Annotated in this window: 51 protein-coding genes (1 of these 51 only partly in view); 20 read left to right on the top strand and 31 right to left on the bottom strand. The window is 72.3% G+C overall.

Annotated elements, in window-relative coordinates; translation table 11 throughout:
* The 3 genes from ACFYNO_RS08110 to ACFYNO_RS08100 all read right to left on the bottom strand — a co-directional run.
* Positions 1–453 carry the 5' portion of a histidine phosphatase family protein gene (locus ACFYNO_RS08110; RefSeq protein ID WP_388007151.1) on the bottom strand. It extends 291 nt beyond the left edge of the window, so only the first 453 of its 744 coding nucleotides appear in the window; it begins with the start codon at positions 451–453; the stop codon falls past the left edge of the window.
* A gap of 188 nt (positions 454–641) precedes the next feature.
* Positions 642–2,267, bottom strand: a complete 1,626-nt coding sequence (gene mctP / locus ACFYNO_RS08105) for a monocarboxylate uptake permease MctP (RefSeq protein ID WP_388007148.1) — start codon at positions 2,265–2,267, stop codon at positions 642–644.
* Positions 2,264–2,545, bottom strand: coding sequence for a DUF3311 domain-containing protein (locus tag ACFYNO_RS08100; protein WP_388007145.1), 282 nt, complete (start codon positions 2,543–2,545; stop codon positions 2,264–2,266). Before ACFYNO_RS08100 ends, mctP begins: the two co-directional genes overlap by 4 nt.
* A gap of 229 nt (positions 2,546–2,774) precedes the next feature.
* Here ACFYNO_RS08100 and ACFYNO_RS08095 point away from each other — a divergent pair, with 229 nt between their 5' ends.
* Together ACFYNO_RS08095 and ACFYNO_RS08090 are read left to right on the top strand one after the other, a co-directional pair.
* On the top strand, positions 2,775–3,302 hold the full coding sequence (locus tag ACFYNO_RS08095) for an ArsR/SmtB family transcription factor (protein WP_388007143.1): 528 nt from the start codon (positions 2,775–2,777) through the stop codon (positions 3,300–3,302).
* Complete coding sequence (locus ACFYNO_RS08090) at positions 3,299–4,579, top strand: MFS transporter (RefSeq protein WP_388007140.1); 1,281 nt, start codon at positions 3,299–3,301, stop codon at positions 4,577–4,579. Before ACFYNO_RS08095 ends, ACFYNO_RS08090 begins: the two co-directional genes overlap by 4 nt.
* A 15-nt stretch (positions 4,580–4,594) precedes the next feature.
* Here the strand turns inward: ACFYNO_RS08090 and ACFYNO_RS08085 are convergent, their stop codons facing one another.
* From ACFYNO_RS08085 to ACFYNO_RS08055, 7 genes are all read right to left on the bottom strand, one after another.
* A complete protein-coding gene (locus tag ACFYNO_RS08085; RefSeq protein WP_388007137.1) occupies positions 4,595–5,227 on the bottom strand; it encodes an NAD(P)H-dependent oxidoreductase in 633 nt (210 codons plus the stop codon).
* A 27-nt stretch (positions 5,228–5,254) separates the two neighbouring features.
* Positions 5,255–6,460, bottom strand: coding sequence for an MFS transporter (locus ACFYNO_RS08080; protein WP_388007134.1), 1,206 nt, complete (start codon positions 6,458–6,460; stop codon positions 5,255–5,257).
* A gap of 6 nt (positions 6,461–6,466) precedes the next feature.
* On the bottom strand, positions 6,467–6,997 hold the full coding sequence (locus ACFYNO_RS08075; protein WP_388007130.1) for a GNAT family N-acetyltransferase: 531 nt from the start codon (positions 6,995–6,997) through the stop codon (positions 6,467–6,469).
* Positions 6,994–8,196, bottom strand: coding sequence for a type III PLP-dependent enzyme (locus ACFYNO_RS08070; protein WP_388007127.1), 1,203 nt, complete (start codon positions 8,194–8,196; stop codon positions 6,994–6,996). The genes ACFYNO_RS08075 and ACFYNO_RS08070 overlap by 4 nt, the downstream gene beginning before the upstream one ends.
* The gene (locus ACFYNO_RS08065; RefSeq protein ID WP_388007559.1) at positions 8,186–9,520 is read right to left on the bottom strand and encodes a DUF6271 family protein; all 1,335 of its coding nucleotides are present in this window, start codon (positions 9,518–9,520) and stop codon (positions 8,186–8,188) included. Before ACFYNO_RS08065 ends, ACFYNO_RS08070 begins: the two co-directional genes overlap by 11 nt.
* A gap of 17 nt (positions 9,521–9,537) precedes the next feature.
* Complete coding sequence (locus tag ACFYNO_RS08060; RefSeq protein WP_388007124.1) at positions 9,538–10,560, bottom strand: phytanoyl-CoA dioxygenase family protein; 1,023 nt, start codon at positions 10,558–10,560, stop codon at positions 9,538–9,540.
* Between the two features lie 398 nt (positions 10,561–10,958).
* Complete coding sequence (locus ACFYNO_RS08055; RefSeq protein WP_388007121.1) at positions 10,959–11,756, bottom strand: GntR family transcriptional regulator; 798 nt, start codon at positions 11,754–11,756, stop codon at positions 10,959–10,961.
* A gap of 333 nt (positions 11,757–12,089) precedes the next feature.
* On the opposite strand from ACFYNO_RS08055, the gene ACFYNO_RS08050 reads away from it, so the two are divergent.
* The 8 genes from ACFYNO_RS08050 to ACFYNO_RS08015 all read left to right on the top strand — a co-directional run bounded on the left by ACFYNO_RS08050 (position 12,090) and on the right by ACFYNO_RS08015 (position 21,865).
* Positions 12,090–13,364: an extracellular solute-binding protein gene (locus ACFYNO_RS08050; protein WP_388007118.1), complete on the top strand. Its 1,275-nt coding sequence runs from the start codon at positions 12,090–12,092 to the stop codon at positions 13,362–13,364.
* Between the two features lie 110 nt (positions 13,365–13,474).
* Entirely contained in the window at positions 13,475–14,458 is a 984-nt protein-coding gene (locus ACFYNO_RS08045) for a carbohydrate ABC transporter permease (RefSeq protein WP_388007115.1), read from the top strand.
* On the top strand, positions 14,455–15,294 hold the full coding sequence (locus tag ACFYNO_RS08040) for a carbohydrate ABC transporter permease (protein ID WP_388007112.1): 840 nt from the start codon (positions 14,455–14,457) through the stop codon (positions 15,292–15,294). The genes ACFYNO_RS08045 and ACFYNO_RS08040 overlap by 4 nt, the downstream gene beginning before the upstream one ends.
* A 5-nt stretch (positions 15,295–15,299) precedes the next feature.
* Positions 15,300–16,868: a glycoside hydrolase family 3 protein gene (locus ACFYNO_RS08035; RefSeq protein ID WP_388007109.1), complete on the top strand. Its 1,569-nt coding sequence runs from the start codon at positions 15,300–15,302 to the stop codon at positions 16,866–16,868.
* A gap of 363 nt (positions 16,869–17,231) precedes the next feature.
* Positions 17,232–18,536, top strand: a complete 1,305-nt coding sequence (locus tag ACFYNO_RS08030) for an extracellular solute-binding protein (protein WP_388007106.1) — start codon at positions 17,232–17,234, stop codon at positions 18,534–18,536.
* Between the two features lie 94 nt (positions 18,537–18,630).
* Positions 18,631–19,692: an SIS domain-containing protein gene (locus ACFYNO_RS08025; protein WP_388007103.1), complete on the top strand. Its 1,062-nt coding sequence runs from the start codon at positions 18,631–18,633 to the stop codon at positions 19,690–19,692.
* Positions 19,693–20,009: 317 nt separating this feature from the next.
* Entirely contained in the window at positions 20,010–21,527 is a 1,518-nt protein-coding gene (locus ACFYNO_RS08020) for a sensor histidine kinase (protein WP_388007100.1), read from the top strand.
* 191 nt (positions 21,528–21,718) lie between these two features.
* Positions 21,719–21,865 (top strand): hypothetical protein, encoded by a 147-nt coding sequence (locus tag ACFYNO_RS08015; RefSeq protein WP_388007097.1) that lies wholly within the window; start codon positions 21,719–21,721, stop codon positions 21,863–21,865.
* Between the two features lie 33 nt (positions 21,866–21,898).
* Here ACFYNO_RS08015 and ACFYNO_RS08010 read toward each other — a convergent pair whose 3' ends face one another.
* Together ACFYNO_RS08010 and ACFYNO_RS08005 are read right to left on the bottom strand one after the other, a co-directional pair.
* Positions 21,899–22,150, bottom strand: coding sequence for a WhiB family transcriptional regulator (locus ACFYNO_RS08010; protein ID WP_014138019.1), 252 nt, complete (start codon positions 22,148–22,150; stop codon positions 21,899–21,901).
* Between the two features lie 377 nt (positions 22,151–22,527).
* Positions 22,528–23,499: a diacylglycerol/lipid kinase family protein gene (locus tag ACFYNO_RS08005; RefSeq protein WP_388007094.1), complete on the bottom strand. Its 972-nt coding sequence runs from the start codon at positions 23,497–23,499 to the stop codon at positions 22,528–22,530.
* 51 nt (positions 23,500–23,550) lie between these two features.
* On the opposite strand from ACFYNO_RS08005, the gene ACFYNO_RS08000 reads away from it, so the two are divergent.
* Positions 23,551–23,991 (top strand): hypothetical protein, encoded by a 441-nt coding sequence (locus ACFYNO_RS08000; RefSeq protein WP_388007091.1) that lies wholly within the window; start codon positions 23,551–23,553, stop codon positions 23,989–23,991.
* A gap of 64 nt (positions 23,992–24,055) precedes the next feature.
* Here ACFYNO_RS08000 and ACFYNO_RS07995 read toward each other — a convergent pair whose 3' ends face one another.
* From ACFYNO_RS07995 to sodN, 4 genes are all read right to left on the bottom strand, one after another.
* Positions 24,056–24,979 carry an RNA polymerase sigma factor SigF gene (locus ACFYNO_RS07995; protein WP_388007556.1) on the bottom strand — a complete coding sequence of 308 codons (924 nt, stop codon included), beginning with the start codon at positions 24,977–24,979 and terminating at the stop codon, positions 24,056–24,058.
* A gap of 343 nt (positions 24,980–25,322) precedes the next feature.
* A complete protein-coding gene (locus tag ACFYNO_RS07990; RefSeq protein ID WP_388007088.1) occupies positions 25,323–25,745 on the bottom strand; it encodes an anti-sigma regulatory factor in 423 nt (140 codons plus the stop codon).
* Positions 25,746–25,992: 247 nt separating this feature from the next.
* Positions 25,993–26,469 (bottom strand): GNAT family N-acetyltransferase, encoded by a 477-nt coding sequence (locus tag ACFYNO_RS07985; protein WP_388007085.1) that lies wholly within the window; start codon positions 26,467–26,469, stop codon positions 25,993–25,995.
* A gap of 110 nt (positions 26,470–26,579) precedes the next feature.
* Complete coding sequence (gene sodN / locus ACFYNO_RS07980) at positions 26,580–26,975, bottom strand: superoxide dismutase, Ni (protein WP_388007082.1); 396 nt, start codon at positions 26,973–26,975, stop codon at positions 26,580–26,582.
* 200 nt (positions 26,976–27,175) lie between these two features.
* Here sodN and sodX point away from each other — a divergent pair, with 200 nt between their 5' ends.
* Positions 27,176–27,652 carry a nickel-type superoxide dismutase maturation protease gene (sodX, locus tag ACFYNO_RS07975; protein WP_388007079.1) on the top strand — a complete coding sequence of 159 codons (477 nt, stop codon included), beginning with the start codon at positions 27,176–27,178 and terminating at the stop codon, positions 27,650–27,652.
* Positions 27,653–27,667: 15 nt separating this feature from the next.
* Here the strand turns inward: sodX and ACFYNO_RS07970 are convergent, their stop codons facing one another.
* From ACFYNO_RS07970 to ACFYNO_RS07950, 5 genes are all read right to left on the bottom strand, one after another.
* Positions 27,668–28,270 (bottom strand): CGNR zinc finger domain-containing protein, encoded by a 603-nt coding sequence (locus ACFYNO_RS07970; protein ID WP_388007076.1) that lies wholly within the window; start codon positions 28,268–28,270, stop codon positions 27,668–27,670.
* Positions 28,271–28,413: 143 nt separating this feature from the next.
* Positions 28,414–29,166: an amino acid ABC transporter ATP-binding protein gene (locus ACFYNO_RS07965; protein ID WP_388007553.1), complete on the bottom strand. Its 753-nt coding sequence runs from the start codon at positions 29,164–29,166 to the stop codon at positions 28,414–28,416.
* 38 nt (positions 29,167–29,204) lie between these two features.
* Positions 29,205–30,182 (bottom strand): amino acid ABC transporter permease, encoded by a 978-nt coding sequence (locus ACFYNO_RS07960; RefSeq protein WP_388007073.1) that lies wholly within the window; start codon positions 30,180–30,182, stop codon positions 29,205–29,207.
* 15 nt (positions 30,183–30,197) lie between these two features.
* Complete coding sequence (locus ACFYNO_RS07955; protein ID WP_388007070.1) at positions 30,198–31,112, bottom strand: ABC transporter substrate-binding protein; 915 nt, start codon at positions 31,110–31,112, stop codon at positions 30,198–30,200.
* Positions 31,113–31,332: 220 nt separating this feature from the next.
* Positions 31,333–32,265: an ABC transporter substrate-binding protein gene (locus ACFYNO_RS07950; protein ID WP_388007067.1), complete on the bottom strand. Its 933-nt coding sequence runs from the start codon at positions 32,263–32,265 to the stop codon at positions 31,333–31,335.
* Between the two features lie 631 nt (positions 32,266–32,896).
* Between ACFYNO_RS07950 and ACFYNO_RS07945 the strand changes: the two genes are divergently transcribed.
* The 3 genes from ACFYNO_RS07945 to ACFYNO_RS07935 all read left to right on the top strand — a co-directional run bounded on the left by ACFYNO_RS07945 (position 32,897) and on the right by ACFYNO_RS07935 (position 36,065).
* Positions 32,897–34,093: an NADP-dependent malic enzyme gene (locus ACFYNO_RS07945; RefSeq protein ID WP_388007064.1), complete on the top strand. Its 1,197-nt coding sequence runs from the start codon at positions 32,897–32,899 to the stop codon at positions 34,091–34,093.
* Between the two features lie 94 nt (positions 34,094–34,187).
* The gene (locus ACFYNO_RS07940; protein ID WP_388007061.1) at positions 34,188–35,150 is read left to right on the top strand and encodes a zinc-binding dehydrogenase; all 963 of its coding nucleotides are present in this window, start codon (positions 34,188–34,190) and stop codon (positions 35,148–35,150) included.
* A 162-nt stretch (positions 35,151–35,312) separates the two neighbouring features.
* Positions 35,313–36,065 carry a dienelactone hydrolase family protein gene (locus ACFYNO_RS07935; protein ID WP_388007058.1) on the top strand — a complete coding sequence of 251 codons (753 nt, stop codon included), beginning with the start codon at positions 35,313–35,315 and terminating at the stop codon, positions 36,063–36,065.
* 104 nt (positions 36,066–36,169) lie between these two features.
* On the opposite strand, the gene ACFYNO_RS07930 is transcribed toward ACFYNO_RS07935, so the two are convergent.
* From ACFYNO_RS07930 to ACFYNO_RS07900, 7 genes are all read right to left on the bottom strand, one after another.
* Complete coding sequence (locus ACFYNO_RS07930; protein WP_388007055.1) at positions 36,170–37,105, bottom strand: helix-turn-helix transcriptional regulator; 936 nt, start codon at positions 37,103–37,105, stop codon at positions 36,170–36,172.
* Positions 37,102–38,016 carry a DUF4097 domain-containing protein gene (locus tag ACFYNO_RS07925; RefSeq protein ID WP_388007052.1) on the bottom strand — a complete coding sequence of 305 codons (915 nt, stop codon included), beginning with the start codon at positions 38,014–38,016 and terminating at the stop codon, positions 37,102–37,104. Before ACFYNO_RS07925 ends, ACFYNO_RS07930 begins: the two co-directional genes overlap by 4 nt.
* Positions 38,017–38,216: 200 nt before the next feature.
* A complete protein-coding gene (locus ACFYNO_RS07920; protein WP_388007049.1) occupies positions 38,217–38,411 on the bottom strand; it encodes a DUF6104 family protein in 195 nt (64 codons plus the stop codon).
* A gap of 55 nt (positions 38,412–38,466) precedes the next feature.
* Positions 38,467–40,434 (bottom strand): protein kinase, encoded by a 1,968-nt coding sequence (locus ACFYNO_RS07915; RefSeq protein ID WP_388007046.1) that lies wholly within the window; start codon positions 40,432–40,434, stop codon positions 38,467–38,469.
* 122 nt (positions 40,435–40,556) lie between these two features.
* Complete coding sequence (locus ACFYNO_RS07910; protein WP_388007043.1) at positions 40,557–44,330, bottom strand: multifunctional oxoglutarate decarboxylase/oxoglutarate dehydrogenase thiamine pyrophosphate-binding subunit/dihydrolipoyllysine-residue succinyltransferase subunit; 3,774 nt, start codon at positions 44,328–44,330, stop codon at positions 40,557–40,559.
* A 396-nt stretch (positions 44,331–44,726) separates the two neighbouring features.
* Positions 44,727–45,869, bottom strand: coding sequence for an ATP-binding protein (locus ACFYNO_RS07905; RefSeq protein WP_388007040.1), 1,143 nt, complete (start codon positions 45,867–45,869; stop codon positions 44,727–44,729).
* A gap of 55 nt (positions 45,870–45,924) precedes the next feature.
* A complete protein-coding gene (locus tag ACFYNO_RS07900) occupies positions 45,925–46,656 on the bottom strand; it encodes a response regulator transcription factor (protein ID WP_180356578.1) in 732 nt (243 codons plus the stop codon).
* 531 nt (positions 46,657–47,187) lie between these two features.
* Here ACFYNO_RS07900 and ACFYNO_RS07895 point away from each other — a divergent pair.
* The 3 genes from ACFYNO_RS07895 (at position 47,188) to ACFYNO_RS07885 (ending at position 51,206) form a co-directional block, all read left to right on the top strand.
* Entirely contained in the window at positions 47,188–47,949 is a 762-nt protein-coding gene (locus ACFYNO_RS07895) for a rhomboid-like protein (RefSeq protein WP_388007036.1), read from the top strand.
* A 141-nt stretch (positions 47,950–48,090) separates the two neighbouring features.
* Positions 48,091–50,511 carry an endopeptidase La gene (gene lon, locus ACFYNO_RS07890; RefSeq protein ID WP_388007033.1) on the top strand — a complete coding sequence of 807 codons (2,421 nt, stop codon included), beginning with the start codon at positions 48,091–48,093 and terminating at the stop codon, positions 50,509–50,511.
* Between the two features lie 167 nt (positions 50,512–50,678).
* Positions 50,679–51,206, top strand: a complete 528-nt coding sequence (locus tag ACFYNO_RS07885) for a GtrA family protein (protein ID WP_388007030.1) — start codon at positions 50,679–50,681, stop codon at positions 51,204–51,206.
* A gap of 11 nt (positions 51,207–51,217) precedes the next feature.
* Here ACFYNO_RS07885 and ACFYNO_RS07880 read toward each other — a convergent pair whose 3' ends face one another.
* Complete coding sequence (locus ACFYNO_RS07880) at positions 51,218–52,255, bottom strand: DUF3533 domain-containing protein (RefSeq protein ID WP_388007027.1); 1,038 nt, start codon at positions 52,253–52,255, stop codon at positions 51,218–51,220.
* Positions 52,256–52,424: 169 nt separating this feature from the next.
* Between ACFYNO_RS07880 and ACFYNO_RS07875 the strand changes: the two genes are divergently transcribed.
* Positions 52,425–52,913 carry a MarR family winged helix-turn-helix transcriptional regulator gene (locus ACFYNO_RS07875; protein ID WP_388007024.1) on the top strand — a complete coding sequence of 163 codons (489 nt, stop codon included), beginning with the start codon at positions 52,425–52,427 and terminating at the stop codon, positions 52,911–52,913.
* A gap of 95 nt (positions 52,914–53,008) precedes the next feature.
* Positions 53,009–54,619, top strand: a complete 1,611-nt coding sequence (locus ACFYNO_RS07870; RefSeq protein ID WP_388007021.1) for an MDR family MFS transporter — start codon at positions 53,009–53,011, stop codon at positions 54,617–54,619.
* A gap of 73 nt (positions 54,620–54,692) precedes the next feature.
* Here the strand turns inward: ACFYNO_RS07870 and ACFYNO_RS07865 are convergent, their stop codons facing one another.
* Positions 54,693–54,926, bottom strand: a complete 234-nt coding sequence (locus tag ACFYNO_RS07865; RefSeq protein ID WP_388007018.1) for a hypothetical protein — start codon at positions 54,924–54,926, stop codon at positions 54,693–54,695.
* An 11-nt stretch (positions 54,927–54,937) separates the two neighbouring features.
* Positions 54,938–56,131, bottom strand: a complete 1,194-nt coding sequence (locus tag ACFYNO_RS07860) for an anion permease (RefSeq protein WP_388007015.1) — start codon at positions 56,129–56,131, stop codon at positions 54,938–54,940.
* Positions 56,132–56,144 lie beyond the last annotated feature (13 nt).

Below are 56,144 nucleotides of genomic sequence, written 5' to 3'. Positions count from 1 at the left end.
GCGGGCGTGCTCCTCGGGGTGGTGCTTCTCGATCGCGGCGTGCGGCAGCATCTCCAGGACGCCCAGCTCGCGGTCGCGCAGCCGCTCGTCGTAGCGCACCGGCAGCCCGACCGGGACGGCGCCGAGGCCGGCCGCCTGGGCCACGGCGATCCGGGCGGTCTCGGCGGCGCGGACGTAGGGCGAGCACCAGACGGTGCGCGGGCGGTCGGCGGAGGGCAGGTCGGCCCACCAGCGGCCGAAGGCCTGGGCCTGGGACTGGCCGAGCATCGAGAGCGGGATGTCCGCGTCCCGGCAGGTGATCGGCACGCTGAGCGCGCCGGTGGCCTCGGCCAGCTCGAACTCCACGTTGGCGATCGACTGGCCGTGCCGGGTGGCGATCAGCACGGACGGCAGCGGGACGGCGGCCCGGTCCTGCCGCGGGCTTCCGTTGAGGATGGTGCTCAGCTCTGGCATGCGCGGTTCTCCCCGTCGGTGCGGAAGGCCGGGCGCTCCGCCGGTTCGGGCAGTGCGGCCGACCCGGAGGTCAGGGTGGCGGCATGCCGTCTTGTTCGGACAACCTGCCGACGTACATATGATCGCGCCGCCACCCCCTCAGTGTTGAGGGCGGTGGCGGCGCGGTCACAGGGCGCGTGTCGGGGCGCTTAGTGCGCCACGACCGGTTGGGGCGCGTTTTCGAGCTCTGGGTCGCCTTCCTCCGCGCTGTAGTCGGAGGGCGAGGTCTCGTCCTTCCCCTCGGGTGCCCCGGCCGCCCGGAGCACCACGGTGAGCACGGCCGCGACCAGCAGGTTGAGCACGAAGGCGGTCAGGCCCACGTAGCCGATCTCGCCGATCACCGGGATGGTCGCCGAGCTGCCGCCGAAGTGCTTGGTGGCGGGGGAGGAGAGGCCGTAGGCCTTCCAGGTGCCGTAGACCATGCCGACCGCCCAGCCGGCCAGCAGCGCCCAGCGGTGGAACCACCGGGTGAACAGGCCCGCCACGATCGACACGAAGGTCTGCAGGATCCAGATCCCGCCGAGCAGCTGCATGTTGATCGCCAGCTGCTTGTCCATGCCCAGCACGAAGACCAGCGCGCCCACCTTGACCAGCAGCGAGACCAGCTTGGCGACCTTGGTCTCCTGCGCCGGGGTGGCGTCGGGGCGGACGAACTCCTTGTAGATGTTGCGGGTGAACAGGTTCGCCGCGGCGATCGACATGATCGCGGCCGGCACCAGCGCGCCGATCCCGATCGCGGCGAAGGCCACGCCGGTGAACCAGTCCGGGAAGAGCTTGGCGAACAGCTGCGGCACCGCCAGCTGCGGGTTGAAGCCGGCCACGCCCTTGCCCACCCCGGCCGCGATGGCCAGGAAGCCGAGCAGTGCCAGCAGGCCCAGCATCAGCGAGTAGGCGGGCAGGATCGCCATGTTGCGGCGCACCGTGCCGCGCGACTTGGCGGCCAGGACGCCGGTGACGGTGTGCGGGTACATGAAGAGCGCCAGCGCCGAGCCGAGCGCCAGGGTGGCGTAGCCCCACTGCGCGCTGGGCGCGGTGACCATCGAGCCGACCGGCTTGTGGGTCTTGGGGTTGAGGGTGGCGAACTTCTGCCCGGCCAGGTCGAAGATGTGCCCGTAGCCGCCCAGGCGCATCGGCAGGTAGATCACCGCGACGATGATCACCAGGTAGACCAGCACGTCCTTGACGAAGGCGATCAGGGCCGGCGCCCGCAGGCCGGAGGAGTAGGTGTAGGCGGCCAGCACGGCGAAGGCCAGGAAGAGCGGCAGGTCCTTGACGAACCAGTTGGAGTGCGCCCCGCCGCCCACCCCGAGGGTGTCCAGCACCGCCTGGATGCCGACCAGCTGGAGGGCGATGTAGGGCATGGTGGCGAGGATGCCGGTGACCGCGACGGCCAGCGAGAGCCCGCGCGAGCCGTACCGCCCGCGCACGAAGTCGGCCGGCGTGACGTAGCCGCGGACCCGGGCCACCGACCAGAGCCGGGGCAGGAAGAGGAAGACCAGCGGGTAGGCGATGATCGTGTACGGCACGGCGAAGAAGCCCGCGGCGCCCGCGCCGTACACCGCCGCCGGGACGGCGATGAAGGTGTAGGCGGTGTAGAGGTCGCCGCCGAGCAGGAACCAGGTCACCCAGGTGCCGAAGCTGCGGCCGCCCAGGCCCCACTCGTCCAGGTGGAGCGCGTCGTCCGCGCGCCGCCACCGGGCGGCCAGGAAGCCGACCACCGTGACCAGCACGAAGAACAGGATGAAGACGGTCAGCGCGACCGTGTTGACCTTCATCGGCCCTTGCCCCCGTTCGCGGCGCGGCGCTGCCTGGCGTCGTGGTTCAGCAGCAGGTAGGCGGCGACGGTGAAGATCGAGGAGACCGGGATCCAGAGGATCTGGTACCAGTAGAAGAACGGCATTCCGGCCAGCTTCGGCGTCATCCGCGAGTAGGACGAGACCCAGAGCAGGGCGACGACGGGCACGGCCAGCGCGAGGCCGGCGAGCACCCGGGCGGTGGTGACGGCGGGCAGGGCGCCCGGTGGTGCCGACGGGCTGTCAGGTGCGGGGGACATCAGCGACTCCGGCGGTAAGGGACCCCCAGCAGCGCCGCAGCGCGAAGACGCGCCCGCCGAGCAGCGCTCTTGGTGATCGGCTGTGGACTGCACGGGAATGTAGGGCACTGCATGCCCAGGTGTCACCGGAGATAACCGGACGTATCACTCTTCGGTCGGTTCGGATGCGCACGGATGACGGTCCGCCAGGTATTGACTAATGGTCAAGAAGTGTTGACCATTGGGTCCCGTGACCGACGACCCCTTCGCGACGCCCCCCGAGGGCATCGCCCACCTGACCACCGACGAGCAGCTGCGCGCCGTCAACAACCTGGTGCGGCACCGGATCCTCGGTGTGCTGCGGGACGGGCCCGCCACCATCACCCAGCTCGCCGAGAAGCTGGGCCTGGCCAAGGGCAGCTCCAGCTACCACGTGCGGCTGCTGGAGAAGGCCGGGCTGGTCGAGGTGGTCTCCACCCGCAAGGTGCGCGGGGTCACCGAGCGGTACTACGCCCGCACCTCGCGCGGCCTCTCGCTGCCCGACCCGGCGCCCGGCGAGCCCGACATCGTGATGCGGCACGCCATCGCCGACCTGGAGGCCGCGCCGCCCGGCCCGCGCACCGTGCGGCTGCAGCACGTGCGGATCAGCGACGAGGTGTACGAGGAGTTCGCCCGGCGGTTCACCGCGCTCTGCGAGGAGCTGCGCGCCGCCGGCGACCCGGACCAGGCCGCCGCCTCCCTGGTGATCGCCTTCTTCCGTCCGGAGGACACCAAGTGACCGAGATCCGGCTTGCGCCCGCCGCCGCTCCCGTGCCCGAGGCCGAGTCACCCCGGCTGCCGCGCGCCTTCCACCGCCTCTGGCTGGCCGGCAGCGTCTCCTCGCTCGGCGACGGCGTCTACCTGGTCGCGCTGCCGCTGCTCGCCGCCACCCTCACCCGCGACCCGATGGAGCTGGCCCTGGTCACCTCCGCCGCGCTGGCGCCCTGGTTCTTCCTCGGCCTGCTCGGCGGCGCCCTGGTGGACCGCTGGGACCGCCGGCGCACCATGTGGCTCACCGACCTGCTGCGCGCCGGGCTGCTCGCGGTGCCCGCGCTGGCCGCCGCCTGCCACCTGCTGTCGATCCCGCTGCTGGTGGCCGTCGCCTTCCTGCTCGGCACCGGCCAGATCTTCTTCGACTCGGCCGGCTCCGCCTACCTGCCCGAACTCCTGGGCCGCGACCTGCGGTTGCTGGAGCAGGCGAACAGCCGCCAGATGGGCTCCCGCACGGTGGCCGCCGACTTCGCCGGCCCGCCGGCCGGCGCGGCGCTCTTCGGCCTGGCCCGCGCCCTGCCGTTCGGGCTGGACGCGCTCTCCTTCCTGGCCAGCTCGCTGCTGATCCGCACGCTGCCCGCCCAGCCGGTGGCGCCCGAGCGGCCCAGCGGCTCGCTCTGGGCCGACGCCCGGGCCGGCGTCTCCTTCCTGCTCCGCGACAAGGTGCTGCTCGGCCTGGCGCTGCGGCCCGCGATCGGCAACCTGGCCTTCGCGGGCACCGAGACCGTGCTGGTGCTCTTCTCCCGCCAGGCGCTGCACCTGGGCTCCTTCGGCTACGGCCTGCTGCTCACCGCCCAGGCGGTCGGCGGGCTGCTCGGCGCGGTGCTGGCCGGCCGGCTGCGCGCCCTGCTCGGCACCGGCGGCGCACTCACCGCCACCGCGCTGCTGGAGGGCCTGTCGCTGGCGGCGCTCGGACTCGCCGCCGGCCCGGCCCCGGTGGTCCAGGCCGCCGTGGCGCTCGCCCTGCTCGGCGCGGCGATGGCCGCCACCATGGTGCTCGCGCCCACCGTCTCCCAGGCGCTGATCCCCACCGCCCTGGCCGGCCGGGTCGCCGCCGCCCGCCGCCTGCTCTCGCTCGGCGCCGCCCCGGTCGGCGCCCTCCTCGGCGGCTGGCTCGCCACCGCCGCCGGCCTGCGCGCCCCGTTCGTGGCGGGCTCCGTGCTGCTCGCGGCGACGGCGCTGCTGGCGCTGACGCTGACCAGCAACCGGCGGATCGAGGCGGCGCTGGCGGGGCGGGCGCAGTGACGGCCGGTCAGCCGGTCAGCCGGGGAGGCCGTCCAGCAGTGCGGCGGCCTCGGCCCGGGCCCGGGCCAGCCAGCCGGCCCGGAGCTCGGCGGAGGAGTCGGTGACGGTGCGGAAGACCGTGCGGCGGATGTCCGTGACACCGACGTAGGGCAGCACGCAGGCCGCCCAGATCCGCTCCAGCGGATCGCCGAACTCGGCCTGCTCGCGCTCCTGCGGGGTGTCGGAGGTGTTCAGCACCAGGGCCCGCCCGGCCCGCAGCAGCCCGGCCGGCTCCCCGGCGGCGGTGCCGAGCTTGTAGGCGACCCCCGGCACCAGGACGCGCTGCACCCAGCCGGTGAGCACGGCCGGCGGCATGCCCCACCAGTTGGGGTGCACCAGCACCAGCGCGTCCAGCTCGGCCACCTCGGCCCGGTGCAGCGCGACCAGCGGCTCGACCGGCGCCGGGGCGGCGTCCACCGTGCCGGTCTCCGCGGCGCCGAGCAGCGCGGGGAAGCCCTCGGCGCAGAGGTCGTGCTCGCGCACGTCGCAGCCGCGGCCGCGCAACTCCCGCACCACCGCGTCGTGCAGCGCGTGGTTGAAGCTGCCCGGCCGCGGGTGCGCCAGGTAGACACCGACTGTGGCGGCGGTCTGCCGCGGATTCTCCGACACGGTCAGCACCCTACTGGTGAACGGGCGCTACGGCGTGGCCAGTTCCACCGCCGGCTCGGCCGCCCCCGCCGCCACCGCGGGGAACCGGATCCGGGTCGCGCTGAGCGAGACCAGGACGGCGGAGACCGAGATCGTCGCCATGCCCCAGACCAGCGAGGTGCCGTTGGCGACGAAGCCGATCACGGCGGGGCCGGCCAGCAGGCCGGTGGTGCCCATGGCGGCGACCAGGGAGAGGGCGTCGGAGCCGTGCCGGGCGGCGGCCGCGTAGACGCAGGGGGTGACGGCGGCCATGCCCAGGCCCATGCAGGCGAAGCCGAGCAGGGCCGGGACGGTGCCGCCGGCCAGCAGGGCCAGGGCCAGGCCGGCGGCGGCCAGGGCGCTGCCGGAGCGGACCAGGCGGCCGTCGCCCCAGCGGTTGCGCCAGCCGTCCGCGAAGACCCGGGCCAGCACCATCATCACCGAGACCACCGCGATCCCCATCGGCGCCAACTCGGCGCCGGCGTGGGCGACCTCGCGCAGGTAGAGGGCGGACCAGTCGTTCATCGCGCCCTCCGTGACGGTGCCGAAGGCCATCGCCAGGCCCATCCAGAGGGTGATCCTGGTGGGCAGCGGCAGCTTGGACCCGGCCTTCCCGGCCGGCTGTTCCGGCTCGGCCGCCGGCTCTTCGGCGAGCAGCGCCGGGGCCGCGTAGCCGAGCAGCGCCAGCAGCAGCACCGAGGCGATCGCGAAGTGCACCACCACCGAGGTGCTGAACAGGTTCACCCCGGAGGCGATCAGCGCGCCCGCCAGCGAGCCGCCGCTGAAGGTGGCGTGCAGCCTGGCCATCGCGGTCCGCCCGTGCCGCACCTCCAGGGCCGCGCCCTGGGCGTTCATCGCCACATTGAGGCAGCCGACCGCCACCCCGTCCAGCGCGGCGACCACCAGCGCCAGCGGGTAGTCGGGCACCACCGAGAAGGCCAGCAGCACGCCGGTCAGCACCACGCCGGAGGCCAGCGAGAGCAGCCGGGAGCCGAACCGCCGCAGCAGCGCGGCGACCAGGGGGAAGGAGGCGGCCGCGCCGGCCCCGCAGGCCATCAGCAGCAGGCCGATCTCGGCCGGGCCGATCCCCAGCCGGCTCTTGAAGGCCGGCAGCCGGGCGGCCCAACTGGCGTACTGGAAGCCGAGGAAGCAGAAGAGCGCGGCGATGGCGAGCAGGGACCGCCGGTACGGGGCGGGACCGCTGGGGCGTGACATGGGGGATCAGCTTCCTTCGGGGGTGGTGGGGCCGAGCGGGCGGCGGAGGTAGACCGCGCCCGGCCCGTAGTAGTCCGGGATCGGCACCTCGGGGTGGGGGCGGAAACCGCTGCGCTCCCAGCGGGCGTGGGCGCCGTTGACGGCCACGGCGGAGAGCTGCCGGTAGCCCAGCGCGGCGGCGGTCTCGGCCACCCGCACCATCAGGAGCTCGGCCAGCCCCCGGGAGCGGTGCCCGGGGGCGACCACGATGTCGTGGATGTGCAGGTTGCCGTCCGGCTCGTCCGGCCCGGCGGGGCCCGGCTCCGGACGGCCGAGGTCGGGGTAGCGGCCGTCCGGGTAGGGGAGCGAGAGCAGGTAGCCGAGCAGCCGCCCGTCGCCGTCCGCCAGCACCAGGTTGGTCTCCGGCGAGGCGGCGGCCCGGGAGCGCAGCGCGGCCGGGTCCTCGGAGAGGCCGAGCGGGCCGTAGGTCTCGGCCTCCAGGGCGGTGACGGCGGGCCAGTCCGCCTCGGCCAGCTGCCGGGCCGGCGCCGCGCTCACGAGCCGGCCTCCGCGTCGAGCGGGTCGTCGACCGGCAGGCAGCGGTACGGCAGCGGCGTGAACCCGTTGAAGCCCTGGGTCAGGTAGCTGGTCGCGTAGGCCCCGCAGGAGAGCACCCAGACCGGGTCGCCGGAGGCCAGCCCGGCCGGCACCGGCACCAGGCCGCGGTCCCGCTCGTGCCAGAAGGCGTCGTCGCTGTCGCAGGTCGGCCCGGCCACCGCGGCGGGCACCAGCGGCTCGCCCTCCCGGCCGGGGAAGAGCAGCGGGTACTGCAGCTCGTCCATCTCGTAGAGTCCGTTGAACTTGCCGCAGCTCAGGTAGAGCCAGTGCCCGCGCTCCCCGCCCAGCTGCTCGCGCTCGCTGAGCCGCAGCACCTCGGCCCGGATCGCGCCGTGGTCGGCGACCAGGTAGCGGCCCGGCTCGATCAGGAAGTCCAGCGGGGTGCCGGCCACCTCGCAGAGCCGCTGCCGGCCCTCCCGGATCACCGTGAAGATCTTCTCCAGCGGCGGCTCCAGCGGCCGGCCCCGCTTGTCCAGGCAGCCCGCCGCGGGCAGTCCGCCGCCCAGGTTGACGTGGTCCACCGCGATGCCCGCGGTGCGCAGCCCGGCCAGCACGTCGGCCAGCGTGTCGAAGGCGGCCTGCCAGCCCTCGGCCTGCATCTGCTGGGAGCCGACGTGCACCGAGAGGCCGGCCGGCACCAGCCCGACCTCCCGGGCGGCGGTCAGCACCCGCACCGCCTCCGCGGCCGAGCAGCCGAACTTGCGGCTCAGGCCCCAGAGCGCCCCCTCGCCGCTGGTGGCCAGCCGGCAGAAGACCCGGGAGCCGGGCGCGGCGGCGGCGATCGCGGCCACGTCGGCCAGGCAGTCGGTGGCGAAGTCGCGGATGCCCAGGGCGTGCGCCTCGGCGATCTGCCGGTCGGACTTGACGGTGTTGCCGTAGTGGATCCGGTCCACCGGCACCCCGGTGGCGACGGCCCGGGCGATCTCGTTGGGGCTGGCCGCGTCGAAGCCGGCGCCGGCCGCCGCCAGGGTGGCCAGCACCTCGTCCACCGGGCAGGCCTTCATCGCGAACCGCACCGAGACGCCCGGCAGTTCGCGCAGCAGGTTGGCGTACTGCCCGGCGATGCCGGCCAGGTCGTAGAGGATCACGTCGCCGGTGGCGGCGGCCAGTGCGGCCCGCAGGCGGGGGTCAGGCCGCATGGGTCCCGGCCCGGTCGATGCCCAGCCCGCGGGCGGCCGCGACCAGCCGCTGCCAGCCCTCGGTGAGCAGCGCGAACTCCTCGATGTCGGCCTGCGCCTCGTCCAGCAGGCGCTCGCCGCGGTCCGCCAGCAGCTCGGCGAACTCCGCGTAGCGCCCGCCCAGCCGGCGGTAGGCGGCGTCCACCACGGCCAGCCGCAGCCGGTTCTCGGCGCGGTCCAGCCCGGCGCTCTCCCGGGCCAGCCCGGCGATCAGGTCGGCGCGGACCGCCGGGCCGGCACCGAGCAGCCCGCTGCCCAGCGGGCCGCCGAGCTCGCCCATCCGCCGGTAGATGTGGTGGAGGTAGAGCATGGAGAGCAGGAACTTGGCGAACCGCAGCTGGTACTCCTGGAACCCGGCGTCGGTGCGCCGCTCGGGCGTGTAGAAGTTGACGATGTGCCGGTTGTGCAGCACGGCGGGCAGTTTGGCGTCGAAGACCACGTGGATCAGGAAGTAGTCGCTGCCGATGGTGTCCCGGGCCGGCAGCAGCGGCACCGCCTCGTAGACCGCCCGGTGGAAGCTGATGTTGCACATGTCCACGCGGTACATGTCGAGCACGTCGAGCACGCTGCGGTCGGCCGTGAACGGCTCCGTGCCGGCGCCCCGGAAGGACTCCTCGACCAGCTCCCGCTTCTCCCGGTCGCTCGCGTCCATCGGCGCCCACAGGCTCACCACCTCGTGGTAGGCCTGCGGGTCCAGCCGCTCGATCTCGCCGACGTCCACCGAGAGCTCGCCGATGAAGGAGGCGCCGACCAGCGCCACCGGCCGCCCGGCCAGCGCCGGGTCCAGCGCGTTCTCGGTCACCGCGGCGGCCGCGGCGGCGGCGGTCCGGCCCAGGGTGGCCAGCTCCTGGTCGACCGGGTAGAGGGGTGCGCCGTCCGCCTGCTGGTAGTGCAGGTCGGAGTCGCGCCGGTGCACCGAGTCGCAGCCCAGCGCGGCCGCGATCAGGAAGGCGCGGTTGGTGCAGGCGCCGTAGGAGACGCCGTCGGGCAGCATCAGGTCGAGCAGCAGCTCCGGCTTGGCCAGCCCGGAGCGCTCGATCGCGGCGGTGAGGAAGGCGCGCTGGGCGGCCTCGTCCAGGTGGTGCACGGTCACCCCGGGCACGGCGGGCAGCTCCCGCAGCGCGGCGGCGTGCGCGGCGGCGGCCGCCTCCCCGGCCGAGTCCAGCACCAGCAGCTCCACGGCGACGCCGAACCGCCGGGCCGCGTGCGCCGCCTCGGCGCCGATCTGCGCCAGCGTCGGCAGGCAGGCCCGGTTGGTGGGCAGGGCCAGGCAGATCCGCCGCACCCCGGTGGTGGTGCCGCTCATACCGGCTCTCCGTTCCAGGACTTGAGGCCCAGCAGCTTCTCGCCGAGCGGGGTGAGGGCGGCCGGGCCGTAGCGCAGGGACTCGTGCTCGACCGGGTCGCCGACCAGGGTCCGGTTCCAGTCGGGGGTGGTGAGGTGCTGCCAGGAGTCGATCCGGGACTCCCGCATCCGGGTGTGCTCCTCCAGCGCGGGCATCATCGACAGGTACTGCACGGCGCGCACCCCGTCGGCGGAGGTGTTGCGGGCCACCCCGTGGGCCAGCAGGCCGTTCCAGATCAGCAGGTCGCCGGCGGCCAGCTCGGGGCGGACCACCGGGAACTCGGCGCGGTCCACGGCCGGGCGGATCGGGTCGCGGCCGGCGGGCTGGTCCAGCCGCCAGCGGTCGAAGCGGTGGAAGAGCTCCGGGTCGCACTGGAAGCCGCCGAGCTCGGCCCGGGTGTCGTTGAGCGCGATGATGCCCTGCACCCGCTGCGGCAGGTTGCCGAGGGTGGTGTCCACGTCCCAGTGCAGTTCGATGTCGAAGCCGCGGTCGGTGGGCTCGATCAGGGCCCGGTCCCGGTTGCGCACGTTCGGCGGGTTGAGGTTGAGCCGGTCCAGGGTGACCCACAGCTCCTCGCAGTCCCAGACGTCCACGAAGGCGTCGTAGACCCGCTGGGCCTGCCGGCTGTCCCAGATCAGCTGGTGCTGGTAGGCCTCGACGAAGCCGTAGACGTGCAGGTGCCGGTCCAGCTCGTCGCGGAACGGCCGGTCCTGGTACCAGGTCCGCGGGTCGGCCGGGTCGAGCCGCTGGAACTCCCAGGCGAAGTCCAGCAGCGCCCCGGCGGCCGCCGCCGGGATCGCCTCCCGGACCACCACGTACCCGTACTGCTGCCAGTGCTCGAAGTCCGCGGCGGAGAGCACCCGCAGCGGCAGGTCCTTCTCCAGGTCGCGCAGCGGGGTCTGGGCCAGGTACGCCTCGCCGTCGTTGCTGAAGTACGGGCGCTGGGTGGCGGCCCGGTGCAGATAGGGGTACGACGCCATGCGGTGCTCCACGGGTCGGTGGCGGGAACTAGTCGGGGGGCGGCCTGCCCGGGCCGCCGGGCCGCACGCTGCGGCCGTCGAGTCCGCGGTCGGGACGGACCGCCGCACGGGCGGTGAACCCGGGAGCCGGCGGCGTCCGTTGGTCTAGACAACAGGACATTCGGCCTGGTCGGGCCGGTCGCGCCGAAATCGAACTCGTGTTTCCCTGGACAGATTGGCCTAGACCACGCCAAAGTGTCAACTATCAGCCAAGGCACCCGAGCTGACGTGATGAAGGGTTCACACCGGTGGATTCCGGACGCGCGGCGGCACCCGGGAGCGGGCATGCGAAACGGCCCGGGGCACCGGCCGTTCGGCCAGTGTCCCCGGGCCGTCGAAGGGCTCCGGTCAGGTGCGGCTCAGCTGCTGGGCCGCTGCAGCCGGGTGATGAACTTGTACCGGTCGCCGCGGTAGATCGAGCGCACCCACTCCACCGGGGCACCCTCGGCGTCGAAGGAGTGCCGGGAGAGCTGCAGCATCGGCAGGCCGAGGTCGGAGCCGAGCAGGCCGGCCTCGCGCGGGTTGGCCAGGGTGGTCTCGATGGTCTCCTCGGCCTCGGCCACCACCACCCCGTACACCTCGCGCAGCGCGGTGTAGAGGGAGTTGTGCTTGACCAGGTTGCGGCGCAGCGCCGGGAACCGCTTGGCCGAGAGGTGGGCCACCTCGATCGCCATCGGGTCGCCGTTGGCCAGCCGCAGGCGCTCGATCCGCAGCACCCGGCTGCCGGGCTTGATGTCCAGCAGCGGCGCCAGCCGGTCGTCGGCGGTCACGTAGCCGACCTCGATCAGCCGGGAGGTGGGCTCCAGGCCCTGGGCCCGCATGTCCTCCGTGTAAGAGGTCAGTTGCAGCGCCTGGGCGACCTTGGGCTTGGCGACGAAGGTGCCCTTGCCCTGGATCCGCTCCAGTCGGCCCTCCACCACCAACTCCTGCAGCGCCTGCCGGACGGTGGTCCGCGAGGTGTCGAACTGGGCGGCCAGCGCGCGCTCCGGCGGCACCGGGGTGCCGGCCGGCTGGGTCTCGGTCAGCTGGAGCAGGTGGCGCTTCAGACCGTAGTACTTGGGCACGCGCGCGGCCGCGGGGTCGCCCGTGGTGGCGGCCTGCGCGGGCAACGCCCCCGCCTGGGCGAGCTGGGCGGTGGTGCCCCCGTCGGTGCTCATGAGCCGGTTCTCCGCTCCTGCCGGGGTCCGCATCGGCCCCACTACCTCGTTAACGGCACACATCGTTGCACGTATGCCATGGCGAAGGGGACCTCATCACACGATGAACGATGAGCGGTGTCGGCTTGATAACGGCTCGTCCGGATTGGTCATCGGGCCGTTGACACGTCCATTGGTCTAGGCCAAGCTCCAGGCATCTGGTCTACACCACTGCAGACCACCTCATGAATCCCCAGACCATCTCAGGGTTCGCGACACCGCTTTCGGCCGTTTTGCGGGAGTATGTCGCCAGCCACCGATGGGGGGCACCCGGGCATCCCTCAGGAGGATGGCGTGAAGCGTCAGCTCATCGCGGCAGTCGGCGTCGCGGCAATGGTCGTCGGTGTCGCGGCCTGTGGTTCTTCGGCCAAGAAGGACGACACCGCGGGCAGCTCGTCCAAGCCGGCCAACTACAACGGCAAGACCCTCAACGTCTGGCTGATGGACGGCTCGGCGCCGCAGGCCTGGCAGGACGGCATCAAGACCGACTTCGAGTCGCAGTTCCAGGGTGCCAAGCTCAACATCCAGATCCAGAAGTGGGACGGCATCGGTCAGAAGATCACCACCGCCCTCTCCGAGGGTTCGGTGGACGTCCTCGAGGTCGGCAACACCCAGACCGCGGGCTACGCCGCCACCGGCGGTCTGCTCGACCTGACCTCCGCCAAGGCCGACCTGGGCGGTGCCGACTGGGCCCCCAACCTGAACGCCTCCTCCGTGCTGGACGGCAAGCAGTACGCCGCCCCGTGGTACTTCGCCAACCGCGTCGTCATCTACAACAAGGCGCTGTGGACCAAGGCCGGCATCACCGCCACGCCGAAGACCCTGGACGAGTACTACGGCGACCTGGACAAGCTCAAGGCCTCCGGTGTGCAGGACCCGATCTACCTGCCCGGCCAGGAGTGGTACACCTACTTCGGCCTGATCGCCGGCAACAACGGCCAGATCGCCAAGCAGAACGGCTCGAAGTGGGCCGGCAACCTGGAGTCGCCGGAGGCCAAGGACGCCTTCGCCACCTACCAGAAGCTGCAGTCCTACTCCACCGCCCCCAAGGACAAGGACGAGGCGACCCCGCAGCAGTCCACCCTGTTCCCCAAGGGCACCATCGGCTCGATGATCGGCCTCGGCTGGGAGGCCCCGGCCCCCAAGGACATGCCGGCCGACCAGGTGGGCTACTTCCCGCTCCCCGGCAAGACCGCGGACAAGCCGTCCGGCGTCTTCCTCGGCGGCTCGAACCTGGCCATCGCCCAGGCGAGCAAGAACCAGGACCTGGCCAAGGGCTTCCTGAAGATCGCCATGTCCGACAAGTTCGAGGGCCAGATGGCCTCCACCGGCCTGGTCCCGAACAAGACCTCGCTGGACGCGCTGGCCACCACCGACTACGCCAAGGCCGCCATCCCGGCCTCCGCCAGCGGTGCCACCACGCCGAACATCCCGGCCTGGTCGAACGTCGAGAACACCCCGAACCCGATCAAGGACTTCCTCGCCGCGGTCCTGCAGGGCGCGGACTACGACAGCACCGCCAAGAAGTACGACGATCAGATCACCCAGCGTCTCGGCCAGAGCCAGTAATACCCGGGCGACGTCGCCCGCCGGTCCTCCCCAAGCGGGGACCGGCGGGCGGCGTCGCCGCCCTGCTGTTTGCGGCCACCAGTCGGCCAGGCGTGAGGAAGAGAGAACCGATGGCTGTTCAGTCGGAACCGGTGCGGACCGATTCGCCCGGCTTGGGCGTGGGCGGTGACGTCCTGAAGGGGCCGAGACGACCGGCCGGTCCCAGTCTGCTGAGCCGCGGCGCCCCGTACCTGCTGCTGCTCCCGGCCATCCTGGCCACCCTGGCCCTGCTCTGCTGGCCGCTGATCGAGACGGTTCTGCTCTCCTTCCAGAACCTCAACAAGCGCCAGCTGATCCTCCACCTGACCGAGTGGAACGGGTTCAAGAACTACTCGGACCAGCTGGGCAGCAGCGAGTTCTGGCACACCGCCGGGCGCTCGGTGGCCTTCACCGCGCTCAACGTGGTGCTGATCATGGTGCTCGGCACCCTGGTCGGCCTGCTGCTGAACCGGCTCGGCAAGAAGATGCGGCTGCTGCTGCAGGTCGGCCTGATGCTCGCCTGGGCGATGCCGATCGTGGCCAGCACCACCGTCTTCACCTGGCTCTTCGATGAGCGCTACGGCGTGGTCAACTGGTTCCTGGACAAGCTCGGGTGGCACAGCATGGCCACCTACAACTGGTACAGCAACCAGACCTCCACCTTCTTCGTCATCCTGCTGCTGCTGGTCTGGGGCTCGATCCCGTTCGTGGCCTTCAACATGTACGCGGCCCTGACGACCATCCCCAACGAGCTCTACGAGGCCGCCCGGCTGGACGGCGCCGGCTCGTGGAAGATCTTCACCTCGGTGATCTACCCGAACCTGAAGCCCTTCTTCCTGGGCACCACGTTCCTGGAGATCATCTGGATCTTCAAGGCCTTCACCCAGGTCTTCGCGATCAACAACGGCGGTCCGGAGCGGCTCACCGAGACCCTGCCGGTCTACGCGTACATCGAGGGCATGGGCAACCAGCACTACGGCGTGGGTTCGTCCATCGCGGTGCTGACCATGGTCTGCCTCGGCGTGCTGATGACGTACTACTTCCGGATCATTCTCAAGCAGGAGGACGAGCTGTGAGGCGCTCCGTTCTGGGACGCAGCTGGCCCAACGCGGTAGCCGTCGTCCTCTTCATCTTCTTCGCCTTCCCGGTCTACTGGATGTTCAGCACCGCCTTCAAGCGGACCCCGGACATCATCAGCAAGACCCCGGTCTTCATCCCGTTCAACGGGACCCTGGAGCACTTCAAGACGGCCACCGGCGCCGACCAGTTCTGGGAGATGGTGGGCAACAGCTTCACCGTCACGCTGATCGCCGTGGCCGCCTCGCTGGTGATCGCCACCATGGCCGCCTTCGCGCTGACCCGGATGAAGTTCAAGGGCCGCAAGGGCTTCGTGCTGGTCGTGATGGTCGCGCAGATGGCGCCCTGGGAGGTCATGGTGATCTCCGTCTACATGATCGTCCGCGACAACGACATGCTGAACAGCCTGGTCCCGCTGACCCTCTTCTACATGATGATGGTGCTGCCCTTCACCATCTGGACGCTGCGCGGGTTCCTCGCCGCGGTGCCCAAGGAGCTGGAGGAGTCGGCCATGGTGGACGGCTGCACCCGGTTCCAGGCCTTCGTGCGGGTGATCTTCCCGCTGCTCGCCCCCGGCCTGATGTCCACCTCGCTGTTCGGCTTCATCACCGCGTGGAACGAGCTGCCGCTCGCCCTGGTCCTCAACAAGGCCACCGGCCCCGGCACGGCCCAGACCCTGCCGCTCTGGCTGACCTCCTTCCAGAGCACCTTCGGCGACGACTGGGGCGCCACCATGGCCGCCTCCAGCCTCTTCGCGATCCCGGTCCTCGTCGTCTTCTTCATCTTCCAGCGCCGGGCCGTCAGCGGTCTGACCGACGGCGCCGTGAAGGGCTGACCCCCGTGAGCATCCTCACACGGAGCATCCCGGACAGCGACCAGCTGCACCGCGACGCGCTCACCGTGCTGCAGCCCGGCTTCGAGGGCGGCACCCCGCCCGAGTGGGTGCACCGGCACATCGCCGCGGGCCTCGGCTCGGTCGCGCTGTTCGGCCGCAACGTGACCGACCAGGCCCAGCTGGCCGCGCTCACCGCCGAGCTGCGCCGGGAGAACCCGGACCTGCTGATCGCGATCGACGAGGAGGGCGGCGACGTCACCCGCCTCGAGGTCGGCTCCGGCTCCTCCTGGCCGGGCAACCTGGCGCTGGGCGCGATCGACGACCCGGCGCTCACCCGGGAGGTGGCCCGCGAGCTGGGCCGGGCGCTGGCCGAGTGCGGGATCAACTTCAACTGGGCCCCGGCCGCGGACGTCAACTCCAACCCGGGCAACCCGATCATCGGCGTGCGCTCCTTCGGCGCCGACCCGGAGCTCTGCGCCCGGCACACCGCCGCCTGGGTGGAGGGCCTGCAGGAGGCCGGCGTGGCCGCCTGCGCCAAGCACTTCCCGGGCCACGGCGACACCAACGTGGACTCGCACCACGGCCTGCCGCTGATCGACGTGGACGAGGAGCTGGTCCGCTCCCGCGACCTGCCGCCGTTCAGGGCCGCGGTGCTGGCCGGCGCCAAGGCGCTGATGAGCGCGCACATCATGATCCCGGCGCTCGACCCGCAGTACCCGGCCACCCTGAGCAAGGCCGTGCTGGGCGGTCTGCTGCGCGCGCCGGAGAGCGAGGGCGGCCTCGGCTACCAGGGCCTGATCGTCACCGACGCGATCGAGATGGGCGCCATCGCCGACACCTACGGCATCAGCGAGGGCACCGTGCTGGCGCTGGCCGCCGGCGCCGACGCGATCTGCGTGGGCGGCGGGCTGTGCGACGAGGAGACCGTCCTGCAGCTGCGGGACGCCATCGTGGCGGCGGTCCGGGACGGCCGGCTGGACCAGGAGCGGCTGGCCGACGCCGCCGCCCGGGTCCGCGCGCTGGGCTCCTGGGCCCGGCTGAGCCGATCGAAGCTGGCCGCCCAGGCCGCCCCGGTCGAGCCGGACCTGTCGATCGGCCTGCGGGCCGCCCGCCGCGCCCTCAAGGTGACCGCCGACCCGGCGCAGCCCTTCGAGCCGGTGACCGACCGCCCGTTCGTCGCCTCCTTCTCGCCGGAGTCGAACATCGCGGTCGGCGACGACACCCCGTGGGGCGTGGCCGGCATGCTGGCCGAGCGCTTCCCCGGCACCCGCAGCCGGGCGGTCGGCCCGGAGCAGGCCGCCGAGGGCGAGCTGGAGGCGCTGGCCGCCGAGCTGCTGGCCGAGGCAGCGGACCGGCGGCTGGTGCTGGTGGTGCGCGATGTGCACCGCCACGACTGGATGTCAGCGGCACTGCGCCTGCTGCTGAACGCCCGGCCGGACGCGCTGGTGGTGGAGATGGGGGTGCCGCAGGCCACGCCGGCCGGCGCGCTGCACATCGCCACCCACGGCGCGGCCCGGGCCTGCGGGCTGGCCGCGGTGGAGGTGCTCACCGGCCAGCCCACGGTCAGCCGCTAGACCGCGTCCTGCCGGTTCGGAACTTTCTGACCGCCGCTCAGCACCGGGGCCCCGGTGGAGGAGAAATCCTCCGCCGGGGCCCCGGTGCATTTATCGAAAATGTCCATGCCAGTAATTTTGCGGTGCACTCGTCACACATTAAGCAGGCCTTAAGGACACCTCAAGTAGTGAATTGGCGACACACTGCTTACCACGCGCAACAGGTGTACAACGGTGGACCTTTGAGACTCTTTCCGCGTTGACATCAGGTTTGGTCTAGGCCAGGCTCCAGAAACCTGGTCTGGACCACTTCCCGACCCTCGGTTGCCCCCGGCCGTTCCCTGCCCCGGGCGTTCCCTCAAGCCGTCATTCCCGGAGGAACGTGTGAAGCGTCGTCAGCTCCTGGCCGCATCCGTCGTCACCGCGCTCGCAGCGAGCCTGACGGCCTGCGGCGGCGGTGGCAGTCCGGCCGCGAGCAAGTCGACCGACCCGAAGTCGGTCACCGGCACGCTCACCATCTGGCTGATGAACGACGCCCAGAGCAGCTGGCCGGAGCTGGTCCAGCAGGTCAACGACCAGTTCGCGCAGCAGTATCCGAACGTCACCCTCAAACTGAGCTACCAGACCTGGACCGACAAGGTCGCCAACCTGGACACCGCGCTCGCCCAGGGCAAGGCCCCCGACGTGGTCGAGCTGGGAAACACCGAGACCATGAAGTACATCCTCAACGGCTCGCTGGCCCAGCTGGACAAGGCCGACTACGACAACTCCGACAGCTGGATCCGCGGTCTGGAGAACACCTGCACCTACAACAGCAAGCTGTTCTGCGTGCCGTACTACGCGGGTGCGAGAGTCGGCATCTACAACAGCGCGATGCTCCAGCAGGCGACCGGAAGTGCCGACTTCCCGAAGACCGAGGACGACCTCAAGGCCGCGATGGACAAGGTCGCGGCGGCCCACAAGGACGACAAGAGCTTCTCCCCGCTCTACCTGCCCGGCCCGTACTGGTACGCGGCGATGTCCTACGTGGCGGCCTACGGCGGCACCATCGCCAAGTTCGACAGCGCCGGCAACTGGCACGGCACCCTGGAGGACCCGAAGGCCGAGCAGGGCATCCAGCACTTCGTGGACCTGGTCAAGCGGTACAACCACGGCGACCTGACGGTCAACGAGCTGCACCAGTCGGACGTGCTCGGCAAGCAGAAGGCCGCCGTGATCTACGGCAACGGCTGGGAGGCCGGCAACGCCTCCGGCATGGCCGGCGCCGACCCCTCGCTCAAGGACGGCCTCAAGGTCGCCGCCTTCCCCGGCCCGAACGGCCAGCCGCTGCCCAGCTTCATCGGCGGCTCCGACCTGGCGATCACCGCCAAGTCGCAGGCGGCCGACGTGGCCAGGACCTGGGTCAAGCTCTTCACCAGCACCAAGTCGGAGGCCCTGCTGGCGGGCAAGGACATCCTGCCGAACAACCTCAACCAGCTGGACCCGCTGAAGGTCAAGCCGGAGACCGCGGCCGCGGCCAACTCGGTGCCGGACGCCTGGTTCACCCCGCTGGCCCCGGGCTGGGCCCAGGTGGAGAAGCAGAACGTGCTGGTGAACATGCTCAACTCGATCCTGGCCGGCAAGCCGGTGGACGACGCCGCCAAGGCCGCCGACCAGCAGATCAACCAGCTGATCAACAACCAGTCCTGAGCCGTCCGGCGGTATCGCGGTGCCGCGCCGTTCCCCCGGTCCTACGATCGGCCGGGGGGAACGGACACCCACCGCACCGACGGAGGCCCAGTCGATGACCACCGATCAGCAGCCCGGCGTCCCCGGCCGGATCATGGCGGCCGAGATGGCCGAGCAGCCGGCCGTGCTGCGCCGGATCCTGGACGAGGGCGCCGACCGGATCCGGGCGGTGGCCGGGCAGGTCGCCGCCCGCCGGCCGCGCTTCGTGCTGCTCACCGCCCGCGGCACCTCGGACAACGCGGCGCTCTACGCCAAGTACCTGATCGAGGTGCTGCTGGGCAAGCCGGCCGGGCTGGCCTCGATGTCCACCACCACCGCCTACGGCGCCCGGCCCGACCTGACCGACGTGCTGGTGGTCACGGTCAGCCAGTCCGGCGGCTCGCCGGACCTGGTGGCCTCCACCCGGGCGGCCCGGGAGGCCGGCGCGGTCACCCTGGCGGTGACCAACAACCCGGGCTCCCCGCTGGCCGAGGTCTCCGAGTTCCACATCGACGTGCTGGCCGGTGCGGAGCGGGCGCTGCCGGCCACCAAGACCTACACGGCCGAGCTGCTGGCGCTCTACCTCTTCGTGCAGGGGCTGCGCGGCGACGGGGGAGTGGCGGCGGCCCGGGAGCTGCCGGCGCTGGCCGAGGCGGTGCTGGCCCGGCAGGGCGAGGTGCGGGCGCTGGCCGAGCGGTACCGGTTCGCGCAGCGGCTGGTGATCACCTCGCGCGGCTACGGCTACCCGACCGCCCGGGAGGCGGCGCTGAAGCTGATGGAGACCACCTACATCCCGGCCACCCCGTTCTCCGGGGCCGACCTGCTGCACGGGCCGCTGGCGATGGTGGACAACGTCTCGCCGGTGATCGCGATCGTGCCGGACGGCAAGGGCGGGGAGGCGCTGCAGCCGGTGCTGGACCGGCTGCGCGGGCGCGGGGCGGACCTGATGGTGGTCGGGCAGCGGGACCAGGTGGCGGCCGCCTCGGCGGGCTTCGTGCTGCCGCCCGGGGTGCCGGAGGAGGTGCAGCCGGTGCTGGAGATCCTGCCGCTGCAGCAGCTGGCCTACGAGATCACCATCGCGCGCGGCCAGGACCCGGACGCGCCGCGGGCGCTGGCCAAGGTCACCGAGACGCACTGAGGGGCCGCAGGAGGCCTGGGAACGGCCCTGGAACGCACTACGGGCCACGGCGCCGACGCGGGACCCTCAACCCACGCAGCGCCGCAGCCCGAAGCTGTCGTCGGACCGCGGGGCCGGCGCCGGAATTGTGCGGGATCCCGGTGCCGAGCGGTCCGACCGCGGAGAGGCCGCGCGCGGTCAGGGCAGTTGCGCGGTGGTCTCTCCTTGGTGCGTTTCCATTGTGGACTAGACCAATCTGGGTTGTCCAGAAGGAGCCGGAAATTGGTCTGGACAACCTTGGGGGCGCCGCCCGGCCACCGGTTGGCTACGCTCACGTTGTGCCCTCGTTGAACGAACTCGTCCGCCGCCACACCACCCTCACCGGTGCCGACGTGGAATGGCTCCACCGGCTGGTCTCGGAGTGGCAGCTGCTCTCCGACCTCTCCTTCGCCGACCTGGTGCTCTGGATCCCCACCTGGGACGGCATCCGCTACGTCTCGGTCGCCCAGATGCGGCCGAACACCGGCCCGACCTCCTACCAGGACGACATGGTCGGCCACCTGGTCCCGCGCGGCCGCCGCCCGCTGCTCGACGCCGCCTTCGACGAAGGCCGGATCGTCCGGGAGGGCGATCCGGAGTGGCGCGAGGAGGTGCCGGTCCGGGTGGAGTCGATCCCGGTCCGCCGGGACGGCCGGGTGCTCGGCGTGATCGCCCGCAACACCAACCTGCTCACCGTGCGGACCCCGAGCCGGCTGGAACTGACCTACCTGCAGAGCGCCTCCGACCTGGCCCAGATGATCGCCGCAGGAACGTTTCCCTACCCGGGCGAACAGGTGGACATGGACGCCGCCCCGCGGGTCGGCGACGGGCTGATCCGGCTGGACGCCGACGGCATCGTCACCTACGCCAGCCCGAACGCGCTCTCGGCCTACCACCGGCTGGGCCTGACCACCGATCTGGTGGGCGGTCACCTCGGGCGCACCACCGCCGAGTTGGTGCCGCCGACCCGCGGTGCGGTGCACGAGGCGCTGGTCAAGCTGGCCAGCGGCTGGGCGCCCCGGCAGGCCGAGGTGGAGGCGCAGGGCGGGGTGGTCTCGCTGCGGGCGATCCCGCTCAAGCCCAAGGGCACCCAGACCGGCTCGCTGGTGCTCTGCCGCGACGTCACCGAGCTGCGGCGCCGGGACCGGGAGTTGATGACCAAGGACGCCACCATCCGGGAGATCCACCACCGGGTGAAGAACAACCTGCAGACGGTGGCGGCGCTGCTGCGGCTGCAGTCCCGCCGGCTCGGCGACGACTCGGCCCGAGGGGCGCTGGACGAGGCGGTCCGCCGGGTCGGCTCGATCGCCATCGTGCACGAGACGCTCTCGCAGACCCTGGACGAGCAGGTCGCCTTCGACGAGATCGCCGACCGGGTGCTGGCGATGGTGATGGAGCTGTCCCAGGACGGCCAGGTGACCGCCCGGCGCAGCGGCTCCTTCGGCATCCTCTCCGCCGAGGTGGCCACCCCGCTGGCGATGGTGCTGACGGAGCTTCTGCAGAACGCCCTGGAACACGCGTTCGGCGGCCGGGACGGCGGCACCGTCGAGGTGAGCGCGCTGCGCGGCCGGGCGCCGGCCACCGGCAAGGGCTGGTCGGACAGCTGGAACGGCGGGACCAAGCCCGAGGAGTACCTGCTGATCACCGTTCAGGACGACGGCCGCGGCATGCCGGAGGGCTTCGACCCGCAGCAGGCCGGCAACCTCGGGCTGCAGATCGTCCGCACCCTGGCCACCGGTGAGCTGGGCGGCAGCTTCGACATGGTCGCGGCGCCCGGCGGCGGCACCAAGGTGGTGCTGGAGATCCCGGTCAGGTAGCCGGGGCCGGCGCGGAGAAGAGTCGGCGGGGAGAAGAAACGAGGCCCTGCCGACCGGGGGGGAGGGTCGGCAGGGCCTCTCAACCCGTTCCGGCCGTCGGGGGGAGTCGGTCGGAACGGGGGCTCTGTGGGCGAGACGCCCGCCCCGTCCTTGCGTACGGTGAGCGTCCCAGGTCCACGATATTGCTCTGCGTGAGCAGTGGCAAGTATCAGGACCGAGGTGAGTCGCAGCGTCGGTTGGCCGCGCCGGCCGAGTGCCAGGGCGCGGTTTCTCCTGCGGAAGGCTTCGACGGAGTGGCGGTCGAAGCCTGTGATCATGTGTTGATCGAGTACTGCTGACTAACGGAGAGCGATCGACGTGGGTGCGATCGCTCAGGCGGTGCGGGCGCGGTTGCGGGCAGCGCGGCGCTTCATCGCACGACGCTCGTCCTCGCTCATGCCGCCCCAGACGCCGGCGTCCTGACCGGTCTCCAGTGCCCACTGCAGGCACTGCTCCATGACCGGACAACGGCGGCACACGGCCTTGGCTTCCTCGATCTGCAGCAGAGCAGGACCGGTGTTCCCGATCGGGAAGAACAGCTCCGGGTCCTCTTCGCGGCAGACAGCGCGGTGGCGCCAGTCCATGGTCGTCCAACTCCTCCTGCCGGCGGCGGTGGCCCCGGCACTATCGATGGCTTGTGAATGTGAACGCTTTCACGAATCCCACAACGGCAAAAGGGACCAAAGGCCTCTACGGCCAGAAGGTCTGTGCTGAGGGGGGTTCGGGCGAATCCTGGGAGATCCCCAGCCGGAGGCTGAGTGGGATGAACCAGTGGGTCGCCTCGCTGTCCCGCTGCGACGCGTCCCGATCGCCATGTAGAGGTTCGCAAACCTCGGGCTTGGATACAACCCCCTTCGAGGAGGAATTTTTGATTCTTCGGTGTCGCCTACCTCACAGGCAGTACTTCTATGGGGTGAAGGGGGCTCGCACGTTCGAGAAGAAGGGCGGGACCCCCTTCTGGTCACACAATCACACGCAGTGCCCGCCGTACGCCTGTGAAACTGACGCGGCTTCTGTCTCCAAGGTGGTCCCCGTCGACCTGAAACGGGGACGGTTCCTGAGAAACCAAGGTGAAGTGCCGGACGTCGTGATAGGAGACGACGTGCTTGCCGGTCGGACCGGCGGCCTTGCCGGCCTCGTCCGAAGGTGTGTGCGGGCGCAGAATCTGACGGATCGTGCGAGCCGTTCCGAACGCTGTCATTCGAGTGATGCCGAAGACGTCCAGGTCGGTCTCGAAGGAAGCGGAAGGGGAGGGGAGCACCGGGCGGTTGCCCAGGAAAGTCCACGGTGAGGTGTTCGACACTATTGACATCACCAGGCCGGACTGCGGTGCCCGGCCCGGGATTTCGAGCGTCACCGGGCCGTTTTTCCGGTGCTCACGTTCGGTCACGTAGTGCCGCAGCGCTTCGCGCACGTAGAGCGCGTGGGTGGAGCGCCGGCCGCTGCGGCGCTGCTCCTCGACCCGGCCGACCACCCCGGCGTCGAAGCCCAGGCCGGCGGTGAAGGTGAACCAGCGGTCCGGCAGGCCGGCCGTCATCGCCTTGCCCAGCGAGATCGCCCGCTCGCGGCGCGCCGCCAGGGCGTCCAGCAGCACGCTGGTGGCCTCCACCGGATCGTTCGGCAGGCCCAGCGCCCGGGCGAAGACGTTGGTCGAACCGCCGGGCACCACGGCCAGCCGCGGCACCCGCTCGCCCGGCCCGTGCGCCAGCAGGCCGTTCACCACCTCGTTGACCGTGCCGTCGCCGCCCAGCGCCACCACCAGGTCGACGGTGCCCTCGGCCGCCGCCGCCCGGCCGAGGTCCCGGGCGTGGCCGCGGTACTCGGTGGCCGCCACGTCGAGCTTCAGCTCGCTGCGCAGGGCGTGGGTCAGCACGTCCCTGGTCCGGCCACTGGTGGTGGTGGCCTTCGGGTTCACGACCAGGAGCGCGCGCATGAGGATCAGCCTAAGGCTCGGCGCCGGGCGGTCGGCGGCTACCCTGCTGGAGTGACCGCAGAATCCTCGCCCGCTGCTCCCGCCCCCGCCGCGCGCCCCGCGCGCCCCACTCCGCTGCTGGCCGGCGTGGCACTGACCGTCGTGGAGGGCTCCGCCCTGGTGGTCTGGGGCCTCTACATCATCGTGGCCGGGCTGGTGGAGAGCACCCGCAACCAGGGCCTGGCCGAGTACGGCGGGGTGGTGATCCTGCTGCTCGGGCTGCTGCCGCTGCTGGCCGGCCGGGGGCTGCTGCGGCTGCAGCGCTGGGGGCGCACGCCGGCCGTGCTGATCCACACCCTCTGCCTGCCGGTGGCCTGGTTCATGTGGGGGGCCGGCGGCCTGATGGCGGCGCTCGGCGTGCTGGTCGGCCTGGCGGGCCTGGCCGGGCTGGTGCTGCTGCTCAACCCCAGGGTCACCGAGGTGCTCTACCGGCAGGACGGGCCGCAGGAGTAGGAGCACCGACGCACGAACGGGGCGCGCGCCATACGGCGCGCGCCCCGGCGCATGCTTCGGTCGGTCACTCCTCGACCAGCAGCTTGTCCCGCAGTTGGGCGAGCGTGCGGGCCAGCAGCCGCGACACGTGCATCTGGGAGATCCCCACCTCGGCGGCGATCTGCGACTGCGTCATGTTCCGGAAGAACCGGAGCACCAGGATCTTCTGCTCCCGCTGCGGCAGTTGGGCCAGCAGCGGCTTCAGCGACTCGCGGTACTCGACCCCCTCCAGCGCCTCGTCGGTGGCGCCCAGGGTGTCGGCGACGGCCGGCGACTCGTCGTCGCTGTCCGGCACGTCCAGCGAGAGGGTGGAGTAGGCGTTGGCCGACTCCAGGCCCTCCAGCACGTCCTCCTCGGAGATCCCCAGGTGCTCGGCCAGCTCGTGCACCGTGGGGGAGCGGCCGTGCCGCTGGGAGAGCTCGCTGGTCGCCGTGGTCAGCGACAGCCGCAGCTCCTGCAGCCGGCGCGGCACCCGGACCGCCCAGCCCTTGTCCCGGAAGTGCCGCTTGATCTCGCCCACGATGGTCGGGGTGGCGTAGGTGGAGAACTCCACCCCGCGCTCGTGGTCGAACCGGTCCACCGACTTGATCAGGCCGATGGTGGCGACCTGGGTCAGGTCGTCCAGCGGCTCCCCGCGGTTGCGGAACCGCCGGGCCAGGTGCTCGACCAGCGGGATGTGCATCCGGACCAGCTGGTTGCGCAGCTCGACCCGCTCCGGCGAGCCCTCCGGCAGCACCGAGAGCTGCACGAACAGCGCCCGGGCGGCCTCCCGGTCCGGGGCGCCGGTGCGGTGCCGGTCCGCGCCCTGCGGCGGCACCGCGGCCCGCAGCTCGTCCGCCAGCTCCTCCTCGCCGTGCTCCGCGGCCCGCCGCGGGTGCGGCTGGGATCCGCCGGATGGCGGCGGCACGGCCGCCGCGCCGTCCGGCGTCGGGTCGGTGGGCTGGCTCATCCGCTGGGAGTCCTTCGGGTGCGCGTCATGGGAGGGGGCGGGCCCGGCGGCGGACCCGCCGGACTGCGCCGGCACGGTACGGCGCCGGGTGGCGCTGACGGCCGCGGCCGGACCGCCGGTGGACGGCGCGTCCACCGGCAGGTCCTCCGCGGGCCGCGGCCCGACGGTGGAGTTGCGATCCAGATCACTCACGGTGATCCCCCGTTCCGTTCCGGGAGCGCCCGGTCCGCAGCCGCGACCGGGCCATCACATTGATTGTTCCGCGACCCGGCCGGGTGACGGGAGTGCTGTCGGTCCGCTCGGGCGGACGGGGCGGACCGGCCCGGTCCGCCCGACGGCCGCGTCATGGCTGGAGCAGGGTCCCGCCGCGCTTCTTGTGCAGGCTGATGCTGACCGTGCGGTCCTCGGCCACCGAGGATTCCACCTCGCCGGCCAGTGCGGAGAGCACCGTCCAGGCGAAGGTGTCCCGCTCGGGGGCCCGGCCGTCCGTGGTCGGGGCCGACACGGTCACCCGCAGCGCGTCGCCGACCAGCCGGAACTCGCAGGACAGCACCGAACCGGGGACCGCCTGCTGCAGCAGGATGGCGCAGGCCTCGTCCACCGCGATCCGCAGGTCCTCGATCTCGTCCAGAGTGAAGTCCAGCCGCGCCGCGAGACCGGCCGTGGCCGTCCGCAGCACCGAGAGGTACGCACCCTGGGCGGGCAGCCGGACCTCGACGAAGTCGTTCGCCGCCGGCTCCTCGGGAGCGCCGTCGATCTGGGACACCCTCACCTCCTGGGTGACGCGCTGTGCTTGGGCCCGGGGGATCTGGGCACCTTCTGTTGCTTGGCTCAACTGCTTCGCCCCAACTGTCTTGAGGGGTGGTGCGGTACGTACGGCACCAACGGAGTACTACCCGCCGCGGTGGCGCCGGACGCGGGCCGTCCGCCGAGACGTTACCGCGATCGGCCGAGAGATGTCGCGACCCGCGACCGGATTCCCCCGCGCGGGGTCACCGGAGCGCTCCGGACTGTCAGGAAGCTCCCAGCTCGCGCAGCGCGTCGCCGGAGAGCCGGAAGACCGTCCACTCCTCCATCGGCACCGCGCCCAGCGACTTGTAGAAGCCGATCGAGGGCTCGTTCCAGTCCAGCACGCTCCACTCGAACCGCTGGTAGCCGCGCTCCACGGCGATCCGGGCCAGCGCGGCGAGCAGCGCCCGGCCGTGGCCGCCGCCGCGGTGCGCCGGGCGGACGTAGAGGTCCTCCAGGTAGATCCCGTGGGTGCCCTTCCAGGTGGAGAAGTTGCGGAACCACAGGGCGAAGCCGACGGTCTCCAGGGTGGCGTCGTCCTCGGCGATCAGCCCGTACACGGCCGGCTGCTCGCCGAACAGCGCCTCGCGCAGCTGCTCCTCGGTGGCCTGCGCCTCGGGCAGCGCCCGTTCGTACTCGGCCAGCTCGCGGATCAGTTCGATGATGGTGGGGACGTCCTCGACGACGGCGTTGCGGATCATGCCATCGACCATAGTCGACCCGGTCCGGGAGCCGGCCGGGCCCGGGAACGACGCGGCGGCGCCGCGCGCTCCGGGTGCGGAGTGCGCGGCGCCGCCGGGGGCAGCGGGCCTCAGGCCTGCTTGGTCTCCCAGAAGATCTTGTCGATCTGGGCGATCAGGTCGAGCAGCGCCTGGCCGGTGGCCGGGTCGTTCGACGCCTTGGTGGCCGAGGCGGCCTTCAGGGCGTCGTTGAACAGCTGGTGCAGCTGCGGGTACTTCTCGAAGTGCGGGGCCTTGAAGTAGTCGCTCCACAGCACCGACAGGTGGTGCTTGACGGCCTCGGCGCGCTGCTCCTTGATGATGATGGCGCGCGTGCGGAAGTCGGCGTCCTCGTTGGCCTGGTACTTCTCCTGAGTGGCCTTCACCGACTCGGCCTCGATCCGGGCCTGGGCCGGGTCGTAGACACCGCAGGGCAGGTCGCAGTGGGCGTGAGCGGTGACTCGCGGCGCAAACAGACGAGAGAACATGGGAGTCCTTCCTTAGATCGTCTTCCCGCGCCGAGACTACCCCGCCGGGTGCCGGAACTCATGGCGGGGACGGGGGCCTAAGGCAAAAGGCCGAGTCGGAACCGGTCGATATCGGGCAGGCGTTGTGCATGCGGGATGCTGGACACCGGAGCCGCTGGCGGCTCCACTGACCGCAACGGCACGACGAGGAGGTGGGCAGCATGGCGGCACTGCGGCGGCGGGACACTGACGCAGGCCCAGAACCCGTGGTCCGCACGGGGGGCGGGGTACTGCCGGTCGGACTGGTGGATGTGGACGGGCCCTCGATGGTCCCCACGCTCTACCACGGGGACCGGGTGGTGGTGCGGTACGGGGCCCGGGTGCGGCCCGGGGCGGTGGTGCTGGTGCGCCACCCCATGCGGCAGGACCTGCTGCTGGTGAAGCGGGCCGCGGAGCTGCGGACGCGGGGCTGGTGGCTGCTGTCGGACAACCAGTTCCTGGGCAACGACAGCCGGGACTTCGGCTGCGTGCCGCACGAGCTGGTGCTCGGCCGGGTGCTGCTGCGGGTGAGCCCCAGCGTGGTCTGGCTGGCGCCGGCCAGCTGGCTGGAGAAGGCGCTCTGCCGCTGGCCGCTCGGGCGGGTGCCCTGGCTGGCGGCGCGGTTCGGGGTGTTCCGGCGGCTCAGCCCGGAGCTGTAGGACGCCCGTGGCCGCTCAGCCGGCCGCGGCGCCCTCCCGGGCCGGCTGCCCGGCCTGCTCGGCCCGCTTGCGGGCCCGGTAGGCGGCGACGTTGGCCCGGGTGGCGCAGCGGTCCGAGCAGTACCGCCGGGAGCGGTTGGTGGAGGTGTCCAGGTAGGCGTTGCGGCAGGGCGCGGCCTGGCAGATGCCGAGCCGGTCCGCGCCCAGCTCGGTCAGCTGGATGGCCAGGCCCATGCAGGCCACCGCGGCGTAGTTGGCGGTGGCGGTCGGCGCGTGGTCGGCCAGGTGCAGGTGCCAGCGCGGGCGGCCGCTGTCGTCCAGGTGGTCGTGGCCGGAGACCTGCGGGCTGACCGGGTACTCGGCCAGCAGTTCGTTCAGGAGGTCCACCCCGGCGGTCTCCCGGCCGGCCGCGGCGGCCTCGAAGACCGCGCGCAGCTTGGCCCGCAGCGCCCGCATCGGGGGCAGGTCGGCCTCGGTGGCCAGCCGGGCGGCGTCCGAGTCCGGGTTGCCGAAGAGCAGGCGCACGGCATCCGGGCCGGTCAGCGCGTCGGTGCCGCGGTCCGGCTCCTCGCTGTTGACCAGCCGGACGGCGTAGTCGGCGTACAGGGCGAGCTCCACGGGGTCCTCCGAGGGAGCGGTAATTGGTGAGTCGCCTTAAGCCTATTACGCCGTCCGGTGCGGCGGGTGGCCCGGACCCGCGGCGCGGGTCACGGCGGGCCGGTCAGGGCACCGTGAAGCCGGTCGGAGCACCGTGCAGTCGGTCAGAGCACCTTGGAGAGGAAGGCCCTGGTCCGTTCGTGCTTGGGGTCGGTCAGCACCTCGCGCGGGTGGCCGGACTCGACCACCCGGCCGCCGTCCATGAAGACCAGCGCGTCGCCGACCTCCCGGGCGAAGCCCATCTCGTGGGTCACCACGACCATGGTCATGCCCTCCTCGGCCAGCCGCCGCATCACGTCCAGCACGTCGCCGACCAGCTCCGGGTCGAGCGCCGAGGTGGGCTCGTCGAAGAGCATCAGCTTGGGCTGCATGGCCAGCGCCCGGGCGATCGCCACCCGCTGCTGCTGGCCGCCGGAGAGCTGGGCCGGGTAGCTGTCCGCCTTGTCGGCCAGCCCGACCCTGCGTAGCAGCTCCGCCGCCCGCTCCCGGGCGGAGGCCCGCGACTCGCCGCGGACCTGCACCGGCGCCTCGGCGACGTTCTGCGCCGCGGTCAGGTGCGGGAAGAGGTTGAAGTGCTGGAAGACCATGCCGATCTCGCGGCGCTGCAGCGCCACCTCGCGCTCCCGCAGCTCGTGCAGCCGGCCGCGGTGCTCCCGGTAGCCGACCAGCGCGCCGTCCACCCAGAGCCGGCCGGCGTCGTACTTCTCCAGGTGGTTGACGCAGCGCAGGAAGGTGGACTTGCCCGAGCCGGACGGGCCGACCAGCACGAACACCTGGCCGGGGTGCACCTCCAGGTCGACGCCGCGCAGCACCGGCACCGCTCCGTAGGACTTGTGCAGCGACTCGGCCCGGAGCATCGGGATCCCGCAGCCGGGGATCTTGTCGGCGGGGGCGGTCACCGGGCACCTCCGATCGGGGCGCCGGCCGGGCCGGCCGCGCCCCGCAGCAGCTTCAGCAGCCGCTGCGGCGGGGTCGGCGGCAGCACCCGGTTGGCGCCGCGGGCGAAGTGCCGCTCCAGGTAGTACTGGCCGACCGTCAGGATCGAGGTCAGCAGCAGGTACCAGAGGCTGACCACGACCAGCAGCGGGATGGTCTGGAAGGTGCGGGCGTAGACGTTCTCGCCGGCCCGCAGCAGCTCCTCCAGCGAGATCGCGGAGACCAGCGAGGTGGTCTTCAGCATCGAGATGGTCTCGTTGCCGGTCGGCGGGATGATCACCCGCATCGCCTGCGGCAGTACGATCCGGCGCAGCGTGGCCGACTGGCTCATGCCCAGCGCGTGCGCCGCCTCGGTCTGGCCGGCCGGCACCGACTGGATGCCGCCGCGGACGATCTCGGCCATGTAGGCGGCCTCGTTGAGGCCCAGGCCCAGCAGTGCGGCGGCGAACAGCGGGATCAGCTTGTTGGTGTCCACCGACCAGAAGGCGCCGCCGTCCGCCAGGCCCAACAGGCCGCCGAACGGCACGCCGACCGAGAGCCGGAGCCAGAGCGCGCCCAGGAAGTTCCAGAAGAGCAGCTGGACCAGGACCGGAGTGCCGCGGAACACCCAGATGTAGAACCAGGCGGTGGCGGAGAGCACCGGGTTGGCGGAGAGCCGCATGACGGCCAGCAGGGTGCCGCCGGCCACGCCGATCAGCATCGACAGCGCGGTGAGCTCCAGGGTGGTGCCGAGCCCGTGCAGGATCGACGGGGAGAAGAGGTAGCGGCCGACCACGTGCCACTGGAACTGCTTGTTGGTGATCAGGGCGTGCACCAGCATCAGCGCGAGGACCGCGACGACGGTGGCGCCCGCCCAGCGTCCGGGGTGGCGGACCGGGACGGCCGCGATGGTCTGCGGCCGCCCCTCCTCCGCCGTCCCCTGGTGCGGTGGGTTCACGGTGTAGCCCCGGGGTCAGCTGGTCGCGGCGTTGACGGAGGAGGTGGTCACGGCACCGGCCTGGACGCCCCACTTCTTGAGGATGTCCTGGTAGATGCCGTTGGCCATGAGCGACTGGACGGCGCCCTGGACGGCCTGGGTCAGCGCGGTGCCCTTGGGCAGCACCACGCCGTAGGGCGCGGTGTCGGTGACCGAGCCGAGGGTCTGCAGCTGGCCGTTGGTCTGCTGGACCGCGTAGTCCACCACCGGGGAGTCGGCGAGCATCGCGTCGTCGCGGCCGGAGACCAGGGCGGTGGTCACGTCGGTCTGCAGGTCGAACTTGTCGCCGTCGTTCGGGACGGTCGGCTTGCCGGCCTTCTGGCAGGCCGGGTTGATCACGTTCTTGATCTCGTCGGCCTGGGTGGTGCCGGTCTGCACGGCGACCTTCTTGCCGCACAGGTCGCTCGGGTCCACCTTGTTCGGGTTGCCCTTCTTCACGGCGGTGCCGGTGCCCGCGCTGAAGTAGGTGACCATGTCGACGCTGGCCTCGCGGTCCTTGGTGTCGGTGAAGGAGCTGAGGCTCATCTGGTACTTCTGCGCCGTCATGCCCGGGATGATCGAGTCGAAGGTGGCGTTCTGCACGTCGGCGGTCAGGCCGAGGGTCTGGGCGATCGCCTTGGCCAGGTCGACGTCCATGCCGACGATGTTCCCGCTCGCGTCCTTGAACTCGTTGGGCGCGTAGGAGGCGTCGGTGGCGACCACCAGCTTCCCGCCGGACTTGACGTCCGGTGGGAGCTGGGCGACCAGCGAGGCGACGGCGGTCGGGGTGGGTATGGACACGGTCCCGGACGCGGAACCGCCGCCGCTGCTGCTGCAGCCGGCGGCGGTGAGGGCGAGGGCCGTGGCGGTCAGGGCCGAGGCGAAGGCTGCGGCCGGTCGGGTTCGGCGCATGCGGGTGCTCAAGGGGGCCTCCGGTGGGAAGGTGAGGCGGAACAGACCGCGGTGGCGGAGAGTGGTCGGGTGGTCCACTCTCCGCCCACTGGTGCGAGAGATCTTGCCATCGCGGACCTGCCGAACGGTCGATCCGGCAGATCAAAAATGTGTAACGGAGAGGTGCAGTGCGGACATTGGGGACGGTGGAGCTGACCTCGCGTCGGCATCCGAGCCCAGGTCAGAAGCCGCCGTTCACCTCCGAGGAGGGCAGCGCGCCGCCCTGCGCGCCCCACTTGTCCAGGATGGTGCCGTAACTGCCGTCGGTGATCAGCTGGTCCAGCGTCTTCGCCAGGGCGTCCCGCAGACCGGTGTCGGCCTTGTTGACGGTGATGCCGTAGGGGCTGGTCTGCAGCATCGCGCCGGTCACCTGGAACTGGCCGCGGCTGTTGCCGGGCCGGGTGTCCCAGGTCGCCACCGGGTAGTCCTGGAGGCCGGCCGCGGCCTGGCCGGAGGCCAGCTCGGCGAGCGCCTGGTCGTCGGTGTCGAACTGGTCGACGGTCAGCTCCTTGCCGGTCTTCTGGCAGACCGCGGCCTGCCGGGCGGCGATCTCGGCCTGGATGGTGCCGCGCTGCAGGGCGACCCGGCGGCCGCACAGGTCGTCCAGGGTGACGATGCCCAGGGGATCGCCGGACCGGACCACGATCGCGGTGCCGGTGAGGAAGTAGTCGACGAAGTCGACGCCCGGGTCGGTCTGCCTGCCGTCGGCGTCCACGCCGGCCTCGCGCCGGCGGGTGTCGACCACGCCGGCCATCGCCAGGTCGAGCCGGTGCTGCTGGACGTCCGGGATCAGGGTGTCGAAGGGCTGCCCGGTGAACTGCGCCTTCAGGCCGAGCCGGCCGGCCAGCGCGTTCGCCAGGTCGATGTCCAGGCCGGCGGGGGCACCGTCGTCGTCCCGGAAGTCGACCGGGCGGTAGTTCAGCGCGGCGCCGATCCGCAGGACGCCGCTGCCGCGGACCGCCTTGGGGAGCAGGGCACGCAGTGCGGCGGGGGAGTCGGCGGGGGGCGGAGTACTGGCGCAGCCGGCCAGCAGCAGGGCGGCGGCGGTCACGCTGAGTGCGGGGCGGGCGGCTCGTCTGGGCATGGCGAAGCCGGGAGGGGTGCCGTGGTCCATGGCGGAGGAAGCTTCCTGAGGGAGGGAAGGGGGTGGGTGCGGGAGGGGACGGCGGAGGCTCCGTCCTCGCTGAATGCGGGGAGAACGGAGGATGAAGGTCCGCGTGCTGCCGGCTGCCTGGGTGTGCAGCGGGACCTCGGGTCTGCCCTGTGCGGCCGCGGCTTGAGCGATGCGCGACCGGTGTCCTACGAGGTCCGGCGTAGGGTCCTGGAGTGTGATCCTCGCATCCCGCCCTGCCGGGCCGACCGGCGGGTGTGTCAGAATTCGCTATCGGGTGATCCCCGATACCCGAACCAACAGACCCGCCGGCTCGCGACAGGGCCGGGGCGCCGAGGACCGGAAGTCGTCTCACCGCGACTCCGTAACCGCGTCGCCACCTCCCCTCCGGGGCTGTGGTTCACTCCTCCGGGTGTGCGTGAACAGTGCGTGACGAGGAATCAAGGCACCGGTGCGATGCCGTGATCCCGCCCTAGGCTCAGGCCGGTCGAAACGATCCGGCAAGCACTGAGCCGGGTCCACCGTGCGGAACACACACCCCAACACCCTCATTCGAGGGCGACTGCCGCCCGAGAGCCCTTGCACGCTGTTCGGGCACAGCGCGCCCTCGCTGATTCATGACAAAGAGGTCATCGTGGCAGCGGAGATCATTCACCCTCGTACCGAGGACACCGCGGATCCGGTCGACGCCGTGTTCGCGCTGCACCGCGGCGGCAAGATGCAGGTCGCGGCCACCGTGCCGGTGCGCGACGCGGACGACCTGTCCCTCGCCTACACCCCCGGCGTCGCCCGGGTCTGCACCGCCATCGCCGAGCAGCCCGACCTGGTGCACGAGTACACCTGGGTCGCCAACACCGTCGCGGTGGTCACCGACGGCACCGCCGTGCTCGGCCTGGGCGACATCGGCCCGGCCGCCTCGCTCCCCGTGATGGAGGGCAAGGCGATCCTGTTCAAGCAGTTCGGCGGCGTGGACGCGGTGCCGGTCGCGCTGGCCTGCACCGAGGTGGACGAGATCGTCGAGACCGTGGTGCGGATGGCCCCGTCCTTCGGCGGCGTCAACCTGGAGGACATCTCCGCGCCGCGCTGCTTCGAGATCGAGCGCCGGCTGCAGGACGCGCTGGACATCCCGGTCTTCCACGACGACCAGCACGGCACCGCGATCGTCACCACCGCGGCGCTGTGGAACGCGGCCAAGCTGACCGGCCGGGAGATCGGCTCGCTGCGGGCCGTCATCTCCGGCGCGGGCGCGGCCGGCATCGCGATCGCCAAGATGCTGGTCGCGGCCGGCATCGGCGACGTCTCGGTCTGCGACCGGCGCGGCGTGGTCCACCAGGGCCGCGAGGATCTGACCGACGTCAAGGCCGAGATCGCCGGGCTGACCAACAAGGCCGGCCTCAAGGGCTCGCTGGCCGACGCGCTGGCCGGCGCGGACGTCTTCATCGGCGTCTCCGGCGGCACCGTGCCGGAGGAGGCCGTGTCGACCATGGCCGAGGGCTGCTTCATCTTCGCGATGGCCAACCCCGACCCGGAGATCCACCCCGAGGTGGCGCACAGGTACGCCGCGGTGGTGGCCACCGGCCGCTCCGACTTCCCGAACCAGATCAACAACGTGCTGGCGTTCCCGGGCATCTTCGCGGGCGCGCTGTCGGTGCGGGCCTCCCGGATCACCGAGGGCATGAAGCTGGCCGCCGCCGAGGCGCTGGCGGGTGTGGTGGCCGGCGAGCTGACGGCGCAGAAGGTGATCCCCTCGCCGTTCGACCCGCGGGTCGCGCCGGCGGTCACCCTGGCGGTCGCCGAGGCCGCGCGGCGCGAGGGCGTGGCGCGCGCCTGATCGCGCCTGCACGCTCCGGGGGCCCGGGACACGCGGCGGAGGTCACACTCCGGCGTGGTTCCGGGCCCCGGCCGTCGGGGCTAGTGTCCGGGACATGATCGCCGCCTACGCCGCCCGCATCAGCCCCGACGACCCGCTCTCCGGCCTCGAGATCGGTGAGCTCCCCGAGCCCCAGGCCCGGCCCGGCTGGACCACGGTCACCGTCAAGGCCGCCTCGCTCAACCACCACGACCTCTGGTCGCTGCGCGGCGTGGGACTGCCCGCCGAGCGCCTGCCGATGATCCTGGGCTGCGACGCGGCCGGGATCGACGAGCACGGCAACGAGGTGGTGATCCACTCGGTGATCGGCCAGAGCGGCCACGGCGTCGGGCCGGACGAGCCGCGCTCCATCCTCACCGAGCGGTACCAGGGCACCTTCGCCCAGCAGGTCTCGGTGCCGACCTGGAACCTGCTGCCCAAGCCGGCCGAACTCTCCTTCGAGGAGGCCGCCTGCCTCCCCACCGCCTGGCTGACGGCCTACCGGATGCTCTTCACCAACGCCGGGGTGACGCCCGGCCAGACCGTCCTCGTCCAGGGCGCCGGCGGCGGCGTCGCCACCGCCCTGATCGTCCTCGGCAAGGCCGCGGGCCTGCGGGTCTGGGTGACGGGCCGCGACGAGGCCAAGCGGGCGCGCGCCTTGTCGGTGGGCGCCGACGCGGTCTTCGAGAGCGGCGCGCGCCTCCCGGAGCGGGTGCACGCGGTGATGGAGACGGTGGGCGCGGCCACCTGGTCCCACTCGGTGAAGTCGCTGCGGCCGGGCGGCACCATCGTGATCTCGGGCGCGACCTCGGGGCCGAGCCCGAAGTCGGCGGAGCTGAACCGGATCTTCTTCCTGGAACTGAAGGTCGTCGGCTCGACCATGGGCACCAAGGAGGAACTGGCGGCCCTGCTCTCGCTCTGCGCCACGACGGGCGTGCGGCCGGTGGTGGACTCCGCGTACGCGCTGGGGGATGCGCGGGAGGCGTTCGCGCGGCTGGAGAAGGGGGACGTGTTCGGGAAGCTGGTGCTGCGGCCGTAGGGGGCGCTGAGGGGCGGGGCGGGGTCGCGCCGCAGAGAAGTCGCGCCCATCGGCCCCTGCCGCCCGGCTCGTCGTTTCGCCGACGGCGAAAGCCGGTAGCTCCGTTCCGCCGATGGTGAAGGGCACTCCACCCGAGCCCCGGGCGTCACTAGCTTCGGTTCCATGACATCGGTGACGACACGCACGGTCGAGTACCCCGCCGACGGCCTGACCATGATCGGGCACCTCGCGCTCCCGCCCGGCACCGGCCCCCGGCCCGCCGTTCTGCTCGGGCCCGAGGGGCCCGGCCTCGACGACGTGCAGCGGCGACGGGCTGATGCGCTCGCCGAACTCGGTTATGTGGCACTGGCGTTCGATCTCCATGGCGGCGGGCACTGGTTCACCGATCCGCAGCAGATGCTGGACCGCGTGATGCCGCTCCTCGCCGACCCCGAGCGGCTGCGGGACATCGGGGGTGCGGCGCTCGGCGTGCTCCGGGACGAGCCGCGGGCCGACCCCGCCCGGGTCGCCGCCATCGGGTTCGGGACCGGGGGTGCGATCGCGCTGGAGCTCGGGCGGGCGGGGGCCGCGCTGCGGGTGATCGGGACGGTCAACGCCTTGACCACGGGACGGCCGGGAGAGGCGGAGCGGATTCGCTGCCCCGTGTGGGCGGGGGTGGGGTCGGAGGACCCGATCATGCCCGCCGAGCAGCGGGACGCGTTCGCCGCCGAGATGCAGGCGGCTGGCGTCGACTGGCGCCTGGTGGTCTACGGCGGAGCGCAGCACGCCTTCCACCATCCGCCGGTGGAGCAGGAGGTGGTGCCGGGGGTCGCCCACCACCCGCTGCACGCCCGGCGGGTGTGGCGCGACCTCGTGGCGCTGCTCGAGGAGTGCATGCCCATGGGAAGTCGGGCTGATCGACTTTCAGAGGGCTGAGTGGCCCACCAGGGCGGTGGGACCGGTTCGGCGTCACGCTCCCGGCAGGACAGCTGTGGGGCGACCCGGAGTCCGGGTCGCCCCACCGTGCGGCAGCGCCCGGCTCAGCCCAGCAGCCGGCGCAGCCGTTCCCCCGCCTCGCCGAGGACCGCGCGGGCCTCCGCCAGCTGGGCCGGGGTCACCGCGGTCCTGCCGTCGCGGGCCGCGTCCCGGACCTGGTCGCGGAAGCGGTCGAGGAGGCGGTCGAGTTCGCGGGCCGGGTCGGCGGCGGGGTCGGTCTCGGCCCAGCCGGGGATGTCCTGGGGGGCCGGCGGCGGGGGCGGGGCGGCGCCCCAGCGGGAGGGGTCGGCGAGGCCGGCCAGGCCCTTGGTGAGTTCGGAGATGCCCTCGCTCAGGCCGGTCGGCCAGTCGCCCGCGCCGGCGTGCTCACGGAACTGCTGCTCGACCCGCCTCTTGATCCGCAGGGCCTCCTGCTGGGCGGCCTGGCGGACCGCCTGGGACTGCTCGCGGGCCTTGCGGGCCTCCTCCTTGGCGCGCTTGGCCTGTTCCTTGGCGAGCTTCTCCTGCTCCTTGGCCCGCTTGGCCTGGGCCTTGAACTCGGCGAACTCGTCGCGGGTGCGCTGCCAGGTGGCGCCGGCCGGGTCCTCCGGCTGGCGGGCGCTGCGGGCCGCGTTGCGCAGCTCCTCGCGCAGGTCCTTGGCGGAGTCGCGGACGTCGGCGCGGATGGCGTCGGCGAGCTGGGCGACGGAGGCGTTGATCTCCAGTTCCAGCTCGGCCAGGTCGGCCTGACGGTCAGCCAGCTCCCGCCGGCCCGCCTCGGTGATCCGGTAGACCTTGCGGCCGCCCTCGGTGGAGTGCTCGACCAGGCCCTCCTGCTCCAGCTTGGCGAGCCGGGGGTAGACGGTGCCCGCGGAGGGCGCGTAGCTGCCCTGGAAGCGCTCCTCGAGCAGCCGGATCACCTCGTAGCCGTGCCGGGGCGACTCGTCGAGCAGCTTGAGGAGGTAGAGGCGCAGCCGGCCGTGGGCGAAGACGTTGCTCATGCCTGCTCCTCCTCGTCGGAGGCGGCGGCCGGACCGGAGGTCAGTTCCTTGGTCAGGCTGGGCCCGTCGTCCTCCGGCTCCGGCCGGCCGAGCACCGAGATGGCGCCGGAGACGGTGGCGACCTGGAGCTTGCCGGCGCCGGTGCCGATGGTGCCGGTGAGCTTCTTGGCGCCCCAGCTGCCGCCGACCTTCAACTCATCGAAGGCGGTGGAGAACTGGCCGTTGGTGGAGCCGGCGTCGACCGTGGTGTCGGCCGGGCGCGGCAGCCGCACCGCGACGTCGCCGTTGACGGTGTTGACCTTGATGTCGGCGGGCGCGGCGCCCGCCAGGTCCAGGGTGACGGCGCCGCCGACGGTGCCGGCCCGGACGGTGGTGGCGGTGCCGGCCACCACGGTCAGGTCGCCGGAGACCGACTTCAGCCGCAGCTCGCCGGCGACCGACTCGGCGGCCACGTCACCGGAGACGGTGGAGGCCTCGGTGCGGCCGGCCAGGCCGACCAGCGTGGTGCCGCCGGCCACGCCGTAGACGGTGGACTCGGCCTTCAGGCCGGTCAGCGTGGTCTCGGCGTTGACGGTGCCGACCTTCACCTGCGCGTCGGCCGGGACGGTCAGCGAGACCACGGCCACGGCCTCGCGCTTGCGCTTCCAGGAGGCGAACAGGTCCTTGACGGCGTCCACCGACTTCAGGCTGGGGCCGAAGTCGTTCCAGGAGAGGTTGGGGTAGGTGACCACCAGCTCCCCGTCCTCCAGGCTGACCTGCAGCGGCTCGCCCTTCAGGCCGCTGATCTCCAGCCGGCTCGGGCCCTCGGCCGCGACCACGTTGACGGCGCCGCCGATGATCCGGATCTGCGCCGACCGCACCGGCCCGTCCAGGGTGATCTGCTCGGGCTCGCTGACAGTCCACTGGCTCATTTCTGCTCCTCCCGTGCGCGGCCGCCGTCGTACGCTGGAGTGGCGACGATCCGGCAAGTCGCGATGTATCGCGTTCTCTCCAGAGACACGATATATCGCGTGGCGGTGGAGTCAAGCGGCTTCGCCCGATTCCGCCGAGCCGAATTGCGAAGGGCCCGGGAGGCGGTTGCCTCCCGGGCCCTTCGTGCCGCACGGCGGTGTCAGTCCTCGTCCTCGTCGTCCAGCCGGGCCAGCCAGGTGGCCAGCCGCTCCACGGGGACCTCGAAGTCCGGGTTGAGGTCGACGAACTCGCGCAGGCGCTCGGCCAGCCACTCGAAGGTGACCTCCTCGTCGCCGCGCCGGCTCGCCAGCTCCTCGATGCCGCGGTCGGTGAAGTACACGGTTCTGCTCCGCACGGTGCTCAGTGGTGTCGGGTGGTTACCCGGCCAGGATAGACGGGCTCGGAAGGGCTCAGTTGCTGCCCTGCCAGCTGCTCACCGAGAGCTTGACCTCGCCGGTCTGCCCGTTGGTCGACTCGATCGCCGCGATCGCGACCGTGTGCGTCGAGCGGTCCCGGATGCAGAGCAGCCGGCCCGCGGCGGCGTGGGCGAAGCTCAGGTCGGAGTCCGGGTGGGTGTCGATCGCGGTGTCGCACTGGCTGGGCGTCACCGAGGGGTCGGTGATCACCGCGTAGTCCGAGTCGTCGTCGCCGGCGGGGCCGAAGCCCGCGGCCCGGGCGCTGCCGGAGTTGTCGGAGCGCAGCTCCAGCAGCCACTTGCCGCCGGTGCCCGAGGCGACCAGCTTGCCCGCCGTCAGGTCCACCCGGTAGGCGCTCGAGGCGTACTCGGAGGCCGGGATGTCCAGCTCCACCTTGCTGATCAGCGGAGTCCAGCCGGCCGGTCCGCCGGTGGCGGAGACCCCGGCGACCGGGCTGCCGGAGGCGTTGGTGGGCGGGGCGGAGACCGCCGGGCCGCTGTCGCCCGCGGTGGTGCCCGGGGTGGTCGGGGCGATCACCACCGGCTGCTGGGCGGTGGGCGGACCGGTCGGCGCGACGCTGCTGCCCGCGTGGTCGCCGGTGCCGGTGCTGCCGGACTTGCCGTCGCCGCGGGTCAGCAGCACCGCGGTCAGCGCACCGCCGAGCGCCATCACCAGGGCGACGACGAGCAGGGTCTTCCAGGAGACGCTGCCGCGGCGGTGGGGCCGCTCGGCCGCGGTGGCGGGGGCCGGCGCGGGCGCCGCGGCCGGGGCGGGCGTCAGCCGCATGGTCGGCTGGGTCTGGGCCGGCGCCGCAGCGGGCGGCGGCAGCGGGGTGCCGGGGTACGGCGGCAGCGGAGCGGTGCCCGTCCCGGTCGCCGGCCCGGGCGCACCGGCCGGCGGCGCGGTCGGCATCGGCGGCGGCGTGCCCGGCATCCCGGAGGCCCCGGCCACGCCGGCCGCTCCGCCGGCCCCCACGGTCGGCGCGGCGGCCGGCATCGCGGGCATCGCCGGCACCGCCCGCGGCGGCGTGCGCGGCAGGTCGGAGCGCCGGGTGATCTCGGTGTTCACCGGCGACGGCAGCCAGTCGTCGGCGAACCGCAACTGCCCGCCCACCGCAGGGTGGTTGCGCGCCACCTCGATGATCTCGGCCGGCTTAGGCCGGTCCTGCGGCGCCTTCGACAGGCAGCGCAGCACCAGGTCGCGCAGGTCGGCCGGCACCCCCGAGAGCTCCGGCGGCTCGTGCACCACCCGGTAGAGCACGGCGGTCTCCGGCCCCTCGCCGAACGGCTGCACCCCGCTCGCCACGTAGGCGGTCAGCGCGCCCAGCGCGAAGACGTCGGTGGCGGGGGTGACCGCGCCGCCCTGGGCCTGCTCGGGCGCCATGAAGGCGGGCGAGCCGATCCGGTAGCCGGTCCCGGTGAGCGCGGTGGCGTCGGCGGCCCGGGCGATGCCGAAGTCGATCACCCGCGGCCCGTCCGAGGCGACCAGCACATTGGCCGGCTTGAGGTCGCGGTGCACCACGGCGACGCTGTGGATCGCCTGCAGCGCCTCGGCTATGCCGCCGAGCAGCAGCAGCACGGTGCGCACCGGCAGCGGCCCGTGCTCGCGAACCACCTGCTGCAGCGAGGGGCCGGGCACGTAGGCGGTGACCAGCCAGGGCGCCTGCGCGGTGGTGCCGGAGTCGATCACCTGGGCGGTGTAGAGGCCGTGGATCCGCTGGGCGTTGGCCACCTCCTGGCCGAACCGGCGGCGGAACTCCGGGTCCTCGGCGAACTCGGGCCGGACCACCTTGAGGGCCACCGGCCGGCCGCCGGGCGTGTAGGAGAGGTAGACCCGGCCCATCCCGCCCGAACCCAGCCGGGCGAACAACCGGTAGCCGGCCACCTCGGCCGGGTCGTCCGGCAGCAGCGGCTGGAAGACCGGGGGCAGGGGTATGGCGGGGCGCGACTCGTCAGCGGGCATGGCGCAGAGAGTAGCGCGGGGCCCGGCCTGATTTCAGGCCGGGCCCCGCACCGTTATTGACGTGATGTCAGAGGACCTCGCGTCGGATCAGTCCCGGATCGTTGCGATCGGGCACCGAGCCGTCAGATCGAGAAGACCTCGTCGAGCACGGCCTGCTGCTCCACCGCGTGGCGCTTGGCCGAGCCCACCGCCGGGGCGGAGGCGGCCGGACGGGCCACCCGGCGCAGCCGGGCCGCGCCGGCCTTGCGGCCGATCACCACGTCGAGGTGGTCGATCAGGTTCATCGCGATGAACGGCCAGGCACCCTGGTTGGCCGGCTCCTCCTGGGCCCAGACGAACTGGACCTCCTCGCCGTAGCGGGCCAGCTCCTCCTGGAGCTCCGCGATCGGCAGCGGGTAGAGCCGCTCGACCCGGACGATCGCCGTGTCGGTGATGCCGCGCTCGGCGCGGGTCGCCTCCAGGTCGTAGTAGAACTTGCCGGCGGTGATCACCACCTTGCGGACCTGCTGCGGGTCGACCGTGGTGTCGCCGAGCACCGGGCGGAACGAGCCCGAGGTGAACTCCTCCGCCGCACTCGCCGCCGCCTTGAGCCGGAGCATCGACTTCGGGGTGAAGACGACCAGCGGCTTGTGGTGCGGGTTGTGCACCTGCCAGCGCAGCAGGTGGAAGTAGTTCGACGGCGAGGTCGGCATCGCGACCGTCATGTTGTTGTCCGCGCACAGCTGCAGGAAGCGCTCCGGGCGGGCGGACGAGTGGTCCGGGCCCTGGCCCTCCATGCCGTGCGGCAGCAGCAGGGTGACGCCGGAGTGCTGGCCCCACTTCTGCTCGGCCGAGGCGATGTACTCGTCGACCACGGTCTGCGCGCCGTTGACGAAGTCGCCGAACTGCGCCTCCCACATGACCAGCGCGTTCGGGCGGGTCAGCGAGTAGCCGTACTCGAAGCCCATCGCCGCGTACTCCGACAGCAGGCTGTCGTAGACGGTGAACCGGGCCTGGTCCTCGGTCAGGTAGAGCAGCGGGGTGTAGTCCTCGCCGGTCACCCGGTCGATCAGCACCGCGTGGCGCTGGCCGAAGGTGCCGCGGCGGCTGTCCTGGCCGGCCAGCCGGACCGGGTGGCCCTCCATCAGCAGCGAGCCGATGGCGAGCATCTCGCCGGTGGCCCAGTCGATGGTGTTGTCCTCGATCGAGGCGGCCCGGCGCTGCAGCTGCGGCAGCAGGCGCGGGTGCACGGTCAGCCACTCCGGCAGGTTGGTCTGCGAGGCGGCGATCCGCTTCACCATCTCCTGCGAGATGCCGGTCTGGATGCTGACCGGGAAGTCGGCGACCGGACGGCCGGCCGGAGCCGCGCCCTGGGCGCCGGCCGCGTCGCGGACCTCGGCGAAGACCTTCTCCAGCTGGCCCTGGAAGTCCTGGAGCGCCTGCTCCGCCTCTTCCATGGTGATGTCGCCGCGACCGATCAGGCCCTCGGTGTAGAGCTTGCGCACCGAGCGCTTCTTGTCGATCAGGTCGTACATCAGCGGCTGGGTGAAGGACGGGTTGTCGGCCTCGTTGTGACCGCGGCGGCGGTAGCAGATGAGGTCGATCACGATGTCCTTGTGGAACGCCTGGCGGAACTCGAAGGCCAGTCGCGCGACGCGGACCACGGCCTCCGGGTCGTCGCCGTTCACGTGGAAGATCGGGGCCTCGATCATCCGCGCCACGTCGGTGCAGTACATCGAGGAGCGGCTGGAGGCCGGGGCGGCGGTGAAGCCGACCTGGTTGTTCACCACGATGTGCACGGTGCCGCCGGTGCGGTAGCCGCGCAGCTGCGACATGTTCAGGGTCTCCGCGACCACGCCCTGGCCGGCGAAGGCCGCGTCGCCGTGGATCTGGATCGGCAGCACCGGGAAGGTGGTGCCGCCCTGGTCCAGGATGTCCTGCTTGGCCCGGGCGATGCCCTCGACCACCGGGTCCACCGTCTCCAGGTGGGACGGGTTGGCGGCCAGCGACACCTTGATGGTCTCGCCGTCCAGGCCGGTGAAGGTGCCCTCGGAGCCCAGGTGGTACTTGACGTCGCCGGAGCCGTGCATCGACTTCGGGTCCAGGTTGCCCTCGAACTCGCCGAAGATCTTGCCGTACGGCTTGCCGACGATGTTCGCCAGCACGTTGAGACGGCCGCGGTGGGCCATGCCGATCACGGCCTCGTCCAGGCGGTGCTCGGCGGCCGCGTCGATCGTCGCGTCGAGCAGCGGGATCAGCGACTCGCCGCCCTCCAGCGAGAACCGCTTCTGGCCGACGTACTTGGTCTGCAGGAAGGTCTCGAACGCCTCGGCCGAGTTCAGCCGGCGCAGGATCCGCAGCTGCTCCTCGCGCTCCGGCTTGGTGTACGGCTTCTCCAGGCGCTCCTGCAGCCACTTGCGCTGCTTCGGGTCCTGGATGTGCATGTACTCGATGCCGACGGTGCGGCAGTAGGTGTTGCGCAGCAGGCCGAGGATGTCGCGCAGCTTCATCATCTTCTGGCCGCCGAAGCCGCCGACCGCGAACTCGCGCTCCAGGTCCCACAGGGTGAGGCCGTGCTGGACCACGTCCAGGTCGGGGTGCTTGCGCTGCTTGTACTCCAGCGGGTCGGTGTCGGCCATCAGGTGGCCGCGGACCCGGTAGGAGTGGATGAGCTCCATCACGCGGGCGGTCTTGTTGACCTCGTCCTCGTGGGTGGTGGCCACGTCGGTGGCCCAGCGGACCGGCTCGTACGGGATCCGCAGCGACTCGAAGACCTCGTCGTAGAAGCCGTGCTCGCCCAGCAGCAGCTGGTGGATCGCGCGCAGGAACTCGCCGGAGGCGGCGCCCTGGATGACCCGGTGGTCGTAGGTCGAGGTCAGCGTCATGATCTTGGAGACGCCGAGCCGGGACAGGGTCTCCTGCGAGGTGCCCTGGAACTCGGCCGGGTACTCCATCGCGCCGACGCCGAGGATGGTGCCCTGACCCTGCATCAGGCGCGGGACCGAGTGCACGGTGCCGATGCCGCCCGGGTTGGTCAGCGAGACCGTGACGCCGGTGAAGTCGTCCATGGTCAGCTTGTTGGCGCGGGCCCGGCGGACGATGTCCTCGTAGGCCTGCCAGAAGCCGAAGAAGTCCAGGGTCTCGGCCTTCTTGATGGCCGCGACGACCAGCTGCCGGTCGCCGTTCGGCTTCACCAGGTCGATCGCCAGGCCCAGGTTCACGTGGTCCGGCTTGACCAGGAAGGACTTGCCGTCCTTCACCTGGTAGCTGTGGTTCATCCCCGGGGTCGCCTTCAGCGCCTGCACCATGGCGTAGCCGATCAGGTGCGTGAAGGAGACCTTGCCGCCGCGGGCGCGCTGCAGGTGGTTGTTGATGACGATGCGGTTGTCGATCAGCAGCTTCGCCGGGACGGCGCGCACCGAGGTCGCGGTCGGGACCTCCAGCGAGGCGTCCATGTTGGTGGCGACGGCCTTCGCCGGGCCGCGCAGCGGGACCAGCTCGGGACCGGTGCTCGCGGCCGCCGGGGCGGGCGCCGGCGCGGCGGCCTTGGGGGCCGGCGGCGCGGCCGGCGGGGCTGCCAGCGGCGCGGCGGCGACAGGTGCGGGCGCCGCGGGGGCGGGCGCAGCTGCCGGAGCGGCGGCCGGGGCAGCCGCCACGGGGGCGGCAGCGGGAGCAGGGGCGGCGACGGGGGCCGGCACGGAGCCGCCCGGGGTCACGGCCTGGGTCACTGAGGTCACCTCGGTACCGGGCTTGTAGTCGGCGAAAAAGTCCCACCAGGCTCGGTCGACCGAGTTGGGGTCCTGGAGGTACTGCTGGTAGATCTCGTCGACGAGCCACTCATTGGGACCGAAGCCACTGGGCTTCTCCGCACTGCGTGGGGCCGAGCTGTTGGGGGTTTCAGGGGACTGTGGCGACACGGCGGCAACCGCCCTCTTCCGCTTCCTTTTGGGATGTTTGGACAGCGGGGATTAAGGCTACGCCCCTGACCAGTGATCGCGCAGTCCCCGGGGCCCCGGCGTCGTCCAGATCACAGTCCGCTGAGCGAGATTGGCCGGTTTTTTGCGTTAGAAGTGCGGTTTGGCGGGGAAAAGGGCCCCGTTCCGCGGGTGAGGAAATGCCCCCACATCGCATCCAAACAGGACAAATTCCTGCCTGATCGACCGGATGCGATCAGTCTTCGGCTGTCGAGCACCGAGATGTCGCAATTGTGTGACAAGGCTGGACCGGGTGGATGGTGCGTGTCGCCGGTGTGCCGTAACTAACACCGCGGGGGTCCCGGGGAGCGGCCCCCGTGACCCCCGCGCCGGGGCGGTTCAGCGCGGCTGCGGCAGCGACAGCGCGCCGCCCGGCAGCACCACCTGGATCAGGCAGCCCTGGGTGCCGTCGGCCACCGCGATCCGGCCGCCGTGCAGGTCCACCGCCCAGCGCGCGATCGCCAGGCCCAGCCCGGTGCCGCCGTCGCTGCCGGGACCGGCCGCGGTGGCGCTGCCGGACCGGCTGAACCGGTCGAAGACCCGGGTGCGGTCCTGCGCCGGGATGCCGGGACCCTGGTCCTCGACCTCCAGCAGCAGCGCCTGCTGTCCCTCGCCGGCCCGGGCCCGGACGGTCACCAGGCCGTCCGCGGGGGAGTGCTTGCAGGCGTTGTCCACCAGGTTGGCGACCACCTGGTGCAGCCGCTCCGGGTCGGCGACCGCGGTCAGGCCCTGCGGCTGCACGTCCAGGCTGAGCCGCACGTCACCGCGCCGGCTCCAGGCGCCGCCGGCGGTCGCGCCGTCCACGGTCAGCCCGCGCAGCACTCCCGCCAGGAACGGCGCCACCTCGAACTGCCGGGCGTCCAGCGGCACCACCCCGTCGTCCAGCTTGGACAGGTCGAGCAGGTGGGTGACCAGCCGGCCCAGCCGCTCGGTCTGCTCCAGCGCCGCGCCCAGGGTGGCGGAGTCGGGCGGCACCACGCCGTCCACCATGTTCTCCAGCACCGCCTGCAGCGCGGCGATCGGCGTGCGCAGCTCGTGCGAGACGTTGGCCACCAGCTCCCGCCGGTGCCGGTCGGCGGCCTCCAGATCGGCCGCCATCTGGTTGAAGGTGGCCGCCAGTTCGCCGATCTCGTCGCGGGAGGGCGCCTTGACCCGGCGGCTGTAGTCGCCGCCGGCCATCGCCCGGGCCGCCGCCGTCATCTCCCGCAGTGGCGCCGTCAGGGTGTGCGCCAGGATCTGCATGAAGAGCAGCGAGGCGATCATCGAGAAGACCAGGATCACCCGCACCTGGGTCTCGGAGCGGATCGCGATCACCATCAGGCCGGTGGCGATCGCCACCGCGATGGTGACCAGCAGGCCCAGCTTGCCCTTGATGGAGCGGGCTGGGTCGAGCGGTCGGACCGCCTGCCACGCCCTGGCCGCGAAACGGCCGGTCCGGCCGTGCCGCGCCGCGGGATCGGGCTCGGAGCTGCTGGTCGTCATCGGTGCCCTGCCCCCGGGGCCGTCCGGGCCGCCGGGTGCGCCGCGTGCGGCGCCGTCATCCCACCGGGGCTTCCAGCGCGTAGCCCACACCGTGCACGGTGCGGATCCAGGTCGCGCCGATCTTGCGCCGCAGCGCCTTCACGTGGCTGTCCACGGTGCGGGTGCCGGAGGCGTCGGTCCAGTCCCAGACCTCGGCCAGCAGCTGCTCGCGGGTGAGCACCGCGCGCGGCTGGGCGGCCAGGCAGGCCAGCAGGTCGAACTCGGTCGGCGTCAGGTGGACGTCGCCCGAGCCCAGCCGGACCCGGCGCTGCACGTGGTCGATCTCCAGCTCGCCGAACCGCAGGCTGCCCAGCGCGGGTGTGCGGGCCGCCTGCTGGGCCCGTTCGACCCGGCGCAGCAGCACGTTCACCCGGGCAGCCAGCTCGCGCATCGAGAACGGCTTGGTCATGTAGTCGTCGGCGCCCACGCCGAGGCCGACCAGCAGGTCGGTCTCGTCGTCCCGGGCGGTCAGCATCAGCACCGGCACCGGGCGCTGCGCCTGGATCCGGCGGCAGACCTCCAGACCGTCGAAGCCGGGCAGCATGATGTCGAGCACCACCAGATCGGGCTGCCAGGTGTGGAAGCCGTCGACGGCGCCGGGGCCGTCGTGCGCGACGGCCACCTTGAATCCCTCCGCGCCCAGCCGGGCCGCGATGGACTCGGCGATGGTGGGTTCGTCCTCCACCACCAGAACGCGTCGCTGTGCGATCACACCGCTCGTACCGGTGTCCTGTTGAATTTCTGTCACGGTCACGCCACCGCCCCCAGGGCCTGCGGGCCGCCATCTGTGGGAGTGGCGGGCACCGCTCGTAGTCTTGTTCCGTCGTTGTTGTTCCGTGCCGGTCGAGATCGCCCCGGGCTCCGCCGACCCGGTCGGACGACGGTTGCTGGGCCACCGTCCGACATGCACACCCTCGCAGGGTACGGACCCCGGGCGAAGCTCGACAGGCGGACCGCGGATTTCCGGGTCGAACCGGTCGTGCGCACGCCCCGGGGACCGGCACGGGGCGCTACCTTACCCGTCCATGTCGCATCACCGTAACGGTGTGTATGCGCTGACGCGCAGCCGCCCCCGGCAGCCAGGATGGATCGGGAATGGTCCGTACCAATGGCTGAACTGCCGTTACGGGCAGGCGGAAGCGTTCCTCAGACGGCTCTCACGCCTGACCCGTACCGTGGACGAAACCGGCCAGCGATGGCACGGTGTGCACGCGGAGCTAGCGTGCCGCCGAGGGCGGGCCGAGGCGGGCCCGGCGGGGCGGTACGGGACGGAGGCGGAATGGCTGAGGCACCCGGCGTCCCCGGGCGGCGCGGCGCGATGGCGCCCTATGCCGGACTGCGGCTGGGGCTGCGCTCCGGCCCGTTGGAATGGGTGCTGGACCGGATGCCCACGCCCCGGCGCAACCCGTTCGCGCTGGCCTACCTCGCGCTGCTGGCGGGCACCACGGTCTTCGCGCGGTTCGGGGACCCGGCGCTGGTCCGCCAGCTGCAGACGATGTCCAGCACCGACGGCCACCACCTGCTGCACACCCCCCTGCGCTCGCTGCTGATGAGCGGCCTCTGGGTGGCCGGGCCGGTCTGGATGCCCTACCTGTGGGGCTTCGCCTTCACGGTGGCGCCGCTGGAGCGCCGGGTCGGCTGGCGCCGGGCGGCGCTGGTCTTCTGGTCCGGGCACGTGGTCGGCACCCTGCTCTCGCAGGCGGTCGTGGCCGTGGCGGTGGCCGCCGGCAAGGCGCCGGCCGGCCTGCTGGACGAGCTGGACATCGGGGTCAGCTACGGGGTGCTGGCCAGCCTCGGCGCGCTCGCGGGCCAGTTCCGGCCCGTCGGGCGGCTGCTGGCACTGGGCGGCGGGGTGCTGCTGATCCTGCACCAGATCCAGAGCGACCAGGACCTGGTCACGATGATCGGCCACCCGACCGCGCTGCTGGTCGGGGTGGCGCTGTGGGGCGTGCTGCGGCGCCCGCCCGGCCGGTCCGGCGGGCCGCGCCGGCTGGCCGCCCGGCTGCCGCGGATGCGCAAGCCGGCGCTCGACCGGGTCTGACCCCCGGCTCCCCCGCCCCTCCGCATTCCGTGTCCGGCCGCTTGATTGATTGATCGCTCAGGGCGAACAGCGGCCGGGGAACATCTGCACCCCGCCATTCCTTAGTCAGATCGACTCAAGTTCACTGACTGGGGAGAGATCATGGCATCGACGTCCGCTCCGCTCACTCTGCCCGTGCTGCCCCTCGACGACGAGGTGGTGCTGCCCGGCATGGTGGTGCCGCTGGACCTCAAGGACACCGAGGTGCGGGCCGCCGTGGAGGCCGCCCGCTCCGCCGCGCGCACGTCGGTGGACACCGCCTCCGGCCAGGGCGGCAAGCCGCAGGTGCTGCTGGTGCCGCGGCTGGACGGCTCGTACGCGTCGGTCGGCGCGCTGGCCACCGTCGAGCAGGTCGGCCGGCTGGCCGACGGGGAGCCGGCCGCGCTGGTCCGGGCGGTCCGGCGGGTGCGGATCGGCGCCGGCACCACCGGCCCCGGCGCCGCGCTCTGGGTGGAGACCACGCCGTTCAAGGAGTCCTCGGTGGGCCTGCCGGTCGGCGGCCGGGCCGCCGAGCTGGCCAAGGAGTACAAGGCCGTCTCCACCGAGTGGCTGCGCAAGCGCGGCGCCTGGCAGATCGTCGACCGGGTGGCCGCCATCGAGGGCGTCGGCGAGCTGGCCGACAACATCGGCTACGCGCCCTTCGTCAGCGCCGAGCAGAAGCTCAAGGTGCTGCTGGAGGCCGACCAGCTGGCCCGGCTGGAGTACGCGCTGCAGCTGCTCAAGGACCACCTCGCGGAGGAGGAGGTCAACGACACCATCCGCAAGGACGTCGAAGAGGGCGTGGCCAAGCAGCAGAAGGAGTTCCTGCTCCGCCGCCAGCTGGAGGCGGTGCGCAAGGAGCTGGCCGAGCTGAACGGCGAGTCCGCCTCCGAGGAGGACGACTACCGGGCCCGGGTGGAGTCCGCCGACCTGCCGGAGAAGGTGCGCGAGGCGGCCCTCAAGGAGGTCGACAAGCTGGAGCGCTCCTCCGACCAGTCGCCCGAGGGGTCGTGGATCCGCACCTGGCTGGACACCGTGCTGGAGCTGCCCTGGAACGCGCGCAGCGAGGACGCCTACGACATCGCCGGCGCCCGCGCCGTGCTGGACGCCGACCACGCCGGCCTGTCCGACGTGAAGGACCGGATCGTCGAGTACCTGGCGGTGCGCAAGCGCCGGGCGGACCAGGGGCTGACCCTGGTCGGCGGCCGCCGCGGAGGCGCGGTGCTGGCGCTGGTCGGCCCGCCCGGGGTCGGCAAGACCTCGCTCGGCGAGAGCGTGGCCCGCGCGATGGGCCGCGACTTCGTCCGGGTCGCGCTCGGCGGCGTCCGGGACGAGGCGGAGATCCGCGGCCACCGGCGCACCTACGTCGGCGCGCTGCCCGGCCGGATCGTCCGGGCCGTCAAGGAGGCCGGCTCGATGAACCCGGTGGTGCTGCTGGACGAGATCGACAAGGTCGGCTCGGACTACCGCGGCGACCCGGCGGCCGCCCTGCTCGAGGTGCTGGACCCGGCGCAGAACCACACCTTCCGGGACCACTACCTGGAGGTCGAGCTGGACCTCTCCGACGTGGTCTTCCTGGCCACCGCCAATGTGCTGGAGGCCATCCCGGAGCCGCTGCTGGACCGGATGGAGCTGGTCCGGCTGGACGGCTACACCGAGGACGAGAAGGTCGTCATCGCCCGCGACCACCTGCTGCCCCGGCAGCTGGAGCGCGCGGGGCTGACCCCGGAGAACGTCTCGGTCGGCGAGGACGCGCTGCGCAGGCTGGCCGCCGAGTACACCCGCGAGGCCGGCGTGCGGAACCTGGAGCGGGCGGTCGCCCGGATCCTGCGCAAGGTCGCCGCGCAGAGCGAGCTGGGCGAGCGCGAGCTGCCCACCGCGATCGGCGCCGCTGACCTGCGCGGGCTGATCGGCCGGCCGCACCACACCCCGGAGGCGGCCCAGGAGCCGGCCGAGCGGCGCACCGCGGTGCCCGGCGTGGCCACCGGCCTGGCGGTCACCGGGGCGGGCGGCGACGTCCTCTACATCGAGGCCTCGCTGGCCGACGCGGAGACCGGCTCCACCGGCCTGACCCTGACCGGCCAGCTGGGCGACGTGATGAAGGAGTCCGCGCACATCGCCCTCTCCTACCTGCGCTCGCGCGGCGCGGAGCTGGAGCTGCCGGTGACCGGGCTGCGGGAGCGCGGCATCCACCTGCACGTCCCCGCCGGCGCCGTCCCCAAGGACGGCCCGAGCGCCGGCATCACCATGACCACGGCGCTGGCCTCGCTGCTCTCCGGCCGCAAGGTCCGCACCGACGTGGCGATGACCGGTGAGGTCTCGCTCACCGGCCGGGTGCTGCCGATCGGCGGGGTGAAGCAGAAGCTGCTCGCCGCGGACCGGGCCGGGATCACCACCGTGGTGATCCCCAAGCGGAACGAGCCCGACCTGGACGACGTGCCGGCCGAGGTGCTGGAGCGCCTGACCGTGCACCCGGTGTCGGACGTGCGGGAGGTGCTGGCGCTGGCCCTGGAGCCGGCCGAGGTGCTGGTGGCGGCGGCCTGACCAGGCCGTCAGTGGGCCCGGCGGACCCTTCGCGGTCCGCCGGGCCCGCCCGCTTTCCGGCCCCCGGTGCGCTACCACACCCCCAGCGTCCCCACCGGCACCGCCGCGGCGTGTCGAGGCGGGGAGTCGGGTGACGGCGGCTCGGGTTCCTGTGCGACACTGCGCCAATGCCATCGCGTACACAGAAAGCCCTGGCCAAGGTGCCGGGGCCGCTGCGCCCGTTCCTGGTGCAGCACCGCAGCCTGGTGAAGTTCCTCGTGGTGGGTGGAACCTGCTTCCTGCTGACCATGGTGATCAACTACGGGCTCAAGTACACCGTCTGCCAGAACAAGCCGGTGGTCGCGCTGACCATCGGCACCGCCGCCGCGACGGTGGTCTCCTACCTGTGGAACCGGGCCTGGTCCTTCCGCTCGGAGGGGAGCCACAAGGAGGCCATCCCGTTCATCCTGGTCAGCGCGATCGCAGTCGGCGTGAACGACCTGCCGCTGCTGGTCAGCCGGTACGTCTTCAACCTGCGCGAGCCGAGCGTGAGCCACTTCACCCAGGAGGCGGCCGACTTCCTCAGCGGCATCATCCTGGGCACCCTGGTCGCGATGGCGTTCCGCTACTGGGCGATGAAGAAGTTCGTCTTCACCACCACCCGCTACACCGAGGCCGAGGACAAGCGGACCGAGCCGCCCGCGCGGGTCGGCTGACCGACCGCCGCTCAGGCGGCGACGGACGGCGGGGTGGCTGCCATCGGACGGCCGCCCCGCGGGCGCAGGATCACCGCGGCCATGGTGACCGCCAGGCCCACCGCGGTCCAGGCCGAGAGCACCAGCAGCGGCTGGAGCAGGTTGCCGGCGCCGAAGTAGGCGATCGAGCGGGTGGCGTCGGTGCCCGCGCCGTTCGGCAGCCAGGCGCCGAAGGCCCGCCAGAACGGCGGCATCAGCGGGGTCGGGTAGACCCCGCCCGCGCTGGGGTTGCCCAGCACCACGAAGACCAGCACCGCCAGGCCGATGCCGACCACGTCGAAGAGGCACTCCATGGCCATGGTGACGGTGCCCACCGCGAAGACCACCAGGCTGCCGACCCACCAGAGACCGGCGATGCTGCCGGGCAGCGCGCCCAGGATCGGACCGACGATCAGCGCGCCGCCGAGGCCGGCGCCGATCGAGTAGAGCGCCAGCACCCCGGTGCGGATCACCGCCCGGTTGAGGTTGGCGGGCCGCGAGCCGGCGCTGATCCCGAGGATCGAGGCGACCAGGTAGCCGCCCACGCACCAGCCGATCACCAGGTAGAACGAGGACAGCCCCTTGGCGTCCCCGGTGGCCAGCGGCACCACGTCGCGGACCTGCACGGTGCGGCTCTGGGTCTGCTCCAGCGAGGTGACGATGGACTCGGCGGCCACCGCGGCGGCCGGCCCGCGGGCGTTGGCGACCAGCAGCACGTCCTGGGAGGACGACGGGTCGAAGACCAGCGCCGCGTAGATCTTCTGGTCCTTGATCCGGGACTCCGCGTCCGCCGCGCTCGCCACCGCGACCGGCTTGACCGCCTCGTTCGGCACCTGGGCGAGCGCGCCCAGCAGCTTGGGCTGTACCTGCGCCGGCGCGGCGACGCCGATCGAGAGCCGGTGCGGGGCCGGGTGGTGCAGTGCGCCGACATAGGAGAGGACGAAGCCGAGCTGCAGCAGCAGGGTGGCGAAGACCAGCAGGGCGGCCCGTCCGGAGACCGCGTCCTTCAGTTCGGCGACGAATCCTGGCATCGAGCGACCCTCCGGAAGGCAGAGCGGGGTGAAACGGGATTAACCGGACACTTCATAGCATGAATGGGCTGCTCGGCCGCTCTCCCGCGCCGTCCGGCCGTCCGGTGGTGCTGGTGGATACTGATCGCGCGTCGGGCCCCGGCGCGGTCGGCCGATCGGGACGGTGAGGGTGGACGGGCAGCTGACGGTGCGGCAGGAGGCCGAGTTCCGGGCGGTGGAGCGCGAGGTGGCGGTGATGTTCCGCCGCGGCCGGGCGCGCTCGGCCGAGATGTCCCGGCTGGTCCACCCGCAGCTGGAGGGCATGGCCTACTCGCTGCTGGCCCACCTCGCCGAGGCCGGGCAGGTCCGGGTGACCGACGTGGGCAGCCACTTCGGCGTGGGCAAGGCCACCATCAGCCGGCAGATCAAGGCGCTGGAGGAGCTGCGGCTGGTCTCCCGGGAGCCGGACCCGCTGGACGGCCGGGCCTCGCTGGTCTCGCTGACCGAGGACGGCGCGCGGCGCTACGGCCGGGCGCACGAGGCGCGGCTGGCCTCGTTCCGGGAGATGCTGGGCGGCTGGGAGCCGGGCGACCTCAGCCGGTTCGCCGAACTGCTGGCGCGGTTCAACGAGTCGGTGGCCGAGGTGCCGCCGGTGGAGCTGGCCGACCCCGAGGGCTGAGGCGGGATCGAGAAGAAGGTTGCCCGGGTCAACTATTATCCATATAGTTGCCTAAGGCAACGAATCTCACCGTCGAACCTTCGAAGGACCGGCCCATGACATCCGCAGCAGCGGCGCACCGCCCCCCGCACGGCGGCGCGCCGGACGACGCCCGACCGATGAGCCACCGGGAGGTCCTGGAGGCCCTCTCCGGCCTGCTGATCGGCCTCTTCGTGGCGGTCCTCTCCTCGACGATCGTCTCCAACGCGCTGCCGACCATCCTCAACGACCTGCACGGCGGCGAGTCCGCCTACACCTGGGTGATCACCGCGGCGCTGCTCTCGCTGACCGCCTCCACGCCGATCTGGGGCAAGCTCTCCGACCTGGTGAGCAAGAAGCTGCTGGTGCAGATCGCGCTGGTGATGTACATCGTCTCCTCGGCGCTGGCCGGCCTCTCGCAGAACCCGGGCGAGCTGATCGCCTGCCGGGTGCTGCAGGGCATCGGTGCCGGCGGCGTGGTGGCGCTCGGTCAGATCTGCCTGGCGGCGATGGTCCCGCCGCGCGAGCGCGGCCGGTACAGCGGCTACTTCGGCGCCGTCTTCGCGCTGGCCACGATCGGCGGCCCGCTGATCGGCGGGGTGATCGTGGACACCTCCTGGCTGGGCTGGCGCTGGTGCTTCTACGTGGGCATCCCGTTCTCGCTGATCGCCATCGCGGTGCTGCAGCGCACCCTGCACCTGCCGGTGGTCAAGCGGGCCGCGAAGATCGACTACCTCGGTGCGCTGCTGATCGCCGCCGCCGTCAGCCTGCTGATGATCTGGGTCTCGCTGGCCGGCAAGAACTACGCCTGGGGCTCCTGGCAGACCGCGGCGATGGTCGGCGGCGGGCTGCTGCTCGTGGTGCTCTTCGTGCTGACCGAGCGCCGGGCCGCCGAGCCGGTGATCCCGCTGAGCCTGTTCCGCTTCCGCACCGTCAGCCTGGCCGCGGTGGCCAGCGCGCTGGTCGGCATCGGGATGTACGGCACCACCACCTTCCTCGGCCAGTACTTCCAGCTGGCCAAGGGCAAGACCCCGACCATGGCCGGTCTGCTGACCCTGCCGATGATCCTGGGCCTGGCCGTCTCCTCCGCGGTGGCCGGCCGGCTGATCACCCGCTACGGCAAGTGGAAGCGCTACCTGGTGGCCGGCACCTTCCTGCTCGCCCTGGGCCTGGCGCTGCTCGGCACCGCCCGGGCGGACACCGGCTACGGGCTGCTCTCGCTCTACATGGCGTTCACCGGCGTGGGCCTCGGCCTGACCTCGCAGAACCTGGTGCTCGCGGTGCAGAACACGGTGCCCGTCAAGGAACTGGGCACCGCCAGCTCGGCCGTCACCTTCTTCCGCACCATGGGCGGTGCGATGGGCGTCTCGGCGCTGGGCGCGCTGCTCGGCAACCGGGTCAGCCACTACCTGGCGGAGAACCTGGCGCACGCCCACCTGCCGGTGGCCGGCGGGGCGCTCCCCGGCGGCGAGCTGCCGGACCTGCACACCCTGCCCGCGCCGCTGGTGCCGCTGGTCACCGATGCCTTCGGGCACGGGGTCGGCACCGTCTTCCTGGTCGCCGCGCCGGCCGCCGCGCTGGCCTTCCTGGCGGTGCTGTTCATCCGCGAGGTGCCGCTGCGGGCCAAGGCCGCGCCGTCCGAACAGGCGCAGCAGGCGGCCGCCGCGCCCGCCGGCGAGCGGGTCTGACGGGCCGTCGCGGAACGCGGAAGGGCCGCGTGGTGGAAGCCTCCACCACGCGGCCCTTCCGCGTTCTCCGGGGTCAGCCCGCGATCAGGCTGATCCCGTAGCCGACCACCGCCGCGCAGGCGGCGAAGCAGAGCCCGGCGCCGGCCAGCGCCAGCGGGCCGCGGCCGCCGGCCGGGCCGCCGGCGGCCGTAGCGGCCTCCCGGCGGGCGAGCGCCAGGATGCCCAGCGCGAAGCAGGCGACCACGCCGACGGTGACCAGGAAGCTGACGGCGGCGGTGCTGCCCAGGGCGTTCCAGTTGATGTGCACGGCGGCCCTCCTCAGGCGGCGACGGTGGTGGTGGCGGCGGACGGCGCGGCCTGGCCGGCCGGCTGGGCCGGGCCGACCGCGACCGGGATGGTCTCGACCGGGGTGACCTCGTTGACGTTGTCCGCGGTGACCGGCTGGCGCCGGGAGAGCAGCCACATCGCCCCGGAGCCGGCCGCCAGCGCGGCGCCCACCAGCAGCACGCCCCAGGTGCCGCGGTCGGCGACGAAGGCGGCGGCGCCGGAGACCAGCGCGGCGGCGGGCAGGGTCAGGCCCCAGGTGTAGACCATCCGGCGGGCCATCGCCCAGTGCACCTTGCCCTGCGGGCCGCCCAGGCCGGCGCCCATGATGCCGCCGGAGACCACCTGGGTGGTGGAGAGGCCGTAGCCCATGTGCGAGGAGGTGAGGATCACCGCGGTGGTGGCGCTCTCGGCGGCGAAGCCCTGCGGCGGGCGGACCTCGGTCAGGCCCTTGCCCATGCTGCGGATGATCCGCCAGCCGCCCATGTAGGTGCCGAGCGCGATCGCGGCGCCGGCCGCAGCGATCACCCAGGTGGGGGGCAGCGAGTGCTTGGGCAGCGCGCCGACCGAGACCAGGGTGAGGGTGATGATGCCCATGGTCTTCTGGGCGTCGTTGGTGCCGTGGGCGAGCGAGACCAGCGAGGCCGAGACGGTCTGGCCGCGGCGGAAGGCCTTCTCGGTGGTCTTCTCGCCCGCGCTGCGGGTGATCAGGTAGGCGGCCTTGGTGGCGCCCCAGGCGGCCAGGCCGGCCACCAGCGGGGAGGCCACGGCCGGGATCAGGATCTTGGTGACCACGGTGCTGAAGTTCACCGCGTGCAGGCCCGCACCGACCACGGTCGCGCCGATCAGGCCGCCGTAGAGCGCGTGCGAGGAGCTGGACGGCAGGCCGCGCAGCCAGGTGAGCAGGTTCCAGAGGATGGCACCGGCGAGCGCGGCGAAGATCACCGAGGGGTGCAGGCCGGCCTTCTCGTTCACGATGCCGCCGGAGATGGTGCCGGCCACCTTCACCGACAGGAAGGCCCCGGCGAAGTTGAGCACCGCCGAGATGGCGACGGCGACCTTGGGCCGCAGGGCGCCGGTGGCGATGGAGGTGGCCATCGCGTTGGCGGTGTCGTGGAAGCCGTTGGTGAAGTCGAAGGCGAGCGCCGTGACGATCACCACCGCCACCAGGAACGTGATGTGTTCCATGAACCAAACAATC

Source organism: Kitasatospora sp. NPDC006697 (assembly GCF_042869935.1).
Classification (GTDB): domain Bacteria; phylum Actinomycetota; class Actinomycetes; order Streptomycetales; family Streptomycetaceae; genus Kitasatospora.
The sequence above is the reverse complement of the archived record's forward strand: the minus strand, read 5'-3'. Positions and strand labels throughout refer to the sequence as shown.

Bases quoted from the DNA above. Each gene is read 5' to 3' on its own strand.
- sodN (WP_388007082.1), bottom strand. From the start codon at position 26,975: ATGTTCTCTCGTCTGTTTGCGCCGCGAGTCACCGCTCACGCCCACTGC.
- ACFYNO_RS07860 (WP_388007015.1), bottom strand. From the start codon at position 56,131: ATGGAACACATCACGTTCCTGGTGGCGGTGGTGATCGTCACGGCGCTC.
- ACFYNO_RS08045 (WP_388007115.1), top strand. From the start codon at position 13,475: ATGGCTGTTCAGTCGGAACCGGTGCGGACCGATTCGCCCGGCTTGGGC.
- ACFYNO_RS07995 (WP_388007556.1), bottom strand. From the start codon at position 24,979: ATGAGCCAGCCCACCGACCCGACGCCGGACGGCGCGGCGGCCGTGCCG.
- ACFYNO_RS07895 (WP_388007036.1), top strand. From the start codon at position 47,188: ATGGCTGAGGCACCCGGCGTCCCCGGGCGGCGCGGCGCGATGGCGCCC.
- lon (WP_388007033.1), top strand. From the start codon at position 48,091: ATGGCATCGACGTCCGCTCCGCTCACTCTGCCCGTGCTGCCCCTCGAC.
- ACFYNO_RS08100 (WP_388007145.1), bottom strand. From the start codon at position 2,545: ATGTCCCCCGCACCTGACAGCCCGTCGGCACCACCGGGCGCCCTGCCC.
- ACFYNO_RS08080 (WP_388007134.1), bottom strand. From the start codon at position 6,460: ATGTCACGCCCCAGCGGTCCCGCCCCGTACCGGCGGTCCCTGCTCGCC.
- ACFYNO_RS07905 (WP_388007040.1), bottom strand. From the start codon at position 45,869: ATGACGACCAGCAGCTCCGAGCCCGATCCCGCGGCGCGGCACGGCCGG.
- ACFYNO_RS07985 (WP_388007085.1), bottom strand. From the start codon at position 26,469: ATGATCCGCAACGCCGTCGTCGAGGACGTCCCCACCATCATCGAACTG.
- ACFYNO_RS07965 (WP_388007553.1), bottom strand. From the start codon at position 29,166: ATGCTCCGGGCCGAGTCGCTGCACAAGTCCTACGGAGCGGTGCCGGTG.
- ACFYNO_RS07885 (WP_388007030.1), top strand. From the start codon at position 50,679: ATGCCATCGCGTACACAGAAAGCCCTGGCCAAGGTGCCGGGGCCGCTG.
- ACFYNO_RS07930 (WP_388007055.1), bottom strand. From the start codon at position 37,105: ATGAGCAACGTCTTCGCCCACGGCCGGCTGCGCCTCTACCTCCTCAAG.
- ACFYNO_RS07870 (WP_388007021.1), top strand. From the start codon at position 53,009: ATGACATCCGCAGCAGCGGCGCACCGCCCCCCGCACGGCGGCGCGCCG.
- ACFYNO_RS08070 (WP_388007127.1), bottom strand. From the start codon at position 8,196: ATGCGGCCTGACCCCCGCCTGCGGGCCGCACTGGCCGCCGCCACCGGC.
- ACFYNO_RS08010 (WP_014138019.1), bottom strand. From the start codon at position 22,150: ATGGACTGGCGCCACCGCGCTGTCTGCCGCGAAGAGGACCCGGAGCTG.
- ACFYNO_RS08025 (WP_388007103.1), top strand. From the start codon at position 18,631: ATGACCACCGATCAGCAGCCCGGCGTCCCCGGCCGGATCATGGCGGCC.
- ACFYNO_RS07925 (WP_388007052.1), bottom strand. From the start codon at position 38,016: ATGAGCCAGTGGACTGTCAGCGAGCCCGAGCAGATCACCCTGGACGGG.
- sodX (WP_388007079.1), top strand. From the start codon at position 27,176: ATGGCGGCACTGCGGCGGCGGGACACTGACGCAGGCCCAGAACCCGTG.
- ACFYNO_RS08055 (WP_388007121.1), bottom strand. From the start codon at position 11,756: ATGAGCACCGACGGGGGCACCACCGCCCAGCTCGCCCAGGCGGGGGCG.
- ACFYNO_RS07955 (WP_388007070.1), bottom strand. From the start codon at position 31,112: ATGCGCCGAACCCGACCGGCCGCAGCCTTCGCCTCGGCCCTGACCGCC.
- ACFYNO_RS07935 (WP_388007058.1), top strand. From the start codon at position 35,313: ATGACATCGGTGACGACACGCACGGTCGAGTACCCCGCCGACGGCCTG.
- ACFYNO_RS08060 (WP_388007124.1), bottom strand. From the start codon at position 10,560: ATGGCGTCGTACCCCTATCTGCACCGGGCCGCCACCCAGCGCCCGTAC.
- ACFYNO_RS07915 (WP_388007046.1), bottom strand. From the start codon at position 40,434: ATGCCCGCTGACGAGTCGCGCCCCGCCATACCCCTGCCCCCGGTCTTC.
- ACFYNO_RS08005 (WP_388007094.1), bottom strand. From the start codon at position 23,499: ATGCGCGCGCTCCTGGTCGTGAACCCGAAGGCCACCACCACCAGTGGC.
- ACFYNO_RS07950 (WP_388007067.1), bottom strand. From the start codon at position 32,265: ATGGACCACGGCACCCCTCCCGGCTTCGCCATGCCCAGACGAGCCGCC.
- ACFYNO_RS07880 (WP_388007027.1), bottom strand. From the start codon at position 52,255: ATGCCAGGATTCGTCGCCGAACTGAAGGACGCGGTCTCCGGACGGGCC.
- mctP (WP_388007148.1), bottom strand. From the start codon at position 2,267: ATGAAGGTCAACACGGTCGCGCTGACCGTCTTCATCCTGTTCTTCGTG.
- ACFYNO_RS07940 (WP_388007061.1), top strand. From the start codon at position 34,188: ATGATCGCCGCCTACGCCGCCCGCATCAGCCCCGACGACCCGCTCTCC.